The sequence below is a fragment of the Agromyces sp. NPDC029043 genome, from assembly GCF_055564615.1.
This window is the reverse complement of record NZ_JBVHVX010000024.1, coordinates 1-55497: the sequence shown is the minus strand read 5'-3', so window position 1 is coordinate 55497 and position 55497 is coordinate 1. Positions and strand designations below refer to the sequence as shown.

The 55497-nt window shown below is 72.9% G+C and carries 52 protein-coding genes (1 of these 52 only partly in view); 27 read left to right on the top strand and 25 right to left on the bottom strand.

The window, feature by feature from the left end:
- From ACZ4TW_RS21400 to ACZ4TW_RS21390, 3 genes are all read right to left on the bottom strand, one after another.
- Window positions 1-810, bottom strand: partial view of an elongation factor G gene (locus ACZ4TW_RS21400; protein WP_465546181.1) — the start only. It extends 1260 nt beyond the left edge of the window; the window shows 810 of its 2070 coding nt (coding positions 1-810); its start codon is at window positions 808-810; the stop codon falls past the left edge of the window.
- Window positions 811-894: 84 nt separating this feature from the next.
- The gene (locus ACZ4TW_RS21395; RefSeq protein ID WP_465546179.1) at window positions 895-1770 is read right to left on the bottom strand and encodes an LLM class flavin-dependent oxidoreductase; all 876 of its coding nucleotides are present in this window, start codon (window positions 1768-1770) and stop codon (window positions 895-897) included.
- Window positions 1771-1801: 31 nt separating this feature from the next.
- The gene (locus ACZ4TW_RS21390) at window positions 1802-3157 is read right to left on the bottom strand and encodes a phosphoribosyltransferase family protein (protein ID WP_465546177.1); all 1356 of its coding nucleotides are present in this window, start codon (window positions 3155-3157) and stop codon (window positions 1802-1804) included.
- 187 nt (window positions 3158-3344) lie between these two features.
- Between ACZ4TW_RS21390 and ACZ4TW_RS21385 the strand changes: the two genes are divergently transcribed.
- The 8 genes from ACZ4TW_RS21385 to ACZ4TW_RS21350 all read left to right on the top strand — a co-directional run bounded on the left by ACZ4TW_RS21385 (window position 3345) and on the right by ACZ4TW_RS21350 (window position 11121).
- On the top strand, window positions 3345-4343 hold the full coding sequence (locus ACZ4TW_RS21385) for a zinc-dependent alcohol dehydrogenase family protein (RefSeq protein ID WP_465546175.1): 999 nt from the start codon (window positions 3345-3347) through the stop codon (window positions 4341-4343).
- Between the two features lie 510 nt (window positions 4344-4853).
- A complete protein-coding gene (cofD, locus tag ACZ4TW_RS21380; RefSeq protein ID WP_465546173.1) occupies window positions 4854-6002 on the top strand; it encodes a 2-phospho-L-lactate transferase in 1149 nt (382 codons plus the stop codon).
- 297 nt (window positions 6003-6299) lie between these two features.
- Window positions 6300-7331 (top strand): putative F420-0 ABC transporter substrate-binding protein, encoded by a 1032-nt coding sequence (locus tag ACZ4TW_RS21375; protein WP_465546171.1) that lies wholly within the window; start codon window positions 6300-6302, stop codon window positions 7329-7331.
- Window positions 7332-7336: 5 nt separating this feature from the next.
- A complete protein-coding gene (locus ACZ4TW_RS21370; protein ID WP_465546199.1) occupies window positions 7337-8449 on the top strand; it encodes a putative F420-0 ABC transporter permease subunit in 1113 nt (370 codons plus the stop codon).
- Window positions 8446-9294, top strand: coding sequence for an ABC transporter ATP-binding protein (locus tag ACZ4TW_RS21365; protein WP_465546169.1), 849 nt, complete (start codon window positions 8446-8448; stop codon window positions 9292-9294). Before ACZ4TW_RS21370 ends, ACZ4TW_RS21365 begins: the two co-directional genes overlap by 4 nt.
- Window positions 9295-9385: 91 nt before the next feature.
- The gene (locus tag ACZ4TW_RS21360) at window positions 9386-9907 is read left to right on the top strand and encodes a nucleoside/nucleotide kinase family protein (protein ID WP_465546167.1); all 522 of its coding nucleotides are present in this window, start codon (window positions 9386-9388) and stop codon (window positions 9905-9907) included.
- On the top strand, window positions 9904-10530 hold the full coding sequence (locus ACZ4TW_RS21355) for a pyridoxamine 5'-phosphate oxidase family protein (RefSeq protein WP_465546165.1): 627 nt from the start codon (window positions 9904-9906) through the stop codon (window positions 10528-10530). The genes ACZ4TW_RS21360 and ACZ4TW_RS21355 overlap by 4 nt, the downstream gene beginning before the upstream one ends.
- 6 nt (window positions 10531-10536) lie before the next feature.
- A complete protein-coding gene (locus ACZ4TW_RS21350; protein WP_465546163.1) occupies window positions 10537-11121 on the top strand; it encodes an SAM-dependent methyltransferase in 585 nt (194 codons plus the stop codon).
- A 26-nt stretch (window positions 11122-11147) separates the two neighbouring features.
- Here ACZ4TW_RS21350 and ACZ4TW_RS21345 read toward each other — a convergent pair whose 3' ends face one another.
- From ACZ4TW_RS21345 to ACZ4TW_RS21330, 4 genes are read right to left on the bottom strand one after another with little or no spacing between them, the layout of a single operon-like run.
- Entirely contained in the window at window positions 11148-11519 is a 372-nt protein-coding gene (locus ACZ4TW_RS21345) for a DUF5655 domain-containing protein (protein ID WP_465546161.1), read from the bottom strand.
- A 17-nt stretch (window positions 11520-11536) separates the two neighbouring features.
- Window positions 11537-12469 carry an ABC transporter permease gene (locus ACZ4TW_RS21340; RefSeq protein WP_465546159.1) on the bottom strand — a complete coding sequence of 311 codons (933 nt, stop codon included), beginning with the start codon at window positions 12467-12469 and terminating at the stop codon, window positions 11537-11539.
- Entirely contained in the window at window positions 12456-13433 is a 978-nt protein-coding gene (locus ACZ4TW_RS21335) for an ABC transporter ATP-binding protein (protein WP_465546157.1), read from the bottom strand. The genes ACZ4TW_RS21340 and ACZ4TW_RS21335 overlap by 14 nt, the downstream gene beginning before the upstream one ends.
- A gap of 10 nt (window positions 13434-13443) precedes the next feature.
- Window positions 13444-14772: a LolA family protein gene (locus ACZ4TW_RS21330; protein ID WP_465546155.1), complete on the bottom strand. Its 1329-nt coding sequence runs from the start codon at window positions 14770-14772 to the stop codon at window positions 13444-13446.
- Window positions 14773-14909: 137 nt separating this feature from the next.
- Here ACZ4TW_RS21330 and ggt point away from each other — a divergent pair, with 137 nt between their 5' ends.
- Window positions 14910-16736 carry a gamma-glutamyltransferase gene (gene ggt / locus ACZ4TW_RS21325; protein WP_465546153.1) on the top strand — a complete coding sequence of 609 codons (1827 nt, stop codon included), beginning with the start codon at window positions 14910-14912 and terminating at the stop codon, window positions 16734-16736.
- A gap of 109 nt (window positions 16737-16845) precedes the next feature.
- Here ggt and fgd read toward each other — a convergent pair whose 3' ends face one another.
- The 4 genes from fgd to cofE form a co-directional block, all read right to left on the bottom strand.
- Window positions 16846-17883 carry a glucose-6-phosphate dehydrogenase (coenzyme-F420) gene (gene fgd / locus ACZ4TW_RS21320; protein ID WP_465546151.1) on the bottom strand — a complete coding sequence of 346 codons (1038 nt, stop codon included), beginning with the start codon at window positions 17881-17883 and terminating at the stop codon, window positions 16846-16848.
- Window positions 17880-18758: a hypothetical protein gene (locus ACZ4TW_RS21315; protein WP_465546149.1), complete on the bottom strand. Its 879-nt coding sequence runs from the start codon at window positions 18756-18758 to the stop codon at window positions 17880-17882. The genes fgd and ACZ4TW_RS21315 overlap by 4 nt, the downstream gene beginning before the upstream one ends.
- Entirely contained in the window at window positions 18755-19756 is a 1002-nt protein-coding gene (locus tag ACZ4TW_RS21310; protein ID WP_465546147.1) for a TIGR03557 family F420-dependent LLM class oxidoreductase, read from the bottom strand. Before ACZ4TW_RS21310 ends, ACZ4TW_RS21315 begins: the two co-directional genes overlap by 4 nt.
- 72 nt (window positions 19757-19828) lie before the next feature.
- Window positions 19829-20647, bottom strand: a complete 819-nt coding sequence (cofE, locus tag ACZ4TW_RS21305; protein WP_465546145.1) for a coenzyme F420-0:L-glutamate ligase — start codon at window positions 20645-20647, stop codon at window positions 19829-19831.
- 69 nt (window positions 20648-20716) lie between these two features.
- Here cofE and ACZ4TW_RS21300 point away from each other — a divergent pair, with 69 nt between their 5' ends.
- The 5 genes from ACZ4TW_RS21300 (at window position 20717) to ACZ4TW_RS21280 (ending at window position 24506) form a co-directional block, all read left to right on the top strand.
- Entirely contained in the window at window positions 20717-21082 is a 366-nt protein-coding gene (locus tag ACZ4TW_RS21300; RefSeq protein ID WP_465546143.1) for a hypothetical protein, read from the top strand.
- Between the two features lie 76 nt (window positions 21083-21158).
- On the top strand, window positions 21159-21671 hold the full coding sequence (locus ACZ4TW_RS21295) for a DUF6328 family protein (protein WP_465546141.1): 513 nt from the start codon (window positions 21159-21161) through the stop codon (window positions 21669-21671).
- 72 nt (window positions 21672-21743) lie between these two features.
- Complete coding sequence (locus ACZ4TW_RS21290) at window positions 21744-22583, top strand: exodeoxyribonuclease III (protein WP_465546139.1); 840 nt, start codon at window positions 21744-21746, stop codon at window positions 22581-22583.
- A 79-nt stretch (window positions 22584-22662) separates the two neighbouring features.
- Window positions 22663-24015, top strand: coding sequence for a serine/threonine-protein kinase (locus ACZ4TW_RS21285; protein WP_465546137.1), 1353 nt, complete (start codon window positions 22663-22665; stop codon window positions 24013-24015).
- A complete protein-coding gene (locus ACZ4TW_RS21280) occupies window positions 24012-24506 on the top strand; it encodes a hypothetical protein (RefSeq protein ID WP_465546135.1) in 495 nt (164 codons plus the stop codon). Before ACZ4TW_RS21285 ends, ACZ4TW_RS21280 begins: the two co-directional genes overlap by 4 nt.
- Before the next feature lie 25 nt (window positions 24507-24531).
- On the opposite strand, the gene ACZ4TW_RS21275 is transcribed toward ACZ4TW_RS21280, so the two are convergent.
- Window positions 24532-25368 (bottom strand): SDR family NAD(P)-dependent oxidoreductase, encoded by an 837-nt coding sequence (locus ACZ4TW_RS21275; protein ID WP_465546133.1) that lies wholly within the window; start codon window positions 25366-25368, stop codon window positions 24532-24534.
- Between the two features lie 71 nt (window positions 25369-25439).
- Between ACZ4TW_RS21275 and ACZ4TW_RS21270 the strand changes: the two genes are divergently transcribed.
- Window positions 25440-26621, top strand: a complete 1182-nt coding sequence (locus ACZ4TW_RS21270; protein ID WP_465546131.1) for an acyltransferase family protein — start codon at window positions 25440-25442, stop codon at window positions 26619-26621.
- Window positions 26622-26653: 32 nt separating this feature from the next.
- Complete coding sequence (locus ACZ4TW_RS21265; RefSeq protein WP_465546129.1) at window positions 26654-27124, top strand: GNAT family N-acetyltransferase; 471 nt, start codon at window positions 26654-26656, stop codon at window positions 27122-27124.
- Window positions 27125-27164: 40 nt separating this feature from the next.
- On the opposite strand, the gene ACZ4TW_RS21260 is transcribed toward ACZ4TW_RS21265, so the two are convergent.
- From ACZ4TW_RS21260 to ACZ4TW_RS21245, 4 genes are all read right to left on the bottom strand, one after another.
- Window positions 27165-28835, bottom strand: coding sequence for a DUF5671 domain-containing protein (locus ACZ4TW_RS21260; RefSeq protein ID WP_465546127.1), 1671 nt, complete (start codon window positions 28833-28835; stop codon window positions 27165-27167).
- Window positions 28832-29296: an LpqB family beta-propeller domain-containing protein gene (locus ACZ4TW_RS21255; protein WP_465546125.1), complete on the bottom strand. Its 465-nt coding sequence runs from the start codon at window positions 29294-29296 to the stop codon at window positions 28832-28834. Before ACZ4TW_RS21255 ends, ACZ4TW_RS21260 begins: the two co-directional genes overlap by 4 nt.
- A gap of 56 nt (window positions 29297-29352) precedes the next feature.
- Entirely contained in the window at window positions 29353-30909 is a 1557-nt protein-coding gene (locus ACZ4TW_RS21250) for a polysaccharide deacetylase family protein (protein ID WP_465546124.1), read from the bottom strand.
- Window positions 30910-31015: 106 nt separating this feature from the next.
- The gene (locus ACZ4TW_RS21245; protein WP_465546122.1) at window positions 31016-31525 is read right to left on the bottom strand and encodes a hypothetical protein; all 510 of its coding nucleotides are present in this window, start codon (window positions 31523-31525) and stop codon (window positions 31016-31018) included.
- Window positions 31526-31871: 346 nt separating this feature from the next.
- On the opposite strand from ACZ4TW_RS21245, the gene ACZ4TW_RS21240 reads away from it, so the two are divergent.
- The 4 genes from ACZ4TW_RS21240 to ACZ4TW_RS21225 all read left to right on the top strand — a co-directional run bounded on the left by ACZ4TW_RS21240 (window position 31872) and on the right by ACZ4TW_RS21225 (window position 37465).
- Window positions 31872-33335, top strand: coding sequence for a DUF6421 family protein (locus ACZ4TW_RS21240; RefSeq protein WP_465546120.1), 1464 nt, complete (start codon window positions 31872-31874; stop codon window positions 33333-33335).
- 106 nt (window positions 33336-33441) lie between these two features.
- A complete protein-coding gene (locus tag ACZ4TW_RS21235; protein ID WP_465546119.1) occupies window positions 33442-34104 on the top strand; it encodes an SDR family NAD(P)-dependent oxidoreductase in 663 nt (220 codons plus the stop codon).
- 170 nt (window positions 34105-34274) lie between these two features.
- The gene (locus ACZ4TW_RS21230) at window positions 34275-36413 is read left to right on the top strand and encodes an amylo-alpha-1,6-glucosidase (RefSeq protein WP_465546117.1); all 2139 of its coding nucleotides are present in this window, start codon (window positions 34275-34277) and stop codon (window positions 36411-36413) included.
- Window positions 36410-37465, top strand: coding sequence for a glycosyltransferase (locus ACZ4TW_RS21225; protein WP_465546115.1), 1056 nt, complete (start codon window positions 36410-36412; stop codon window positions 37463-37465). Before ACZ4TW_RS21230 ends, ACZ4TW_RS21225 begins: the two co-directional genes overlap by 4 nt.
- Before the next feature lie 30 nt (window positions 37466-37495).
- Here the strand turns inward: ACZ4TW_RS21225 and ACZ4TW_RS21220 are convergent, their stop codons facing one another.
- Window positions 37496-38827 (bottom strand): MFS transporter, encoded by a 1332-nt coding sequence (locus tag ACZ4TW_RS21220; RefSeq protein ID WP_465546113.1) that lies wholly within the window; start codon window positions 38825-38827, stop codon window positions 37496-37498.
- Window positions 38828-39116: 289 nt separating this feature from the next.
- On the opposite strand from ACZ4TW_RS21220, the gene ACZ4TW_RS21215 reads away from it, so the two are divergent.
- Both ACZ4TW_RS21215 and ACZ4TW_RS21210 read left to right on the top strand, forming a co-directional pair.
- Window positions 39117-40268 carry a sugar phosphate isomerase/epimerase family protein gene (locus ACZ4TW_RS21215; protein WP_465546111.1) on the top strand — a complete coding sequence of 384 codons (1152 nt, stop codon included), beginning with the start codon at window positions 39117-39119 and terminating at the stop codon, window positions 40266-40268.
- Window positions 40269-40361: 93 nt separating this feature from the next.
- A complete protein-coding gene (locus ACZ4TW_RS21210) occupies window positions 40362-43115 on the top strand; it encodes a PQQ-dependent sugar dehydrogenase (RefSeq protein WP_465546110.1) in 2754 nt (917 codons plus the stop codon).
- A gap of 210 nt (window positions 43116-43325) precedes the next feature.
- Here ACZ4TW_RS21210 and ACZ4TW_RS21205 read toward each other — a convergent pair whose 3' ends face one another.
- Genes ACZ4TW_RS21205 through ACZ4TW_RS21195 form a run of 3 tightly spaced genes read right to left on the bottom strand, consistent with a single transcriptional unit; the run spans window position 43326 to window position 47095 of the window.
- Entirely contained in the window at window positions 43326-44456 is a 1131-nt protein-coding gene (locus tag ACZ4TW_RS21205) for an ABC transporter ATP-binding protein (RefSeq protein ID WP_465546108.1), read from the bottom strand.
- Complete coding sequence (locus tag ACZ4TW_RS21200) at window positions 44453-46066, bottom strand: ABC transporter permease (protein WP_465546106.1); 1614 nt, start codon at window positions 46064-46066, stop codon at window positions 44453-44455. The genes ACZ4TW_RS21205 and ACZ4TW_RS21200 overlap by 4 nt, the downstream gene beginning before the upstream one ends.
- A 9-nt stretch (window positions 46067-46075) precedes the next feature.
- A complete protein-coding gene (locus tag ACZ4TW_RS21195; protein ID WP_465546104.1) occupies window positions 46076-47095 on the bottom strand; it encodes an extracellular solute-binding protein in 1020 nt (339 codons plus the stop codon).
- A gap of 168 nt (window positions 47096-47263) precedes the next feature.
- Between ACZ4TW_RS21195 and ACZ4TW_RS21190 the strand changes: the two genes are divergently transcribed.
- The 3 genes from ACZ4TW_RS21190 to ACZ4TW_RS21180 are packed head-to-tail and all read left to right on the top strand — an operon-like array spanning window position 47264 to window position 48659.
- Window positions 47264-47602 carry an ArsR/SmtB family transcription factor gene (locus ACZ4TW_RS21190; protein ID WP_465546103.1) on the top strand — a complete coding sequence of 113 codons (339 nt, stop codon included), beginning with the start codon at window positions 47264-47266 and terminating at the stop codon, window positions 47600-47602.
- A complete protein-coding gene (locus tag ACZ4TW_RS21185) occupies window positions 47599-48075 on the top strand; it encodes an SRPBCC family protein (protein ID WP_465546101.1) in 477 nt (158 codons plus the stop codon). Before ACZ4TW_RS21190 ends, ACZ4TW_RS21185 begins: the two co-directional genes overlap by 4 nt.
- Window positions 48075-48659, top strand: a complete 585-nt coding sequence (locus tag ACZ4TW_RS21180; protein ID WP_465546100.1) for a dihydrofolate reductase family protein — start codon at window positions 48075-48077, stop codon at window positions 48657-48659. The genes ACZ4TW_RS21185 and ACZ4TW_RS21180 overlap by 1 nt, the downstream gene beginning before the upstream one ends.
- Before the next feature lie 31 nt (window positions 48660-48690).
- On the opposite strand, the gene ACZ4TW_RS21175 is transcribed toward ACZ4TW_RS21180, so the two are convergent.
- The 5 genes from ACZ4TW_RS21175 to ACZ4TW_RS21155 form a co-directional block, all read right to left on the bottom strand.
- On the bottom strand, window positions 48691-49329 hold the full coding sequence (locus ACZ4TW_RS21175) for a TetR/AcrR family transcriptional regulator (RefSeq protein ID WP_465546098.1): 639 nt from the start codon (window positions 49327-49329) through the stop codon (window positions 48691-48693).
- 19 nt (window positions 49330-49348) lie between these two features.
- A complete protein-coding gene (locus ACZ4TW_RS21170) occupies window positions 49349-50677 on the bottom strand; it encodes an ABC transporter permease (protein WP_465546097.1) in 1329 nt (442 codons plus the stop codon).
- Window positions 50674-51450, bottom strand: coding sequence for an ABC transporter ATP-binding protein (locus ACZ4TW_RS21165; RefSeq protein ID WP_465546095.1), 777 nt, complete (start codon window positions 51448-51450; stop codon window positions 50674-50676). The genes ACZ4TW_RS21170 and ACZ4TW_RS21165 overlap by 4 nt, the downstream gene beginning before the upstream one ends.
- Before the next feature lie 95 nt (window positions 51451-51545).
- On the bottom strand, window positions 51546-52901 hold the full coding sequence (locus ACZ4TW_RS21160) for an MFS transporter (protein ID WP_465546198.1): 1356 nt from the start codon (window positions 52899-52901) through the stop codon (window positions 51546-51548).
- A 195-nt stretch (window positions 52902-53096) separates the two neighbouring features.
- On the bottom strand, window positions 53097-53255 hold the full coding sequence (locus ACZ4TW_RS21155) for a hypothetical protein (RefSeq protein ID WP_465546093.1): 159 nt from the start codon (window positions 53253-53255) through the stop codon (window positions 53097-53099).
- A gap of 104 nt (window positions 53256-53359) precedes the next feature.
- Between ACZ4TW_RS21155 and ACZ4TW_RS21150 the strand changes: the two genes are divergently transcribed.
- A complete protein-coding gene (locus ACZ4TW_RS21150) occupies window positions 53360-54457 on the top strand; it encodes a threonine aldolase family protein (RefSeq protein ID WP_465546091.1) in 1098 nt (365 codons plus the stop codon).
- Window positions 54458-54646: 189 nt separating this feature from the next.
- Complete coding sequence (locus ACZ4TW_RS21145; RefSeq protein ID WP_465546089.1) at window positions 54647-55237, top strand: nitroreductase family protein; 591 nt, start codon at window positions 54647-54649, stop codon at window positions 55235-55237.
- Window positions 55238-55497: the final 260 nt, after the last annotated feature.

The following is a 55497-nucleotide window of genomic DNA, read 5'->3' as shown; positions in this document are numbered from 1 at the left end:
ATCGACACCCGTGCCCGTCACCCCGGAGCACACCAGCACCGGCACGGCTTCACCGCTCGCGATCTCTGCCGCGAGCGTGCGTTCGAGCTCGCGCACCGGCGGCTCGTTGCCCTCGAGGTACGCCTCGAGCTGCGCGTCGTCGTGCGAGACGATGTCCTCCGTCACGTCGACGTGCATCCGGTGCTCCTCGGCCTGCGCCTCGTCGGGCAGCGGTTCGTCGTGGTGGCGTCCGGCGTCGTCGTAGACCAGCGCCTGCTCGCTCAGCACGTCGGCGATGGCACGGAACGCCTGCTCCTCGCCCAGCGGCAGCTCGAGCGGCCAGAGGTGCTCGCCGAACGCCGAGCGAAGCTCCGCGACCACGCGACGGAAGTCGGCCCGCGCCTTGTCCTCCTGCGTCACCACGACCACGCGCGGCACGCCCGCGGCCTCCGCGGCCGCCCAGACGAACCGGGTCCCCGCGGTGACGCCGTCGACCGCGCTCACGACGACCAGCGCGACATCGGCCACCGACAGCGCCGCATCGACGCCGCCCACGAAGTCGGGATGCCCCGGCGCGTCGGCGAGCGTCACGCCGTACGCGACGCCGTCGGGACCCGTCCAGTCGAGGTAGGCGAGCGAGAGCCCGAGGGTCGTGCCTCGCGCGATCTCCTCGGGCTCGTGGTCGCAGACCGTGGTGCCCTGCTCCACGGTGCCGACCCTCGGGATGGCACCGGCCCGATGCAGCAGCGCCTCGGCGAGTGTGGTCTTGCCGGAACCTGCCGCGCCCACCAGGGCGATGGTCCGGTGGGTGGCGTTCGCTGCCGAGTTCATCAGGCCTCCCGCGACGTTGCGGCTCAGTCCATCCATCCTGACGCCGTCGCGCCGGGAACGCCAGAGGTCGGAGGTCCTCCGTGCCTACTCGACCGCCGAGGCGGCGCGACGCTCCTCGACCAGCGCCCGGGTCTCGGGCGCGATCCGCGCCCCGAGGTCGGCGATGAGCGCCTCGTCGTCGCCCGAGACGATGAACGTGTCGATGCCGTGCCGGGTCGCGAGGTCGGCGAGCACGTCGTGTCGCGCCTCACGCGGCCCGACGTTCAGTAGGCGGCGGATGTCGCGTGGCTCCCGCCCCGCGGCCAGCGCCGCCGCGTCGATCACCGCGTGGCCCGCATCCAGCGCCGCGGCGCCGTCATCGAGCCGGCCGAGCGAGGGCACCCAGCCGTCGGCCGCGCGTCCGACGAGCCTGAGCCCCTTGGGTTTCAGCACGCCGAGCCAGATCGGGATCGGCCGCTGCACCGGTGCGGGGCCGCGCTTGGCGCCGCGGATCGGGAAATACCGGTGATCGAGGAACACGCCGCCCGCGGCATCCGTGTCGAGCAGTTCGCGGATGACGGCGATCGCCTCGGCGAGCGCGTCGCCCGACTCGGCGGTCGTGCGGTCGGGCGCGCCCATCGCGACGGCCGCGGGGGCGAAGCCGCCCGCGCCGAGCCCGAGCGCGACGCGTCCGCCGGTGAGCAGGTCGAGGGATGCCGCGGCGCGGGCGAGCACGGCGGGCGGACGCAGCAGCAGGTTGTGCACGTTCGCCGAGATGCGGATGCGGGTCGTGCGCGCGCCGACCCAGCTCATCAGCGTCCACGTGTCGAGGAACCGCGGCTGGTAGGGGTGGTCCTGGAAGGTCACGAGTTCGAGGCCCGCGGCCTCGCTCGCGAGTGCCAGCGAGATCGTCCGCTCGGGATCGAGCGCCGAGGGCGTGACGAAGGTGCCGAACTCGAGAGGGCGGCCGTAGTCGGGCATGCGGCCACGGTACGCGAACCGGGATGCGGCGTCAGGGCGAGCCGCGGCCGGTCGCCGGCGCGCCGGAACCGCCGGCCGCAGCCGTGACCGACGGCGCGAAGTGCCGCAGGAACCAGTCGCGCGCGAGGATCGCCACTTCCGCCAGCGCACCGGCCTCCTCGAAGAGGTGCGTCGCACCGGGGATGAGCGCGAGCTCGCACGGAGCGACGATACGCTCCTTCGCCCACCGGTTCAGCTCGATCACGTGGTGGTCGGCGCCGCCGACGATGAGCAGGGTCGGTGCGCGGACCGCGCCGAGCCGGTCGGCCGCGAGGTCGGGCCGCCCGCCGCGCGAGACGACCGCGGCGATCCCGGCATCCACCTCGGCCGCAGCCCACAGCGCGGCACCGCCACCCGTGCTCGCGCCGAAGTACCCGATCGGGAGCCCGGCCGCGCCAGGATGCTCGCGCAGCCAGGCCACCGCCGACCCCAGTCGCGACGCCAGGAGCGGGATGTCGAACACCTTGGCGCGGTCGCGCTCCTCGCGCGGGAGCAGCAGGTCGAGCAGCAGCGTGCCGAGCCCTGCGCGTTGCAGGGCTTCGGCGACGAGCCGGTTCCGGGGGCTGTGCCGGCCGCTGCCGCTGCCGTGCGCGAACACCACGAAGCCCGTGGGCGCCTCGGGCACGCGCAGGTCCGCGGCGAGACGGAGCCCGTCCCGGGCGATCTCGACCTGCGCCGACCTGATCGCCCGCGCCGGTCGCCACGGTTCGCCGGCGAGGCGCCGCTCGGCGGCGTCCAGCAGGAGGATGACCTCCTCGTCGCTGGTCGGCGAGAAGTCGTCGTACGCCTGTCCGACCGCGTGGAACCACTCGGGCGAGGTCGCGCACACGACCTCGTTCGCCGACGGCACCCGCGACGCGGCATCCGCCGGCCCCACCGGAATCGCGAGCACCACGCGATGCGCACCCAGGGAACGCGCGACGCGGCACGCGACCTCGGCGGTCGAACCGGTCGCGAGCCCGTCGTCGACGACGATCGCGGTGCGACCCTCGAGCGACCGCGGGGGCGACCCGCGGCGCAGCAGCGCGACGCGACGGTCGAGGGTTGCACGCTCGTCGCGCTCCACGCGCGAGAGCTCCGCGATCGAGACGCCCGCGCGACCGACGAGATCGGTGTTCACGACGCGGGTCCCGCCCTCGCCGATCGCGCCCATGGCGACCTCGGGCTGCGACGGCAGCCCCAGCTTGCGCACCACGATCACGTCGAGCGCCGCCCCGAGCCCCTCGGCCACGATCGCTGCGACCGGGACGCCGCCACGCGGCAGCCCCAGCACAACGGCGTCCTCGCCGCGGAGGTGGTCGAGGCGGCTCAGGAGCTGGGCCGCCGCATCGGCGCGATCCCGGAACACGACTCAAGCGTTCGCCCGATCGGATGTTCGCGCGAGAGTCATAGGTCCCCTCACCGGGCCGGACCGCGCGCCGGCCTCGCGGGCCGAGCACCGGGTGACCTTGGACCCGGATGTCGCGGCGCCATCCGCTGCACGCTGCTGGCAGGACGATCAGCCGATCGACGCCGGTGATCGGAGGATGGGACGCATGCGAGAGGTCGACGCGTGGATCACGCGGGGTGACGGCGCGCTCGATGCGGCCCGCATCCCGGTGCCCGAGCCGGTCGGCGACGAGCTCGTGGTCGACGTGCTCGCGTGCGGAGTCTGCCGCACCGACCTGCACGTGATCGACGGCGAGCTCGACCGGCACCGCTCCCCCGTGGTGCCGGGGCACCAGGTCGTCGGCCGCGTCGCGGCGGTCGGGCCCGCGGTGCGGCGCACCCGCGTCGGCGACCTCGTCGGCATCGCGTGGCTGCGCTCGACATGCGGCACCTGCCCGTGGTGCCGGTCTGGCCGCGAGAACCTCTGCCCCGACGCGACGTTCACCGGGTGGGACGCCGACGGCGGGTACGCCTCGGTCGCGACGGTGCCCGAGGCGTTCGCCTACGCGCTGCCCTCCGACTCCGACCCCCTGTCGGTCGCGCCGCTGCTCTGCGCCGGCATCATCGGCTACCGGGCGCTGCGCCGCGCGAACCTGCCGCCCGGCGGACACCTCGGCATCTACGGCTTCGGCTCGAGCGCGCACCTCACCGCACGACTCGCGATGGCGTCGGGCGCGACGGTGTCGGCGATGACCCGCGGCGAGGGAAATCGCGAGCTCGCGCGCGAGCTCGGCGCCGCGTTCGTCGGCGACGAGCGTGCGGCGCCGCCCGAGCCGCTCGACGCGGCGATCGTGTTCGCGCCGGCGGGCGAGCTGGTGCCGGTGGCGCTCGAGGCGACCGCGCGCGGCGGCACGGTCGTGCTCGCCGGCATCCACATGACCGACGTGCCCGCGATGACCTACGGCGAGCATCTCTTCCTCGAGCGCGACCTCCGCACGGTGACGGCGAACACGCGCGCCGACGGCGACGAGTTCCTGCGGCTCGCGCACCGGCTGGGCCTGCGCCCCTCGACGACGACGTACCCGTTCGAGCGCGCGCCCGAGGCGGTCGACGCGCTGCTGCGTGGCGGCGCATCGGGGTCGCTCGTGCTCGTGCGCGACGCCTGACCGCGACCGCGGTCGGTGTCTCGCGCTTGCGCCGCCCCCACCCATCCCCGCCGGCCCCCATCGCGAATCACGTGTTTCTGCGGGTCCACCCGCACGAACACGTGACTCGCGCTTCCGCCGCCGACCCATTCCCAACCCCGCCCCCACCGCGAAACCCGCGTTTCCGCGGGTCCACCCGCACGAACACGTGACTCGCGCTTCCAGCCGCCCCATCCCCCTCTCGCCCCCACGGCGAAACCCGCGTTTCCGCGGGTCCACCCGCACCAACACGTGACTCGCGCTTCCAGCGCCCCCGCCCACGACTCGGCCCCACCGCAAAACCCGCGTTTCTGCGGGTCCACCCGCACTAAGACGTGACTCGCGCTCCTGGCGCAGCGCCCCACGACTCGCCCCCAGGCGAGGCACGCGTTTCTGCGGGTGGACCCGCACGAACGCGTGAATCGCGTGGCGCGCGCGCTGGCGACACTGACGACCGGGTCGGTCGTCAGCGGCCCGGGGTAGCGTGGAGCGGTGAAGATCGTGGTGCTCGCCGGCGGAGTCGGAGGCGCGCGGTTCGTGCGCGGACTGCGGGCGGCGTGCGCCCGGCGTTGGCCGGCGGGCGGGGCGGATGGCGCGTCCGGTGCGGCTTCGGCAGCCGGGCGGGAGGTCACGAACCGCGCCGGGATGCCCGGCGCGGGAGATGCGACCGGCACCGAGGCGACGGACCCGCGCACCGCGACATCCGCCGACGTGACGGTCGTGGTGAACACCGGCGACGACCTGTGGCTCGCCGGCGTGCGTCTCATGCCCGACTTCGATTCGCTGCTCTACGCGCTCGCGGGCGTGAACGACGCCGAGCGCGGCTGGGGCCGCGCGGGCGAGACCGAGCGGGTGGCGGCGGAGCTGCGCGAGTGGGGCGCGGGCTGGCCGTGGTTCACCCTGGGCGACCTCGACCTGGGCACGCACCTCGCGCGCACGTCCTGGCTGCGCGACGGGCTCACGCCGTCGCAGGTCGGCGAGCGCCTGCAGCGCCGATGGCCGATCGGCGTCCGGCTGATCCCGGCGACCGATACGGAGGTCGACACGTACGTGCGCGTCGACCCGGCGCGGCCCGAGGCCGAGGGACGCGACGAGCTGCACTTCCAGGAGTGGTGGACGAGGTACCGCGCGTCGTTTCCCGCGCTCGGGTTCGCGCAGCGCAACCTGGGGCGCGCGCGGCCGGCGCCCGGCGTCGAGGAGGCGATCGCGGAGGCCGACGCCGTGCTCCTCGCGCCGTCCAACCCGGTGGTGTCGATCGGCACGATCCTGGCGATCCCGGGCGTCCGCGAGGCGCTCGCTTCGACGCCGGCGGCCGTCGTCGGCGTCTCGCCCATCATCGGCGGTCGCGTGGTGCGCGGTATGGCCGACGCCTGCCTGTCGGCGATCGGTGTGGCGACGGATGCCGCGGCCGTCGCGCTGCACTATGGCGCCCGCCGCGGCGTCGACAGCGACCCGGCCGCGACGGGCGGCCTGCTCGACGGCTGGCTCGTCGACGAGGCCGACGCTGCCGCCATCCCGGTCATGTCGTCAGCCGGGATCGCCGCGACCTCGGTACCGCTGTGGATGCACGACCTCGACCGCGCCGCCACCCTCGCCGACGAGGCGCTGGACCTCGCGCTCGCCCTCCGCGCGGGCCGCTGAGCCCGCCTCAGCAGACACGATCCACCCCGCCGACCCGGTACCGAAGTACCGAAGTACCGAAGTACCGAAGTACCGAAGTACCGAAGTACCGACGTAGCGAAGTACCGAAGTACTGAAGTACCGAAGTACCGGAGTACCGGTGATCGCGAGCGGCGAACGTCGCGCAGAGCGACGACGGGACGGAATAGACTGACCACGACCGCCGGTTGGGATTGACCGGTCGGGCCGGCCCGGGACTGGGCCGCGAGTCGCCGACATCCGTCGGATCCCGTTCGCGCACGCCATCCCGGAGGTTCCATGCCCAGCCGTTCCAGCGTCCCTCGTCGTCCTCCCCGCGGCAGGTCCGCCGCGGCATCCGCCGTCGCCGCCGCCTCTGCCGCGGTGCTCCTGCTTGCCGGGTGCGCCGGCGGGGCCGACGCGGAAGGCGGAAACGACGCGAGGTCGGAGGCCGCGGCATCCGGGTACCCGCTCACGATCGACAACTGCGGCACCGAGGTGACCTTCGAACAGGCGCCCGAGCGCGTCGTCACGATCAAGTCGTCGACCCTCGAGCTGCTGCTCGCGCTGGGCCTCGAAGACCGGATCGTCGGTGCCGCCTTCACCGACGGGCCCGTGCCCGACGAGTACGCGGAGGCGGCGGCCGGCATCGAGGTCCTCTCCGATCGGGTGCCCTCGCAGGAGGCGACGCTCGCCGCCGAGCCCGACCTCGTGTTCGCGGGCTGGGAGTCGAACCTCACCGCCGAGGGAGCCGGCGACCGCGCGACGCTCGAGCAGCTCGGCGTGCACACCTACGTCGCCCCCGCGGCGTGCCAGGGCGAGGGCTACCGGCCCGACCCGCTCACCTTCGACGGCGTGTTCGCGGGCTTCGAGGAGGCCGGCGCGATCTTCGACGTCGAGGATGCCTCGGCCGACCTCGTCGCCGACCAGCGCGCAGAGCTCGACGCGATCGAGCCGAGCGACGCGGGGCTGACCGCGCTGTGGTACTCCTCCGGCGACGACCAGCCGTTCGTCGGCGCGGGAACGGGCGCACCGCAGATGATCATGGAGGCCGCAGGACTCGACAACGTCGTCGGCGACGTGCGCGACTCGTGGACGTCGCTCTCGTGGGAGGCGGTCGTCGACGCCGACCCCGACGTGATCGTGCTGGTGGATGCCGCGTGGAACACCGCCGAGTCGAAGATCGCCAAGCTCGAGGGGAACCCGGCGACCGCGGCGCTGCCGGCCGTGCAGCAGCAGCGGTACGTGATCGTCGACTTCCCGGCGACGGAGGCCGGCGTGCGCAACGTCGACGCGGTCGCCTCGATCGTGGAGCAGCTCGGGGCGCTCTGATGACGATGCGCACCTCGGGAGGTCGAGTCGCCGGCGGAGTCGGCGTCCCGAGCCCTGGCGAGCCGGCTCGCGAAGGCCTCGAGACGCGGCCTTCGGCTGCTCCTCGACCACCGGCGTGGAGGGCGATCGGCGTCGGCATCGCGCTCGCGGCACTGCTCGCGGCATCCGTCGTGCTCGCCGTGACGATCGGCCCGGCCGGCCTCGCCCCCGCCGATGTGGTCGCGTCGATCGCGGCGCACCTCGGCATCGGCGAGCCGACCCTTTCGCCGCTTCGCGACGGCATCGTCTGGGAGCTGCGCATGCCGCGGGTGCTCACCGCCGCCGCGGTCGGCGCCGGCCTGGCGATCTGCGGCGTCGTCATGCAGGCGCTCACCCGCAACCCGCTCGCCGATCCGTACCTGCTGGGACTGTCGTCGGGCGCGTCGGTCGGTGCGGTCATCGTGCTCGTGCTCGGCGTGGCCGTCGCACTCCCGGTCGCCGCGTTCGCGGGCGCGCTGGCGGCGCTCGCCGCGACGCTCGGCCTGGCCCGCGCGTCGGGCGGCCTGAGCCCCACGACCACCGTGCTCGCCGGGCTCGCCGTCTCGGCGGTGTTCGGCGCGATCACGAGCCTCGTCATCTTCTGGAGCGCCACGAACGACAGCTACCGCGAGATCCTCAACTGGCTGCTCGGGTCGCTGTCCGGCGCCGACTGGCCGGCGGTCGCGCTCGCGGGCGGAGCGCTGCTCGTGGTCGGCGTGCCGTTGCTCGCGACCGGGTGCACGCTCGACGCCTTCGCCTTCGGCGACACCGCGGCATCCGCTCTCGGAGTACACGTGCCGCGCACCCGGGCGCTGCTGCTCGTCGCGACCGCGCTGCTCACCGGCGCGCTGGTCGCGGTGAGCGGCGCCATCGGGTTCGTCGGGCTCATCCTGCCCCACGCGGTGCGGCTCGTCGTCGGGTCGCGGCATCGCGCGCTGCTGCCGCTGTCGGCGCTCGCAGGCGCGATCTTCCTCGTGTGGGTCGACACGGGGGCGCGCACGCTCTTCGACCCGCGCGAGCTGCCCGTCGGCATCCTGACGGCGCTCGTCGGCGGGCCGGTCTTCGCGGCCCTCATGCTCCGGGCACGGAGGACCTCGTGAGCGCCGCGGGATCGCCCGGCCGGGCCGGCCGCCGACCCGGCGCGGGCCTCGAGGCGTCGCGCGTCCGCTTCGCGCGCGGCTCGCGCGTGATCGTCGACGGCGTCGACATCACGGTGCCGCGCGGCGCCGTGGGCGCGCTCCTAGGCCCGAACGGTGCCGGCAAGAGCACGCTCCTGCATCTCGTCGCGGGGGTCGAGCAACCGGATGTCGCGGCGCTCACGCTCGACGGCGACGACCTCGTGTCGCTGCGCCGCCGGGAGCGGGCCCGGCGCATCGCGCTCGTCGAGCAGGACGCCCAAGCCCCGGACGGCCTCCGCGTCGACCACGTGGTCGGCCTCGGCCGGGTGCCGCACCAGTCGGCGTGGGGCGGCGACTCGGCGCGCGATCGCGAGATCGTCGCGCAGGCGCTCGACGCGGCCGGGGCGTCGGCGTTCGCGGATCGCCGGTACGACGAACTCTCGGGCGGCGAGCGCCAGCGGGTGAACCTCGCGCGGGCGCTGGCGCAGGAGCCCGAGCTGCTGCTGCTCGACGAGCCGACGAACCACCTCGACATCCGGGCCCAGCTCTCGACCCTCGCCCTGCTGCGCCGGCTCGCCGACGACGGGATCAGCGTGCTCGCGGCCCTGCACGACCTGTCGCTTGCGGCGTCGTACGCCGACCATGTCGTGGTGCTCGCCGACGGCACGGTGGTCGCGGCGGGGCCGCCGGCCGACGTGCTCACGGCCGAGCTCATCCGCGCCGTCTGGGGCGTGGAGGCGCAGGTGCTCTCGCACCCCGCGACGGGCCGTCCGCTCATCGCGTTCGCGCCCGCCGAGGCGGCGCGCCCCGTGCCGGCCGGCGAGTAGGCCGAACGCTCGCCCGCTGTTCGAGGCGGGCCGAAGGCCGCATCGAGACCCACGCCCTTGCCCCGGCACCCGGAGGCGTAGCCTTGACGCCATGGGCGAGCTGAGCGACACCCGACGGGCACTGCTCGAGTCGATCGCAGGCGAGTTCCTGCACAACTCCCGACGAGGCCGCCGGCTCGTCGCGGTCGAGGGTGCGTCCGACGATCACGCAGCCCGATTCGCCGACGACCTCGCGGGCATCCTCGTCGAGCGCGGCGAGCGCGCGGTGCGCCGCTCGGTCGGCGACGTCGACGAGCCGACGCTGCGTCGCGACACCGTCGAGCCGTACCGCGCGGGCACCCTGGTCGGCGCCGAGGACGACGACACCGTGCTGGTCGTCGACGGCCGCCGCCTCCTCAACGACGGCGTGCGCGGCATCTGGCACTTCACGATCTGGACGCTCGCGGGCGACGAGCTCCCCCACGCGGGCGTGAACGTCGACGTCGACGTGACCGACGAGGCCGCGCCGTCCCGCTACTTCTACGACCTGTGCAAGCTCCCGCCGAGCTTCGGCGAGCGCCGTGCAGCGACTCCGGTGGCGGCGCCGACCAGCGGGTTCGGGATGGGGGCATGAGCGCACGCGGCATCCCCGTGACCACCGCCGAGGAGCTCGAGGCGATCCTCGGCACCCCCGAGCCGCGCGTCGCGGCGAAGACCCGCGACCGCCTGCACGACGTCGATCGCGAGTGGCTCGACGCGGCATCCCTCGCCTTCGTCGCGACGGCCGACGAGCACGGCCGCCTCGACGTGTCGCCGAAGGGCGACCCCGGGGGCTTCGCACTCGTACTCGACGACACGACCATCGCGATCCCCGAGCGGCCGGGCAACCGGCGCGCCGACGGCTTCCGCAACATCCTGCGCAACCCGCACGTCGGCCTGATCTTCGTCGTCCCGGGCCGGGGCGACACGCTGCGGATCAACGGCCGCGCGATCATCGTCCGAGACGCGCCGTTCCTCGACGCCATGGCCGTGAAGGGGCATCGCCCGGCGCTCGCGCTCGTCGTCGACGTCGAGGAGGTGTTCTTCCACTGCTCGAAGGCGTTCCTGCGCTCGCAGGCATGGAAGCCCGACACCTGGCGACCCGACGCGGTCCGGCGGCGCGCGCTCATCGCGAAGGCCGTCGAGCGCCAGGACGACGCGGTCGAGCTGCTCGACGAGTACTACGGGCCCGCGTACGCCCAGCGGATCTACGGGTAGCCGCGCATGACGACCGGCGCGGCGCCCGTTCCCGACCGGGTGCGCTGGGCCGTCGGCGTGCTCGCTCCGCGACCGGGCGAGCGCGTGCTCGACGTCGGCTCGGGCACCGGGGCGTCGGTCGAGGCGCTGCTGGAGGCGATGGCGACGACGGATGCCTCGGGCCGGGTGCAGGCGACGGATGCCGCGGCCCACGCGTCGATCGTGGCCGTCGACCGGTCCACGGCCGCGGTGACCCGCATCCGCGAGCGCATCGGCGACGCCGTGGAATCGGGGATCGTCGACGTGGTCCGGAGCCCGCTGTCCGCGCTCGACCCCGGCCTGGGCCCGTTCGACGCCGCCTACAGCGTCAACGTCAACGTGTTCTGGACCTCCGCGGCGGTGCCCGAGCTGCGCGCCCTCGCCGGCGCGGTCCGGCCGGGCGGCCGCCTGCTCGTCGCGTACGGGATCGGACCGGTGCCGCTCGCCGATGCCGGACACCTCGACGGCGTCGAGGCGGCGATCCGGGCGACACCCTGGTTCACGGTGCGGCAGCGGCTGGAGGCCGAGCACGGCTCGGGAATCCTCGCCGACCGCACCGACATCACCGCGTGAGCACCACCCCCTGGGGCGAGACCCGGCTATCCGGCCGCGGCGTACGCGTCGGCCAGCCAGCCGAGCACCTCGGCGTCGACCTGATCGGCATCGGTCAGCTCGAGGTGGTGCATCCACACCTTCGGGGAGGGGTTCACGACCTCCTTGAACCGCGCGGAGTCGAGCCGCACCGGCAGGGCGATCGACAGCACGGCCGGGACCTCGGAGTGGACGTACCGGCCGGGACGCCAGACGAACGCGAAGCCCCGGCGCCTGCGGAACGCGATCTGGCTCTTCGTCACGCTGACCTCGGCGTGCCCGATCGAGGCGACGGCATCGGCCACCGCAGCGTAGAGCTCGAGACCCTGACCTGAACCGTCGAAGAACGCGTCGACGGTTCCCTCACCGCGTCCGACCATGATGCTCCCCTGCGCCGCTACGACAGGATGTCGCGGGTCGCGAAGCGCCACGCGGCGAGCCCGCCGAACACCGCGACGTAGGCCGCCTGCACGAGCGCGTTGTCGATGAACGAATCCCATGACGGCGGCGAGCGCAGGAGGTCGGCGAGGTCGAACCAGCGATCGGTGAACAGCCACGGATGCAGCCACTCGAGCTGCGGGATCGCGCCCGCGATCTGCGCGGCGACGGCGAGGATCGCGGTGGCGGCCATCGCACCGACGGGCACCGTCGTGAGGGTCGACGCGAAGAGGCCGATGGCCGAGAGCCCCAGGAGCGACACCGTCACGTACGCGGCGATGGCGAGGAACCGCAGCAGCCCTTCGCCGACCGAGACCTGCGCGCCCGAGAGCAGGGTCACCGGTCCGATCGGGAACAGCGCCCAGCCGATGAGGGTGCCCACCACCACGACCGTGAGCGCCGCCGCGACGCAGAACGCTGCCGCGACGAGGTACTTCACGACGAGCAGTCGCATGCGGCCGGCCGGGGCGATCAGCAGGTACCGGAGCGTGCCGAGGCTCGCGTCGCCCGCGATCGCGTCGCCCGCGACGACCGCGATCGTGAGCGGGAGGAACAGGGGCGTCGCGACGACGAGCGCGGTGACGCCCACGAAGAGCCCGTTGCCGGCGATCTGGTCGAGGAACGCCGGCCCGCGACCGGGCGAGGAGCCGCCCGCGATGCGGATCGCGATCGCGATCAGGATCGGGATGAGCGCGAGCGCCGAGAGCATCGCCCACGTGCGCCAGCGGCGGAACAGCGTGAGCGTCTCCGAGCCGAGGAGCGAGAACCACGCCGCAGGGCGTGCTGGGGTGGAGGCGGGTGTGTCCAGCGGTGCGCCATCGACGGGGTGGGGTCTCGGTACGGTCGCTTCGCGGGCCGCTCGACCACCCGAGGTCGCTTCAGGCGACGACATCGAAGCCCTCCCCCGTGAGCTCGACGAACCGCTGCTCGAGGCTCGCTCGGCGCACCGCGAACCCGCGCACGCGCACGCCGTCGGCGACGAGCGCGGCCACGATCGCCTCGGGCCCGGGCGCGTCGTCGCCGAGTCGGGCCGCGACGAGGGCGTCGGAACTCGACTCGGCCGCGGGCGCCGCGGCATCCGTCACCAGCCCCAGCCGTGCGAGCACGGCCCGGGCGCGGCCGGGATCGGGGGTGACCACCTCGGCCCGTGACTCCCCCGTGCGACGGAACTCCTCGAGCGTGCCCTGGGCGACGAGCCGCCCGGCGCTCATCACGCCCAGGTGCGTGCAGAGCTGCTCGACCTCGGCCAGCAGGTGGCTCGACACGAACACGGTCGTGCCGTCGGCGGCGAACGAGCGGATCAGCGAGCGCACCTCGCGCGTTCCCTGCGGGTCGAGGCCGTTCGTGGGCTCGTCGAGGACGAGCAGGTCGCGCGGCATGAGGAGGGCGTTGGCGAGGCCCAGCCGCTGCTTCATGCCGAGCGAGTACGCGCCGGCCTTCTTGCCGGCGGCGTGCGACAAGCCCACCCGGTCGAGGGCGGCCGCCACGCGTGCGGCCCTCGTGGAGGGCGGGGCATGCCGGTCGGCCGCGTCGAACCGGCGCAGGTTGGCCGTTCCCGAGAGGAACGGCGCGAACGCCGGCCCCTCGACGAGCGCGCCGACGCGCGGCAGCACGGTGTCGAGGTGTCGCGGCATCTCGGAACCCAGCACGCGCGCCGCGCCATCCGTCGCCCGCACCAGCCCGAGGAGCATGCGGATGGTGGTCGTCTTGCCCGAGCCGTTCGGCCCGAGGAACCCGTACACCGCCCCGCGCGGCACGGCGAGGTCGATGCCGTCGACCGCGGCCTGCGCGCCGAACCGCTTGGTCAGCGCGTGCGTCTGGATCGCGAGGTCGCTCGGCTCCCGCGGGTCGCTCACCGGCGGCCCGTCAGCGACCCGACTCGGCGGCGTACTCGACGAGCGCGTCGACGGGCACCGAGCCGGCGAGCACGCGCCCGTCATCCGTGAAGAGCACCGACAGCAGCGAGGTCTGCACGGCGCGTCCGCCGTCGACCGGTGTCGTCAGGGCCTCGAGGGCGGCGGATGCCTCGGCGAGCCGCTCCTCGGACGGCGCCGCGCCCGGGTCATCCGTGGTCGCGTCGTTCGCCGCGCTCCGATGCTCGGCCAGCGCGGCCAGCGCGGCCGTCGCATCGACCTCGACGACCGTCGCCCAGCCCTCGCCGTGCACGATCGGATGCAGCAGGTCGCCGGACGCGTCGGGGGCGACCCCGTCGTCGCCCTCGGCGCGGGCCTCGGCGTCGGCCTTCCACTGCGCCCACTCCTCGGCGGTCGGGATGGGTACGACCTCCTCGGTCACCGTCAGGTCGTCGGCCGGCTCGAACGCGAACACCGACGGGTCGGGAGCGCTCAAGTCGACGTCGCTGAATCCGACCGAGAACGCCGGATCGGTCGCACCACGCGCGGTGACCGACGCAGCGAGGGCGGCGCCGTTCTCGCCGTCGATCGCGAACCGCACCTCGCCCACCAGCGTCTCGCCGGTGCGAGGCGCGAGCACGAGCTCGTACGCCTCACGTCCGGCGACGCGCCCGTCGGCTCCGACGGTGACCTCGGTGGTCTCGTCGAGCCGATCGAGCGCGCGGTCGAGCAGCTGCTGGGGGGTCGGCAGCTGCTCGCCGTCGGGAAGCTCCGCCTCGGCGCGCGCCCTCGCCTCGGCGGCGAGCCGGTCGGCCTCGGCCTGCGCGTCGGCCTGCAGCTGCTCGAGGTCGGTGCCCTCGGGCAGCGTGAGCCGCGTCGCCGTCTTCGTCTCGGAGTCGACGAACCACGCCTCGTCGGGCCCGAGGTACACGTTGCGCTCGGCGAGCCGATCGAGCACCTGCAGCCGGGCGTGGTCGGCGTCGAGGTAGACGTTCGCGTCGAAGCTGCCGGTCGCCAGGGCGATCAGGTCGTCGAGGCCGGCGGAGGTCGCGCCATCCGCTTCGCCCTCGCCGGCGCCGCCGTCGCCGCCCGTGCCGCCCGTGATGGCGCCGAGGTCGGGCAGCCCGAGCTCGGAGCGCTGCTCGATCGTGCCCGAGAGCGCATCGACGTCGCTCGACCGGGCGAACTCGATGAGCTCCTCGATCGTCTTGTCGGGCAGGTCGACCGCGGCGTTCGCCTGCAGGGGCACGAGCACGGCCACGGCGATCGCGACCGGCACGCCCACGGCGGGGATCACGGTGGTCGCGGGCAGACGGCGTCGCCCGGTGGTGCGTGGGCCCATGCACTCAGGCTACGCCCGCGCGGGCAGGCCCGGGCCGTTCCGAGGCGAACCCACAGGATGCCGCGACTGTTGCCGCGCACCGCGGACGGGTCTAGGGTGCGATCACAGTGACGTCACCAGTTCGGGGGGTAGTGCTCATGACCGAATCCGTCCGCCGCCGATCCGCGCTCCGGGGGCCGGCGCTCGCCCTGACCGCCGTGGTGACGCTCGGGGTCGTCGCCCTCGCGTCGCCCGCCACGGCCGCGCCATCCGCCACGAGCGTCGCGGCCGGCCGACCCGCACCGCCCGCACCGTCGACGTCGACGGGCTACGGCGGCGCCGTGTCCTCCGTCGACGCCGAGGCCAGCGCGATCGGCCTCGAGGTGCTCCGCAAGGGCGGCAACGCGGCCGACGCGGCCGTCGCCACCGCCGCAGCGCTCGGCGTGACCGAGCCGTACAGTGCCGGCATCGGCGGCGGCGGGTACTTCGTTTACTTCGACGCCGCGACCGGCGAGGTCACCACGATCGACGGGCGCGAGACGGCGCCGGCGGGCATGGAGAGCGACGCGTTCATCAACGAAGCGACCGGCGCGCCGTATCCATTCGCGACCGCCCAGTCATCCGGCCTGTCGGTCGGCGTGCCGGGCACGGTCGCGACCTGGGAGGCCGCGCTCGACGAGTTCGGCACGCAGTCGCTCAAGGAGATGCTGAAGCCCTCCATCCTCCTCGCCACGCGCGGGTTCAGGGTCGACGAGACGTTCGTCGCGCAGACCACCGCCAACCAGGCGCGATTCGCGCTGTTCCCGTCCACCGCCGAGCTGTTCCTCCCGAACGGCGCACCCCCGGCCGTGGGCTCCACGTTCACGAACCCCGATCTCGCCAAGACGCTCCGCGAGATCGCCCTGCGCGGCACCGACGCGTTCTACGAGGGCGCGATCGCCGACGAGATCGCCGCGGTCGTGCAACAGCCCGAGAACAGCACGGTGCTCACCGGTTCCATGACCGCGGAGGACATCGCCGACTACGAGGTGATCTTCCGGGACCCGACGCACGTCGAGTACCGCGGCCTCGACGTCTACGGCATGGCACCGTCGTCGTCGGGCGGCACGACGGTCGGCGAGTCGCTGAACATCCTCGAGAACTTCGAGCTGGGGGCCGAGACGCCCGAGCAGACCGTGCAGAGCCTGCACCTCTACCTCGAGGCCACTGCGCACGCCTTCGCCGACCGCGCCGCATACGTGGGCGACCCGGCGTTCGTCGACGTGCCGACGGAGACCCTGCTCAGCCAGGCGTTCGCCGACGCTCGGGCCTGCGTCATCGATCCGGACACCGCATCGACCAAGCCGGTCGCGGCGGCCAAGCTCGACGCGGCCGGCTGCGACGTCGCGGCGGCCGCAGCCGCGCCCGACCGGGGCGTCTCGACGACCCACCTCTCGGTCGTCGACCGGTGGGGCAACGCGGTCGCGTACACGCTCACGATCGAGGCGACCGGCGGATCGGGCATGACCGTGCCCGACCGCGGGTTCCTGCTCAACAACGAGCTGACCGACTTCAACTTCACCCCGATGGTCAAGAACGACCCCAATCTCCCGGCGCCCGGCAAGCGGCCTCGTTCGTCCATGTCGCCGACGATCGTGCTCGACGGTGGCGACGTCCGGTACGTCGTGGGTTCGCCCGGCGGGTCGATGATCATCACCACGGTGACCCAGGTCCTGCTGAACCGCATCGACCTCGGCATGACGCTGCCCGAAGCGGTTGCTGCGCCGCGGGCGTCGCAACGGAACACGGTGGCCGTGTTCGCCGAGCCGGCGTTCCGGGCAGCCTACGAGGCGCAGCTCGCTGCATACGGGCATACGTTCTCGACTTCGGCGGAGATCGGCGCGGTCGCGGCGATCGAGGTCGACGCCGACGGGCTCATGACCGCGGCGGCCGAGCCAGTACGGCGCGGCGGCGGAACCGGACTGGTGCTCGAGCCGGCGGACTGACGACACATCCGGTGGCCGAGGAGGCCGCCCGGCCGTACCGGGACCTGTGCGTCGAAGGGCCTCGGTCCGGCTTGCGCGATCCACTCGACCGGCGAGGTCCGCGCGCGGCCTACTCGACCGCCGATGGCAGGGGAAGGGCCCGCAGGCGCGGCGCGAGGTCGCGCTCGAAGAGCTCCAGGAACCGACGCTGGTCGTGACCGGGTGCGTGGAAGACCAGGTGGGTGAACCCCCACTCCACGTACTGCGCGATCTCGGCGACGACGGCGTCGGGGTCGGTGCCCACGATCCAGCGCCCGGCGATCTCCTCGATCGGGAGGGCGTCGGCGGCCTGCTCCATCTCGACGGGGTCGGTGATGTCGTGCTTCTGCTCCTTCGAGAGCGACAGGGGCGACCAGAAGCGGCAGTTGTCGAGCGCGTCGTCCTCGCGTTCCTCGTACGAGAGCTTGATCTCGATCATCCGGTCGAGCGCCTCGTACGAGCGCCCGCCGGCCTGGGCGCCCTCCTTCACCGCCGGGATGAGCTGGTCGACGTACAGCTCCGGCCCCTTGCCCGAGGTGCAGATGAATCCGTCGCCCGCTCGACCCGCGTACTTCGCCACGGTCGGCCCGCCTGCAGCGATGTACACGGGCACGCCGCCCGCGGGCTTGTCGTAGATCGAGGCGTCGTGGGTCGAGTAGTACTCGCCCTCGAAGCTCACGCGTTCGCCGTTCCACAGCGCGCGCATGAGCCGCACCGACTCGCGCAGGCGCGCGAACCGTTCGCGGAACTCGGGCCAGTCCTGCTCGCCCGCCCCGCGGAAGCCGGTCGCGATCTCGTTGAGCGCCTCACCCGTGCCGAAGCCCGCGACGACGCGGTCGGGGTAGAGCACGCCGAGCGACGCGAACGCCTGCGCGAGCACCGCCGGGTTGTACCGGAACGTCGGCGTCATCACGCTCGTGCCGATCTTCACGATCGACGTGCGCTCGCCGACCGCGGCCATCCACGTGAGCGAGAACGGCGCGTGTCCGCCGGTGTGCCGCCACGGCTGGAAGTGGTCGCTGGTCCACACGGACTCCATGCCGTGCGCCTCGGCGGCGACGGCGATCTCGACGAGCTCGCGCGGGTCGAACTGCTCGGCGCTGGCCTTGTATCCGAGGGTGAGGGTCATGAGGCGGCCTTCCTGTCTGCGCCGGTCGGCGCGATGGGTGTCGAGGTCGAGGTCGAGGTCGGTGGGTCGAGCGGATGCCGCGCGGCCGGCTCCTCGGCGAGGTCGGGCAGGCTCAGCAGCACCGCGGACGTGCGGGCGCCCACGCCGAGTGCGAGGGCCTCGCGGAGTTCGGCGGCCGTGTCGACGTCGCGCCGCAGCCCCGGTGCGATCGCGTCGGGATGCTCGGCCACGAGGTCGGCGAACCCGGCCGCGGCGTGGCGCGCCGCCGAGTCAGCGCCGAAGTGCGCGACGAACGGCACGGCGGTCAGCGCGGTCGCGAGCGTCGTCCCGGTGCCCTCGGCGTCGGGCACGAAGGCGAGCGGATGTCGCGCCGCGACCTCGAGCGCCCGGTCGAGGTCGTCGGCGCGGAGCGCCGGGACATCCCCGAGCAGCACCGCGACCGCTGTCCCGCGGTCGTCGCCGCCCCCCAAGCCATCTCGTGCAGAAACGGTGCCTTCCGGAGCGCCGGTTCCGACCGTTTCTGCGCGAGATGGGAGCGGCGGGAGGGCGCGGGCGCCTGCGACGGCGACGCCGTGCGCGATCGCGGCGGCGAGCCCGCGCGGGCCGACCTCGGGCACCACCTCGACGCCGGGCGCGCCGCGCAGCTCGCGCTCGATCACCGGCTCGTCGGAGACGACGACCACGCGCGCGACCCAGCGGGCGCCGCGCGCCGCATCGACGGTGTCGAGCGCGAAGGCGCGCGCCAGCGCGGCGCGCTCGGCGGGCGAGTGCTCGGGTGCGAGCCGGGTCTTCGCAGCGGTGAGCGACTTGACGGGCACGACGACCGTCCAGCCCGCGCCATCCGCTCGCCCGGCCGAGCCCGGAGACCCGGTCATGTGCGCAGCCCCGGCAGGACGTCGCGCCCGAAGACCTCGAGGAACCGAGCCTGGTCGCGTCCGGCGTTGTGCAGGTAGATGCGCGTGAACCCGAGATCGAGGTGACGTTGCAGGTTCGCGCGGTGCACGTCGGGGTCGGCCGAGACGACCATGCGGCCCGCGAAGTCGTCGGGCCGCACGGTGCGGGCGAGCTGTTCGACCTCGAAGGGCGAGCGGATGTCGCCGCGCGGGAACCGCAGCGCGCCGATCGGCCATTCGGCGAGCGCGTCGGCCATCGCCTCCTCGTCGGTGGGCGCCCAGGCGAGGTTGAGTTGCAGCACCTTCGGCATGCGGGACGCGTCGCGTCCGCCCTCGCGCGCGCCCTCCGCGAAGCGCGCGAGCAGCGCCGCGAGCCGGTCGGCGGGCGCGTTGGTCGTGATGAGCCCGTCGACCGTGCGCCCCGCGCGCCTGGCCGTGACCGGGCCCTGCGTCGCGACGAGGATCTCGGGCGCGCGCTCGGGCATCGTCCAGAGGCGCGACGATTCGAGCTTGAAGTACTCTCCCGAGTGCCGCGCGTCGCGACCCGCGGCCGACGCCGCGAACAGCTTGCGGATGACCTCGACCGCCTCGAACATGCGAGCGATCCGCTCAGCGGGCTCGGGCCAGTACGTCCCGGTGACGTGCTCGTTGATCGCCTCGCCCGAGCCGATGCCGAGCCAGTGCCGGCCGGGATGCATGGCCGCGAGGGTGGCCGAGGCCTGCGCCACGACCGCGGGATGCATCCGGAACGACGGCGTCGTGACGCCCGGCCCGAAGTCGCCCGCGGTCGCGGCGCCGATCGCCCCGAGCACGCTCCACACGAACCCCGACTGCCCGTGCGAGGGCAGCCACGGCTGGAAGTGGTCGCTCGCCATGGTGCCGCGGAAACCGTGCCGCTCCGCGAATGCGGCGAGCGAGACCGCCTCGGCGGGCGGGAACCGCTCGAGCATCACGGCGTAGCCGATGTGGGGGCTGCTCACCCCTCCATCCTGCCCCGATCGGCGGCGCGCAGGGCACGAACGGCGGATGCCGCGCACCCGCGGCCCCGGCGCTCAGGCGTCGCGCAGCACGCCCTCGGACTGCGCCTCGTCGAACCCGGCGCGGTACCCGTCGTCGTACGCCTCGTCGGCGCCCTGGCGGAACATGTCGCGGTCGGCGGGACGCACGATCGAGCGCGCGCCCGGCAGGTCGAGGTCGCCCACGAGATGCCCGAGTCCGCGCACGATCGCGACGGGCACGCCCGCGGCCTTTCCCTTGACGAGTTCGGCGGCGCCCGCGAGCTCGTCGGCCACGCACGGCATGGTCACGGCGAGCGGCTTGCCCGAGGCGTCGGCCTGCCCCCTGAGGTCGTCGAACACGCGCACGCCGGCCGCGCCGATCGCGATGTCGGTCTGCCCCTCGCGCCACGGCCGGCCCAGCGTGTCGGATACGAGCACGCCGACCTGCGCGCCGGTGAGCGAGCGGATGCCGGTCGCGATCGCCCGCGCGGAGGCATCCGGGTCGAGCGGAAGCAGCAGCACCGTTCCCTCGGGCGCGTTGGAGGCGTCGACGCCGGCGGCCGCACCGATGATGCCCAGCCGGTTCTCGACGATGCGCGTGGGCACGCCGCCGGGGTTGTCGCGCGTCGCGACGACGCGGACGGTCTCGTCGCTGATCGCCTGCTCGCGGTCGTCGGCGCGCACGAGCCGTCCCTCGGCCTTGGAGACGATCTTCGACGTGACGACGAGGATGTCGCCGTCGTGGAGCGGCTCGGGGAGCGCGGCCTCGATGATCGCCGCGAGGTCGGCGCCCGCGGCGATCTCGGGCAGGCCCTCGACGCCCTCGACGCTATACCTCACGCTGCACCCTCCGATCGCACCCCTCGGGAACATCTTGGCAGCACGGCACGCGCGCTGACAGACTGCGGGAAGGCGCGCGTGCGCCGTCCCGGGGGAGGGTCGATGAGCGAGTCCGTCATGCCGGCGAGACGCCCGGTGATCGTGTGGGACCTGGTCGTCACGATCGTGCTGCTCCTGCTGATGGCCGCCCTCGGCTTCGTGCTGTTCTTCTTCTCGTTCTTCCTCGCCTTCGCGAGTGACTCGTGCGGCGCGTCGTCGACCTGCGACACCGACCGCATCGCGACGGGCATGCTCGTGGCGATGATCCTGCCGATCGGCGTCGGCGTGCTCGCGCTGATCGGCGCCGTCGTCGTGCTCGTGCTCAAGCGCATCGCGTTCTGGATCCCGATCGCGGGGATGCTGCTGATGGTCGGCGCCTTCGCCCTCGGCGCGGCGATCACGACGAGCGGCGTGCAGCCGAACGCCTGAGCCGGCCGCGCTGCACCAACGCCGGGTCGGGCACAAGGGCCTGCAGTGCCGGATGGCGCGGCGGTAGCATCCCGGCATGGCGTACGACCCAGCACGAGAGACGCTGTCCGACGACGGCAACCCCGACGAGTACCGTGACGAGACCCCGGGCGAACGTCTCGACCGCAAGTGGAACGACATCCTGCAGGAGCTCCGCGTCGTGATGACGGGCACGCAGCTCATCACGGGCTTCCTGCTGGCCGTGGCGTTCCAGCCGAAGTTCGCGGAGCTGGAGCAGCGCGAGGTCACGCTCTACCTGGTCCTCGTGGTCCTCGCGACGCTCTCGACGATGCTGGGCCTGGCCCCCGTGATCCTGCACCGCCAGCTCAGCGGGCAGAAGCAGAAGGAGCGTGTCGTCCGGATCGCGAACGGGCTGCTGCTCGCCCTGCTCGTGGTCGTCTCGCTCGTCGCCGCGGGCGTCGCGATGCTCATCTTCGACGTGACGGTGAGCCCCGAGGCCGGCTACACCGCCGGGGCCTTCTCGCTCGTGCTCCTGCTGCTGCTCTGGCTGGTCGTGCCGCGCATCGGCAAGCGGGAGCCGCGCGACTGAATCCGAGTGCGGGGCCGGAGGTCGAGCCCGCCGGGCGCGGTCGGGTCGGCGGCCGACCCTAGGCTTGACTCCATGCGCATCGCCACCTGGAACGTCAACTCGATCCGCACGCGCTTCGGCCGCGTCGTCGACTTCCTGGTGCGCGAAGACGTCGACGTGGTCGCGATGCAGGAGATCAAGTGCACCGCCGAGCAGTTCCCGCACGAGGCCTTCGAGTCGGCCGGATACGAGGTCGCGATCCACGGGTGGAACCAGTGGAACGGCGTCGCGATCGCGAGCCGCTCGCCGATCGCCGACGTCGTGACCGAGTTCCCCGGAATGCCCGGGTTCCTCAAGGGTCGGGAGGGTCCCGACCTTCCGAAGGAGGCGCGCGCGATGGGGGCGACGGTCGACGGCGTGCGGATCTGGAGCCTCTACGTGCCGAACGGGCGCTCGCTCCGCGACCCCCACTACACGTACAAGCTCGACTGGCTCGCGGCGCTCGCCGAGCACACGCGCGCCGAGACGACCGCGCATCCCGAGGTGCCGTTCGCGCTCATGGGCGACTTCAACATCGCGCCGCTCGACGAGGACAACGGCGACCCCGCCGTGGTCGAGGGACTCACCACGCACGTGTCGCCGCCCGAGCGGCAGGCGTTCTTCACGCTGGAGGATGCGGGCGTGACCGACGTCGTGCGCCCCCTCGTGCCCACGGGGTACACCTACTGGGACTACAAGCAGCTGAAGTTCGTGCGCAACCAGGGGCTCCGCATCGACTTCATCCTGGGTTCGGCCCCGTTCGCCGAGGCCGTCACGGCCGCCACGATCCATCGCAACGAGCGCAAGGGGGATGCCCCGAGCGATCACGTGCCCGTCCTCGTCGACCTCGAGCTGAGCCGCGACGACGACGACCTGCCGATGATCTTCGGCTGAGCCGAGCGCCGCCGGGCGCCCTCCGCTCGGAATGCAACCCCCGGGCGCACGTTCAGACGAAGCGGCTACCCTTCGTCTGATGGAGTCACCCACCGAGCAGGTCCCGGCGGCCGCGGTCGACCCGCTGGTCGGCGCGACACTCGACGGCCGGTACCGCATCGACGGCCTCATCGGCCGCGGCGGCATGGCCGCGGTGTACCGCGCCGACGACCTGGCGCTGGGCCGGCGCGTCGCCGTGAAGGTCTTCACGTCGTCGACCGAGGGCATCGACGACGCCGACCGCAGGCGGTCGGAGACGGCCCTGCTCGCGAGCCTCACGCACCCCGCACTGGTGACGCTGTTCGACGCGGCGAAGGATCCCGAGACCAACCGCGAGTTCCTCGTCATGGAGCTCGTCGACGGTCGTGACCTGCGCGAGATCCTCACGGCAGGACCGATCGCGCCGGCCGACGCGACGCGCATGCTCGCCGACCTCTCGGAGGGCCTGCACGTCATCCATTCGCGCGGCATCGTCCACCGCGACGTCAAGCCGGCGAACGTGCTGCTCGCGCCCGCGCACCTGCCCACGCGACGTTGGAACGCCAAGCTCGCCGACTTCGGCATCGCGCGGCTCCTCGACGAGTCGCGCCTGACCGCGACGGGCCGGATCATCGGCACCCCGGGCTATCTCAGCCCCGAACAGGTGCGCGGCGAACCGGTGGGCAGCTCCGCCGACGTCTACTCGCTCGGGCTGCTCATGCTCGAGGCGCTGACGGGCGAGCAGCCCTTCCCCGGCCCGGCGCTCGAGTCGGCGAGCGCACGACTCGTCCGCGACCCGGTCGTGCCGACCGCGTTCGGGTCCGACTGGGCCGAGCTGCTCACGGCGATGACCACGCGCGACCCGGGCCGCCGGCCGACCGCACTCGACGTGGCGCTGGCCGCGCAGTCGCTCCACGCCTCGGCGACGACCACGGCGGCGGGCGCCGGCGGCTCCCCGCTCGGCCCGAGCGGCGCGGGGCAGCCCACGCAACTCACGCACCCGCCGGCCGCCGAGGGCGATACGCGCATCATCACCGCCGCGCCGGCCGGTTCCGCCGGCGCCCCGGCCGCCGACTCCACGGCGGCCCCCGTGGCGCAGCCCGGGCCCGTCGGTGACGACGACGATGCCACGGCCGCCACGCGCGTGCTCACCGACGTCGGGCTTCCGGAGGACCGCGGGCGCGCGGCCGACGAGCCGTCCGGTGGCGCGCCGGGCGGCCGCGTCCCGCGGTGGGCGGTGATCGCCGTCGCGGCGGTCCTCGCCGTGCTCGCCGGCGCCGTGCTCATCCCGAGCCTCGCGGGCGCGTTCGGCGGCGCCGAGGAACCCGCGTCCACGCCGACCCCGACGCTGCCGAGCGTGCCCGGCGACCTCGGCGTGCACCTGGAACAGCTGGAGGAGGCGGTGACGCCATGACGAGCCGATTCCGCCGCGCGATCGCCGCGGCATCCGTGACCCTCGCACTGGGCGTGGCCGGAGGCCTCACCGGGTGCGCGCCCGAGCCCGAGATCGCGGCGGAGCAGTCGCAGGCGTACCGCTCGCAGGTCGTCGCCATCGCCGAGTCGTCGGCGGCCGGCGACTACGGGGCCGCGCTCGCCGCGCTCGACGCCCTGCAGGCCGAGATCGATGCGGCCGCGGCCGACGGCACGCTCAGCGGCGACCGCGAGGACCGGATCCGCGAGGCGATGACGCTCGTGCGCGCCGACCTCGACGCCGCGATCGCCGCGGCGACCCCGCCCGAGCCCGCGCCGACCGAGACGGTCGACGACGGAGCCGACGACGGGGCCGTGGTCGACGACGGCGGTGACGACGCCGACGAGGAGGACTCCTCCGGGCCCGGCAACGGCGACGACAGCGGGAAGACCGGCAAGGGCGAGGACAAGGGCAAGGGCAAGGGCAAGGACTGACCCGGGCGGCGACCGCCCCGGCGGATCAGCCGCGTCCGCGGAACTGCTCCATCGAGCGGTACACGCCGAAGCCGTCGCCGACGACGCGATCGAACACGCGGGTCGGCAGCAGGGCGCGCAGCGCACGCGACAGCCGCACGGTCGCGGGCAGCTCCACGAGCGGCCGACCCGCGAGCATCGCCCGCCACACGCGGTCGACGACGACCTCGGGCTCGAGGATCGGTGCGAGCAGGGGTCCGCGCGCGCCGTGGAACATCCCGGTCGAGATGTACGAGGGCGTGACCGTGGTGACCTTCACGTGCGCGTGCCCGGCCTGCTGCAGCTCGAGCCGCAGCGAGTCGCTCCATCCGTTCAGGGCGGCCTTGGATGCCGCGTAGACGGCCATGCGCGGATTCGCGAGGGTTCCCGCCGCGCTGCCGATGTTCGCGATGCGCGACGGGCGACCCGACGCGATCATCGCGGGCAGGAACTCGCGCGCGACGTACATCGGCGCGAGCGCGTTGACGAGCATCGTGGGCCGCACGTCGTCGCCCGCGTGGTTCTCCCAGAAGTAGCGGTTGCCGCGCACGATGCCGGCGTTGTTGACCAGCACATCGGGGTCGCCGAGCTCGCGCCGCAGGCTGTGGGCGGCCTTCGCGATCGCGCCGAGCTCGGAGACGTCGACCCGGTACGAGCGCACGTGCGTGCGTCCGAGGGCGAGGCCGCCGAGCTCGTCGGCGGCGCGCGCGAGCGCCGCCGCGTCGCGATCCCACAGCACGACGGACGCCGCCCCCTCGATGATCGCGCGTTCCGCGAACAGGCGGCCCATGCCGCCGGCCGCGCCGGTGATCAGGATGTGCGCGCCTCGCGCGGTTCTCGCCATTGCGACATTCTCGCAACCCGCAGGCCGTTCGCCCCTTCCGGTCCCCTGGCCCTCGGCCTACCGTGCGTGGCATGGTGGCGCCGACTCCCGCGCGCACCGGGTGGGCCTCCGACCGCGCGACGTACCTCGACAACCTCAAGGTGATCCTCATCGGCGCGATCATCGCGATCCACGGCGTGCTCGGCTACGTCGGATCGGACCAGTGGTGGTCGTACGCCGACGTGCAGGAGACCGCCCTCCACCCCGTCACCGAGATCGTGCTCGCCGTGCTGGTCGTGCCGTTCGGGCTCTTCATGATCGCGCTGCTGTTCCTGGTGGCCGGACTGCTCACTCCGCCGTCGTTCCGGCGGAAGGGGGCGCGGCGCTTCGTCGTCGATCGGCTCCTGCGACTCGGCGTGCCCTTCGCGCTCTTCACCTTCGTGATCTGGCCCGCGCTCATGTACGCGCTGTACCGGCCGTTCGGCGCCGCGCCGGGGTCGTTCATGGAGGAGTACCTGAGCGACGAGGGCTACATCGACACGGCGCACCTGTGGTTCCTGGGCGTGCTCCTGGTCTTCTCGCTGGGCTATGCGGGCGTCGCCTGGCTGCGCGGGCGGCGGACCGAGGCGCGAGCCGGAAACGACGACCATCGGTCGCCCCGCGACATCCGGCTCTCGCACCTGGCGGCGCTGGCCGTGGCGACCGCCGGCGCGACCTTCCTGGTGCGGCTCGTGTTCCCGTTCGGCAGCGAGTGGTATGCCGACCTCAACTTCTGGGAGTGGGCGGGATGCCTCGCGCTGTTCGGCCTCGGTATCGCCGCGTCGGCGCGCGGGTGGCTGCGGGAGGTGCCCGCGCCCCTGGTGCGCGGCAGCCTCATGATCACCATCGTCGCCGGCCTGGCCGCGGCGGTGCTGCTGTTCCTCGCCCTCAGCGGCGGCTGGACCGACCTGATGTTCGGCGGATGGGGCTGGCCGGCGCTGCTCCTCGCGGTCGTGGAGAGCGCGCTCATGGTGTTCGGGTCGGTGTGGCTGCTGGGCGCTGCGCAGCGGCACCTCGCCCGGCCGATCCGCGGCGGCGCGGTGCTCGGCCGGAGCGCCTACGGCGCGTTCCTCCTGCAGGGCTTCGTGCTGATCGGGCTCGCGGTGGCGCTGCGGCCGATCCCGCTCCCGGCCGAGGCGAAGGCGATCCTCGTCGCGGCGGGCGGGGTGGCGGGGTCGTTCGCGCTCGCCTGGCTCCTCGTCAGCCGGGTGCGGTGGCTCGCGAGGATCATCTAGCCACGTCGCCCGCCGGATGCCACGATGGTGCGATGATCGCCGATCGCGTGGAACTCGTGCTCAAGAGCGACGCGCAGGTCGCCGAGTGGCTGCCCGTCGCCATGGCCCACTACGAGCAGGCGCGTATCGAGGCCGGCGACTCCCCCGAGCAGGCCGCCGCCGGCCGGCGGGCCTCGGAGGAGCGCTTCTTCCCCGACGGGCGGATCGTGGCGGGCCAGCTACTCCACACCATCCGCCTCGACGGCGAGGATGCCGGATGGCTCTGGCTCGGCCCGTGGGACGACGGCGGATCGCTGTGGTGGGTGTGGGACCTGATGGTGCATCACGGGTATCGCCGGCGCGGCGTCGCCCGCCGCGCGATGATCGCCGCCGAGGAGATCGCGCGCGAGCACGGCGCGACGTCGCTCATGCTCAACGTGTTCTCCTACAACGAGGGCGCCATCGCCCTCTACGAGGCGCTCGGCTACCGCACCGCGTCGGTCCACATGGCCAAGCGGCTCTGACGACGCTCGCGGCGCGCCGACCGCGACCGGCCGCGCCGCCTCAGTCGGCGAGGGGCACGACCTCGACCCGATCGCCCGGGCCGGCGAGCACGAGCACGCGTCGTGCGGTCACGCCGTCGAGGGCGGCCACGAGGGCCGCGACATCCGGCGCCTCGCCCGCCTCGGCCAGGGCACGGTGCCACACCGTCACCGAGGCCCCGGTGGACTGCGCGACCGCGCGTTCGAGCGCGTCGGCGTCACCCGCCGCGACGAGCACGACGCGACCGATGCGGCGCCCCGGCACGAGCCCGTGCTCGGCGATGACCGCCCGGTCGCGCCGCCACACCGCGAAGTGGTACGCGAACACGAGGGCCGTCGCAACCAGCAGTCCGAGCGGCGCGCGGATGCGATCGACGAGGCTCTCGCTCGTGGCCGGATCGAGCGCGAACTCGAAGAGGCGGTAGCCGACCACCAGCAGCGCGACGAGCGCGACGACCGCGCTGATGCCGAACACCACCACGAGGTAGACCCGGCGCCCGGTGTCGGCCGTCTCGGCCGGCTGGACCCGTCGCGTCGGCCGCCAGCTCAGCCACCACACGGGCCCGCCGACGAGGAGCGCGCTGAGGCCGCCGAGCAGCAGCGTGCGGGTGCCGGATGACGCGAGCGGGTCGGCCAGCGCGGCGAGCGCGGCGTTGAGCACGACGCCGATGCCCGACGCCGCCGCGACGAGGCCCAGCCCGGACATGACGAGGCGCGCGGCACGGCGCGTGCGTTCCGAGCGCTCGAGCGCGATCCGCCGGTGGTACACCCAGGCGAGCGCCCCGACGGCGGCGGCCGCGATCGCGGTGCCGAGCGGTTCGAGCACGGCGATCGCCGGCTCCGCCGGATCGAAGAGCAGTCGGAGCCCCGTGAACAGGGGCGTTCCGATGCCGCCCAGCATGACGGCGGCGGTCGCGAGCACGCCGACCACGACGAGTGCCACGTCGGCGAGCGCCGTGACGAGCTGCCGCGTGCCGTCGCGGAACCAGTGCCAGGCCCAGATCGCCCCTCCGAGGAGCACCGAGACCGTCGCCTCGAGGGGCAGCCGCCACCACGGGCCTCCGGCGATCGCGACCGCGACCGTGCCGCGGATGGCGGCATCGAGCAGGGACCCGAGCGCCGCGACGGCGCCGCTGATGCCGAGCACCAGCCCGTACACGGAGGCGACCACGGCCGGCACGGTCGCGAGCCGGACGGGGCCCTTGCGCGGATGGCGCAGCATCCACCGGTGCCAGGCCCACACCAGCGCCCAGGTCAGCGCCGTCGCGACCTCGGCGGCCGGCCAGCGCCTCCCGATGAGCGACCCGGTGGCGCCGAGGAGCGCCGAGGTCGCCACGATGAGCGAGACCGGGTACACGACCGCGAGGTACAGCCCCCACGCGAGCGAGGTCCGCTCGGTGTCGTCGGCGAGGCGACGCCACACCGACCACCACAGGACCGCCGCGAGCGGACCGCCGATGAAGGTGAACGCGAGCGCGAGGGCGAGGTCGGTCGTGCCGCCGAACGCGAGCGGCTCGGCGAGGTCGAGGAGGCGCTCCAGGAGTCCCGCGACGCCCACCGCCGCGATCGTCACCAGCACCGCGAGCAGCGTGTACACGATCAGGCGGCGCACCGTGCGCTGCGCGGAGCCGCCGGGCGCAGGCTGCGGGTCGGCGGGACCGGCCGCCGGCTGCCGTGCGGTCGAGCCGGTCATCGGGTCGCCCCCGTCGGATCGCAGATGGTGAGCGGCCACGGAGCCCGTTCGATGAGCCATCCGTCGCCGTCGCGCACGAGGTCGAACACGCCCTCCTCCTCGTACTCGTCGGTGCCGAGCATGCCGCCGCCGTAGGTCGTGACGATGCGCACGTCGACGTCCGCGGAATCCTCCCGCTCCTCCGTGTCGATGAGCGTCACGCGAATGCTGCCGGCCGGCCTCGCCTCGATGCGCACGCAGTCGTCGGCGACCTCGGGCACGAGGTACGCCCTCGCGGCTTCCTCGTCGCCGTCGATGACCGCGGCCGCGTAGCGCTGCACGACGCCCTCGGGCGTGGACTCGTCGAGCGGTTCGGGCTCGCCGCGCGTCAGCACGACGACGAGGGCGATGATCACGAGGGCCGCGATCACGCCGAGGATCACGAACAGCGTGCGGTCGGCCTTGGCCGGAGTGGGGTCCATGTCCGCCAATCATGGCCGGAGACGGCCCCGCGGCGCACGGACCAGGTCACGCCCCGTCAGCGGGGTCCGTGGCTCACGACGGCGCCGGCGCCCGGCAGTGCCCCGCCGAGCTGCTCCTCGACGGTCGCGAGCGCGAAGCCCCGCGCCCGCAGTCCGTCGACCACGGCGGGCACCGCCTGGATGGTCTGCTCGTGCGTGTCGTGCATGAGCACGATGCTGCCCCGCGAGCTGCGCACGACCGCGCGCTCGGCGACCACGCCGGGGCCGGGGTCCTGCCAGTCGAGCGTGTCCACGTCCCACACGACGACCGGCAGGCCGAGCAGGTCGCGAACGCGCTGGTCGGACGCGCCGTAGGGCGGCCGCAGGCTCGCCGCGACCTCGCCGGTCGCCGCCGCGATCGCCGTCTGGGTGCGCTCGACCTCGCTGCGGACCTCCTCGTCGGGCAGCTTCGTCAGGTTCGGGTGCCGCCACGTGTGGTTGCCGATCTCGTGGCCGGATGCGACGATCCGCGCCGCGACCTCCGGACGCGACTCCACCGCGCTGCCCTGGACGAAGAACGTTGCCGGGGTCCGCTCGCGATCGAGCACGTCGAGCAGTCCCGACGTCAGCGACGACGGGCCGTCGTCGAACGTGATCGAGACGCACGCGACCAGCGTGCAGTCGACCGGGTCGGCGCCGACCGGTTGCGGCGGCGGTGCGTACGGCGCACCCGAGGCGGCCGCAGCGATCGCCGACCTGCCGGCGTCCGACAGGAACGGGTCGAGGAGCCGCGCCGGAACGTGGACGGACGTCAGCCGCTCCCCCGACGCCGACGGCACGGGCAGGGTCACGACCACGCCGCCGGGCGTGACCGCCGAGTCGGCGAGCGCCGCGCGGGCCCCCGCGGCGTCGAGCGCGGCGTACGGTTCGTCGGCCGGTGCGATCCGCCCGGCGCCGCGGAGCGCCTCGGTCACGAGCGCCAGGACGCGATGCTCGCCGCCCGCGCGGTAGAGCGCGGCGCCGTCGAAGGGCGCGCCCGCGCCATCCGAGTACCAGACCTCGCGCGTGACGACCGAGGCCGCCGCGGGGCCGCTGCGCGTGACGACGAGCCGTTCGCCGACGAACGTGCCGGAGGCGACGACCACTGCGCAGTCGATGGCGAGGCGGTCCGGCACCGTCCCGGTCATCGAACCGCCCCAGCACGCCTCGCGTGCGCCCCCGGCGACGAGGTCCGCGCCCGGAGTCCAGGTGGCGCCGCGTTCGCCCGCGTAGGAGCGGAGCACCGTCTCGACGCGGGCCGTGAGCGCGTTGCCGAGCTCGGTGGCTCCGGGCGGTGTCGCCCATCGGGCGGCGGCCGCGAAGGCGTCGGTGCGCATCGCCGCGACCCGGGCGACGAGCCCGCCCGTCCGATCGGGCGCGAGCCGGGGCGGACCGGGCACGATCCGCGGTCCGGGCAGGGGCGCCGCGGCGGGCGGCGGGTCGGGCGTGGCGGTCGGCGGGGCGGATGGCACGTCCGGGCTGCTCCCGGTCGCCGCGCCGCCGGGCGAGGTGCACGCGCCCAGCGCGAACGCGGCCGCGAGCACGACGGGCGCGAGCCATCGCGTCCGTCGGCGCCCTCCCCGCGCCCATCGCATGCCGACACGTTAACCACTCCGGCTGACCGTCGGGTGCGTGCGCGCCGAGCGGGCGCGGCTCCTGTCGGATCGCCGCGCCCGCCGTCGGATCGGGGAGGTCGTGCGCTCACCTGTCTCCGCCGAGGGGCGAGAGGACGTCGTCGACGGTGCCCTGCTGCGGCGCACCGGCCTTCATCTCCCGGATGGCGTCGGCGCTGAAGCCCGCCTGGGCGGACGCGGCGGGCGTCCGCTGCGAGTGCAGCTCGCGTCGGGCCTCCGCGCTGAAGGCGCGATCGGAGCGGGTCGCGACCGGCTGCGAGTGCAGCTCGCGGAGCGCGTCGGCGCTGAAGCCCGGAACGGACTGCGGCGCGACGGCCTGGGAGTGCAGCTCACGGAGCGCGTCCGCGCTGAAGGACGAGGCCCGGGGGCCGGACTCGACCGCGGCCCGGATCGGGTCGGGGCCCTTGCTGGGCGACAGGTAGTCGCGGACGACGACCTCGCCGCGGGCGAGGCCCACGACGGTGGCGGCACGATCGTCTCGGACCGGTCCGCCCCACGCGGCCGTGCCTGCACCGCCGCTGATGAGAACCACGAGCGACACGGTGAAGATCACTGGTGCCGCAGGCTTGGTGTTCATGGTTCGGTTCCTTCCTTGCCTCTGGTGGCTTTCGGGTTGAGGCGAACGTACGGAGGACGGGCTGCCGCGCCATCCGGGTGCTCACCTGACATCGGGCCCGGAAATCCTGAGGCTTCCTCAGTGGCAATGGGCGGATGCCGCTCCGGATGGCGCGCGGGCTCCCTGAGGCCGGGTCAACCGATCGTGGTGTTCGCAGCTTGCGAGCGCGGATCATTGCGCCGACGCACGAATCCTGCGTCGGCCCGCAATCAATCGCGGAGGTCGCGCACGTAGCCTTGAATCGCGCGAAGATCCCGTCGCGCCATCCGTCGCCGCAACGGCGCCGAGCCAGAGAACGGAGGTTCCGATGTCACAGACCACCATGACGACGATCGTCGGCGAACCCGAGGTTCTCGAGGACGAGACCGGCATCGCGATCACGGCCGAGCTCATCGCGCTCGCCGACGGCGTCGAGACCGACCCGGCCTGGCTCCGCCTCAAGGAGTCCGCCACGGCGCTGCAGACGCTCCAGGTCAAGGACGGCTCGGTCCCCGAGGAGGCCGACCGGGCCGCTGCGTCGTCGCTCGTCGACGCGATCGTCGAGTCGGTCGCCGTCCTCGCGCCGCGCTTCCCGCACGAGGCCGCGTACCTCGAGGCGCTGCAGGCCGACTTCCGCCGCTGGCAGTCCGAGGGGCTCGGCGTGCCCGACTTCCTCGACTCGCTCGTCGAGTTCCAGCCGCAGCTGCACCGCGTCGACGGCATCCGCCACCTGGTGGTCTTCCCGATGTACACGCAGAACGGCTCGTCCGACCGGCATGTCGAGGCGCTCGTCGTCGAGACGATCTGGCCCGAGTTCATCGCGCACCTCGAGGCCGGCGACTACGGCAACACGCTCTTCGTGAGCCTGCGCCTCGTCGACTTCACTCCGGGCTACGACACCAACTCGGCCGTGCTGTTCCCCGAGACCGTCGCGATGCGCGAGATCCCGCCGTTCACGTGGGGCGCGATCTTCCAGGACCGCGAGGCCGCCCGGTACCGCCGGGTGGTGCGCGCGGCCTCCGAGATCACGAAGCTCGAACTGCCTGAAGATGCGGCGTCGCTGCTGGAGGATCAGGAGCTGGCCGAGCGCACGTTCGTGATGTGGGACATCATCCACGACCGCACCCACATGCGCGGCGACCTGCCCTTCGACCCGTTCATGATCAAGCAGCGGATGCCGTACTTCCTCTACTCGCTGGAGGAGTTGCGCTGCGACCTCACCGCGTTCCGCGAGTCGGTGAAGATCGAGCGCGGCCTTCGCAAGCGGGTCGACGAGGGCGAGGCGCTCGACTCCGTCGACACGCAGCTGCTCGAGCACGCGAAGCTCGTGCAGTACGCGGTGATCTTCGACCGGATCTTCCGTTTCGCCATCACCGGCACGCGCGTACGGAACTACGACGGCCTCGGCGGGCAGCTCCTGTTCGCCTGGCTGCACCAGAAGCACGTCCTCGAGTGGACCGACGTCTCGCTGAGCTTCGACTGGGCGGCGGTCCCCGACGCCGTGGTCGAGCTCGGCGACGCGATCGACGAGCTGTACTGGAAGTCGATCGACCGGCCGAAGACCGCGCATTGGCTCGCCGCATACGAGCTGGTCCGCGGGGTGCTCACGCCGAACCCGGCCTCGGTCTGGGCCGAGGGCCTGCCGCGCGACGTGCTCGCCGGCCCGCCCAAGGGCTACACCGACCTGGTGATGGACGACGAGTTCCCGCTGTCGATGTTCTACGAGGCGCTCGACAAGAAGATGAAGCCGGTCATCGAGTCGACGGTCGGCATCACCGCCGGCGACGCCTGACGCGCACCGCACCGCACCACCCGAAGCCGAGTCACCCCGGGACGGCGGATACCCGAGGCATCCGCCCCGCCGCCCGGGGTGACTCGCGTCATGAGAGGATTCCCGGATGAGCAGCGCACTCGACGGCCGCGTCGTCGTCGTCGCCGGCGCCACCAGCGCCTCGGGCCGCGTGGTCGCGCGCGCGCTGGTCGATGCGGGCGCGAGCGTGGTCGTCGTGGGCAGCCACCAGGGCCGCCTCGACGAGCTCGAGATCGAGATCCCCGGGGTGGTCGGCGAGCGCGCCGACCTCACCGACGGCGACGACGTGCTCGAGCTGGCCATGCGCGTGCACGCGAAGGTCGGCGACGTCGACGGTGTCGTGCACCTGGTGGGCGGATGGCGCGGCGGCGGCGGCATCCCCGGTCAGACCGAGGAGGACTACCGGCTGCTGGAGCGCTCGTTCACCGCGCTGCGGCACGTGAGCCGCGTGTTCTGGGACGATCTCGTGGCCTCCGACGCCGGGCGGATCGCGATCGTGTCGTCGACGACGGTCGAGAAGCCGACCGCCGGGGGCGCCAACTACACTGCCGTCAAGGCGGCCAGCGAGTCGTGGATGCGCTCGCTCGCCGACGGGTTCGCCAAGGCCGGCGCGCCGGGTGCGGCCGTGACGTTCCGCGTGAAGTCGCTCGCCGGGCTGGAATCGCGCCTGGCCGACGAGGTCGTGGATCTCTGGTCGACGGATGCCGCGGCATCCGCCCTCAACGGCCACGTCACGACGCTCGAGGGCTGATCGGGCCCGCTCGCGCGCATCCGGCGAGCGAGGCCGGGTTAACAGGTCGCCTCGGCATGGTCAAGGGCCTGCCCGGCGGCCATCGCCGCGCCTAGCGTGAAGGCGACGCCGGATGCGGTTGCGCCCCGTCGCACGGGCGGGTGGGCCCGCTCCGGCTCGGAGGCGGTGACATGACCGGTTGGAACACGGACACGCTCGCGCACACGGCAGGGCCGGGTGCCCTGACGATCGTCGAGGGCACGTCGTTCTGCGTGTCGGGGCAGAACGGCGACATGGAGCCCGACCTGCCCCACGGCGCGTTCCACAGGGACACCAGGGTGGTCTCGCGGCTGACGCTCCTCGTCGACGGCACGCCCGTCGAGCCGCTGTCGTCGATGATGCCGCACCCCGACCGCGTGGTGATGGTCGGCCGGGCCGGGCACATCCCGGGACGGGCCGACACGCCGCTGATCGTCGAGCGCGACCGACGCATCGGCGCGGGCCTGCGCGAGCAGATCACGCTGCGCAGCTTCTCGCGCGAGTCGATGGTCGTGCGCGTCGAGGTGGTGCTCGAAGCCGACTTCGCCGACATCTTCGAGGTCAAGGAGGGGCGCGCCGCCCGCCACCCGGCCGACATGCGGGTGGCGGGGCCCGACCGCTCGCGCATCGCGTCGACGGTCGGCGAGCACCCGGACCTCGTGGTGACGGCCGAGGGGGCCGAGTTCTCCGGGTCGCGGATCCGGTTCGATGTCGTCCTCGACGCCCGCGAGACGTGGACGCGACGCATCGTCGTCGCACCCGAGGGCGGCAGCGCGAGCGTCGACCTCGGACCGGACGCGGAGGCGGGCTCCGCCGGCGAACCCACCCGGCGATTCCTCGCGTGGCAATCGGCCTCGCCCACCTCGTCGCTGGCCGACGACGCGATGGAGCGAGTCATCCGCCAGAGCCAGCGCGACCTCGGTTCGCTGCGCATCTTCGACCCCGCCAATCCCGCCAGGCCGGTCATCGCCGCGGGCGTGCCCTGGTTCATGGCCCTCTTCGGCCGCGACTCGCTGCTGACCTCGTGGATGGCGCTCCCGCTCGACCCGACGCTCGCGCTCGGCACGCTGCAGACGCTCGCCGGACTGCAGGGCAAGCGCGAGGTCCCCTCGTCTGAGGAGCAGCCCGGCAGGATCCTGCACGAGGTGCGGCTGGGCGCGCAGACCAACCTCGCGCTCGGCGGCGGCTCGGTGTACTACGGCACGGCGGACGCCACGCCGCTGTACGTCGTCGTGCTCGGCGAGCTCGCCCGGTGGGGTGCGCTCCCCGACGAGGCGGACGACCTCCTGGCGGCCGCCGACCGCGCCATCGAGTGGGTCGACCGGTACGGCGACCGCGACGGCGACGGGTTCGTGGAGTACGAACGCCTCAACGAGCACGGGCTCGTCAACCAGGGATGGAAGGATTCCTGGGACGGCATCAACTTCGCCGACGGCAGTCTCGCGCAGGCGCCGATCGCCCTCTGCGAGGTGCAGGGCTACGTCTACGCGGCATTCATCGCGCGCGGCATGCTCGCCCGGCTCCGCGGCGACCACGACGGCGCCGACCGCTGGGCCGACCGGGCCGCCACGCTGAAGCGCGAGTTCAACGAGCGGTTCTGGCTGCCCGACCGCGGATACTACGCGGTGGCGCTCGACCGCGACAAGCGCCCGGTCGACGCCTGCGCGTCGAACATGGGCCACTGCCTCTGGAGCGGGATCGTCGACGACGACAAGGCCGCGTCGGTCGCCGAGCGCCTGCTCTCGCCCGAGATGTACACCGGCTGGGGCGTTCGGACCCTCGCCTCCGACATGGGCGCCTACAACCCGGCGAGCTACCACAACGGCTCGGTGTGGCCGCACGACAACGCGATCATCGCCGCGGGGCTCATGCGCTACGGCTTCGTCGAGGAGGCGAACCGGATCGTCTCGGGCCTGTTCGAGGCCGCGAAGCACTACGGCGGGCGACTCCCCGAGCTCTTCTGCGGCTTCGACCGCGACGGGTACGCCGAGCCCGTCTCCTACCCGGCGTCCTGCTCGCCCCAGGCCTGGGCCGCGGCAACGCCGTTGTCCCTGCTGCGCACCACGCTGCGCTTCGACCCGTCGCTGCCCACCGGCGAGGTGTGGGTCGCGCCCACCTCCGTCGCGGACTTCGGCGACATCCACCTCCGCAACGTGCCGTTCGCCGGCAAGCGCATCTCGATGGACACCTCGCGCAACGGCACGTCGGTGATGGGCCTTCCGCGCGGGATCACGCTGCACCACGAACCGAGCCCCCTCGCGACCGTTCCCACCCGAAGGGAGACCCCATGAGAATCGGCATCATCGCCCCGCCGTGGATTCCTATTCCGCCGAGCGCATACGGCGGCATCGAGTCGTTCATCGACACGCTCGCGTGCGCCCTGCAGGACCTCGGCCACGACGTCGTGCTCGCGGCATCCTCCGACAGCACCTGCCCGGTGCCGCGACTCCCGGGGTTCGAGCCGTCCGACCCGGCCAAGATGGGCGTCACGTCGCACGAGTTGCAGCACCTGCTCCGCGCGTTCGCGGCGCTGGACGACGTCGACGTGATCCTCGACAACACGCTCGCCGGCCCGATCCTCGCTCGCTTCGCGACGCGTGTGCCGGTCGTCACCGTCGCCCACGGCCCGCTGATCCCGCTCGAGCAGGAGCTGTACCTCGCCGGGTCGCCGGATGTCTCGTACGTCGCGATCTCCGAGAACCAGGCGTCCCTCGCCGGCCCGGTGCCGATCGCCCGGGTCATCCACCACGGCATCGGAGTCGACCCCATCCCGGTGGGGCCCGGCGGCGACGCCGCGTGCTTCGTCGGCCGGATGAGTCCGACGAAGGGCATCCCGGAGGCGATCGAGGCGGCGTCCGCCGCCGGGATACCGCTCCGGATCGCGGCGAAGATGCAGGAGCCGGCCGAGCAGGAGTACTTCGACGAGGCCGTGCGCCCGCTGCTCGGATCGAACGCCGAGTACCTCGGCGAGCTGTCGGCCGAGGAGAAGTACGAGTTGATGGGCAACTCGCTGGCACTGCTGAACCCGATCCAGTGGGACGAGCCGTTCGGGCTCGTCATGATCGAGGCGCTCGCGGCCGGGACGCCGGTCATCGCCACGCCGCGCGGCTCGGTCCGGGAGATCGTGGAGGAGGGCCGCACAGGGTTCGTGCGATCGAGCCGCGACGACCTCGCGTCCGCCCTGTCGCAGGCGGGAGCACTGGAGCGCGCCGCGTGCCGCGCCGCCGCAGAGGAGCGGTTCACCGACCGGCGGATGGCGGAGGACTACGTCGCGCTCTTCCGCGACGTCCTGCGTGAGCGGCGCGGGTCCGGGCCGACGGGAGCGGCACTGCCCGCGGCGTGAGCCGCGCTCGCGCGGTCGCGATGCCGCCGGTCATTCCGCGGGCGGCGGCACCGCGACATCCGCGGCCGGCTCGTCGCCCGGCTGCCCACTCGGGGTGACCTCGCGCGCGGTGTCGGCCGGGTCGCCCTCGGCACGGCTGAGGAGCACGAACGGGATCGCGAGCGCCTGGATCACGCCGCTCCAGAGCATCGACCAGCCGTATCCGCCGAGGTCGGCCGACCGGCCCAGCACCGGCTGGACCACCGCGCCGCCCGCACTGCCGAGGAGGGAGTCGAACGAGAGCACGGTGGCGCGCTGCTTCGAGGGGATCATGTCATTCAGATACGCGCGGTGCACCGGATCGTCGATGGACGAGGCGACACCCCACACGGCGATGAGGAGGACCGCGACCCAGAAGTTCGCCGTGAACGCGAGCGCCACGAGCACGAGCGAGCTCGACGCGGCTGCCAGCAGGATGACCGACGTGCGCTTGCGGAAGCGGCGACGGACGTACGGGGCGAGGATGCCGCCGACGATGCCGGCACCCGAGAGCAGTGCCGCCGCGAGGCCCCCGATCGAGTAGGCGCCTTCGTCGCCCCACAGCTCGAGCAGGTACGGCTGGAGCGCGTAGAACGCGTAGAAGCCGACCCCCGTGGTGAACGGCGTGGTGAGCATGAGCCAGCGGACGGGCCGGTTGCCGAGGCCGTAGCGCACCGATGCGCGCAGGACGTTCCTCGTGGCGGCCAGGGGGCCGGCGCCGCGCTCGGGCGTGAAGCCGAGGTCGCGCATCAGGAGTGCGGCGACCACGAACATGACGACGAGGATGCCGGCCCGCACGAGGAACGGGACGCCGAGGTTCGTGAGCTGCGCGATGATGCCGCCGAGGACGGAGCCGCTGAGCATGGCCACGTTGCCGACGATGACGGCTCGGCCGAACACCGCCTCGAGGCTGCCCGTGTAGTCCGTGGCGTGCAGCGCGTCGACCAGCCAGGCGTCGACCGCACCGGAGAAGAACGTGAAGCCGAGCCCGAGCAGGACCGACACGATCGCCCACGCCCAGAACGGGGACTGCCAGACCCAGAGCAGCCAGTACATCGCCGTCGTGACGGCGAGGGTGAGGGTTCCGAGCAGGTAGGACATGCGTCGACCGAGGGTGTCGGCGACCACGCCGGTGGGGATCTCGAACACGAACATCCCGAGGCTGAAGAAGGCGTTCGCGGCGAACGCCTCGAGGTTCGACAACCCCGCGTCGAGGAGGAACAGCGTGTTGATGCCCCAGATGAACGACGCCGCGAGCGTGTTGCCGAGCATGAGCGTGTAGTACGTGCCCTGCACCCGTCGCGCGGCGGTCCCGTCGGTCGGAGCCCGCCCGGGAGCGGTCATTCGCGGCCCCCCGGACGAGTCATGGGTTCCATCATGCCCCTCGAACGAGGTTGGCCCAAGGACGCATCCGATCGCACGTACGTTTCCCACTGCACTTCGAGGCTTTTGTCGTGGAATGTGAAAAGTCGCGCATATCACGAATGCTTTTGCTTGACCTCAGCCGAACAAATGCCGTAGCCTCCGAAAAAGTTCGTGGACGCCAACTCACGAGCAACGGCGCGAAGAGTGGCACTCAGGTCATTCCCCTCGCGCCGTCCCTACGGAAAACGGTTCAGTGCAAGGGAGCATCATGGATGAACTGACGGAACAGGCTGAGCACGACGCCCGGGTCCTCGGGCGCAGCCTCGGCCTGACTCGCCGGCAGCTGCTGGCGGCCACCACGGGCATGGCCGCCGCCGCGGCGGTCGGCCTCGCGGGCGGCCACACGCACGCGCACGCCGCACCCGCGGCGGCCGCGGCCGGAGGCGGCAACGGCGTGCTCGTCCCGCCCGGCAAGCGGGGCATCATCCTCTACACGGTTCGCGACGCCATCAGCCGCGACCCGAACACCACCGACCTGCCCTCGGGCTTCAAGGAGGTCCTCCAGGAACTGGCGCGCATCGGCTACAAGCAGATCGAGTTCGCCGGCTACAACCAGCACGCGAACGCCGAGGGCGGCAACGTGAACAACGTCGCCGGCGCGCAGCTGCTGCGCACGTGGCTCGACGACAACGGGCTCGAGGCCGAGGGCAACCACGGCACGATCCCCGGCACGATCACGGATGCCACGCTGCTCGCGTTCGACCAGGCGTGCGAGATCGCGAACATCCTCGGCTTCGGCCACATCGGCACCGGCAACGACCCGACGAGCAGCTCGTACCTCGCCGACTGGCAGGCGGCGGCCGACCGCTGGAACATCCTGGGCGAGCGCGCGGCGTCGCACGGGCTCAAGCTGTACACGCACAACCACGACGCGGCGTACAGCTTCCTGCTCGACAGCGGCCCGCTCGACGCGCTCGGCCGCCCGACCCGTTCGAGCGGTCTCCGCCGCCTCGAGTGGTTCCTGCAGAACACCGACCCGAACTACGTGTACCTCGAGATGGACGTCTACTGGGCGCACGTGGCCCAGCACCGGTTCCAGAGCTACACCGCGCCCGACGGCACGGTGGTAGAGGACTGGTTCGACCCGGCCGGCCTCGTGGCCGAGCAGACCACTCGGTTCCCGCTGTTCCACGCGAAGGACGGCGCCAAGAACACCAGCGCCGCCGGATACTCCATCGTCCCGTTCGGTCAGGGAGACATCGACTACACGACGTTCTTCCAGCGGATCGGCGCCAAGGGCTACCACAACGCGATGTACGAGCAGGACAACGCGGCCACCGTGCCGGCGCCCGCGACGCCTGCGCTGTCGCTGCAGAACGCGGCGTCGTCGTACGCCAACCTGGCCGCCCTGCGCGGCTGACGCGATACTCCGGGCCGCGCGGTGCCTTACCCCGCGCGGCCCGGCACCACATGGATCCCGCCGAACCTCCTCCTCATTGACTGGAGCACATCCATGCACATCGCACGTTCACGCCTCGCGGCGCTCGTGATCGGGGCCGCCGTCGCGGTCTCGGCCGCGGTCGCGGGGCCCGCCGCCGCCCATGACGGGCAGGACCACGGGGACCTGGTCTCGGCCACCACGTGGGCGAACTACGAGCGCGTCACCCTCACGAGGGATGTCGCCGAGCCGATCGACATGGCCGTCCTGCCCGACTCGCGCGTGCTGCACACCACGCGCGGCGGCCAGGTCCGCCTCACCGATCCCTCCCAGGGCACGACCTCCGTCGTCAACACGATCGACGTCTACGCCAACTCCGAGGACGGCCTGCAGACGATCACCCTCGACCCCGACTTCGAGCAGAACGGCTGGGTCTACCTGTACTACGCGCCCCGCGTGATGGACGCGCCGTACCCCTCCACCACGCCCACCGGATCGGCCCCGAACACGCTGCCCGCCGGCGCCGATGCCTCGTACTGGGAGCAGTGGAAGGGCTACAACCAGCTCAGCCGCTTCAAGTGGAACGCGGCGACGAGCTCGCTCGACCTCGCGACCGAGCAGAAGATCATCAAGGTCGAGGTCCAGCGCGGACAGTGCTGCCACGTCGCGGGCGACGTCGCCTTCGACAACGACGGCAACGTGCTGCTCGCCACGGGTGACAACACCCCGGCCAGCGCGCCCGGCGCGAGCGGCTATGCGCCGATGAACGACCGCGCGGGATTCAACCCCGGGTTCGACGCTCGTCGCGGCGCCGGCAACTCGAACGACCTGCGCGGCAAGATCCTCCGGATCGACGTGCAGGAGGACGGCTCGTACACGATCCCGGCGGGCAACCTCTTCGCGCCCGGCACGGCCGGCGCACGGCCGGAGATCTTCGCGATGGGCCTCCGCAACCCGTTCCGCATCGACTTCGACCCGGCGACCGGGGCGGTCACGTGGGGCGACTACGGTCCCGACGCGGGCACTGCGAACGTCGACCGCGGCCCGATGGGCTACGTCGAGTGGCAGAGCACGACCGTGCCGATCAACGGCGGCTGGCCGTTCTGCCACGGTCCCAACGCCAACTACAGCAACTGGGACTACGAGACGCTCACCGTGCGCGGATGGTACGACTGCAACGGCACGCTCGTGAACCCGTCGCCGTACAACACGGGCCTCCAGCAGCTGCCGTCGGCCACCGCTCCTCAGCTCTGGTACGGCGACCAGCCCACGCACCAGCCGTGGCCCGAGTTCGGCTCGGGCGGCCAGGCCCCGATGGGCGGCCCGACCTACCGCTACGACGAGGAGAACGCGTCGCCGACGAAGTTCCCGGCGTACTGGGACGGCAAGGCGTTCATGGGCGAGTTCTCGCGGGACCGCGCCTTCGCCTTCTCGCAGGACGACCCCGACGGCGCCGTCACGAAGATCGAGGACTTCCTGCCGAACGCCGCGCTCGGCGGGGCGACCCTCGGCGCGTGGGACAACGTGATGGACATGGAGTTCGGTCCCGACGGATCGCTGTACGTGCTCAACTACGGTGATGGCTTCTTCCGCCCGAACCCCGACGCGGGTCTCTACCGGATCGACTACGTCGTGGGCACCAAGGGTCCGCGGGCGGTCGTCGAAGCCTCCGTCACCTCGGGCGACGGTCCGCTCGCGGTCGAGTTCGACGCCTCCGGTTCGTCGCACCCCGACGACCTCGCGCTGAGCTTCGCGTGGGACTTCGAGAACACGGGCACCTTCACCGAGGGTGACGCGGTCGCCTCGCACACCTACGAGGAGGACGGCCAGTACCAGGCCCGGGTGCGGGTCACCGATGCCAGCGGTCGCGTGAGCCTGGCTTCGGTCACGATCACCGTCGGCAACACGGCGCCGGTCGTGGAGATCGTCTCGCCGGTCGACGGCTCGTTCATCGACTGGGGCGACGAGGTCGCGTTCGAGGTGAAGGTCACCGACCCCGACGAGACCATCGACTGCAGCCGCGTGCTGTGGAGCTACGGCCTCGGCCACGACAACACCCACACGCACCCGATCTTCACGGGCACCGGCTGCACGGCGACCATCCAGACGTCGCTCGAGGCCGGCCACGGTGAGACCGAGAACATCTACGCCCAGATCGGTGCCTCGTACACCGACGCGGGTACCGCCACCGCCCCGGCCCTCGCGGGCGACGATGTCGTGCTGCTCAACCCGCGCGCGCTGCAGGCCGAGCACTCCGACGCCAAGAGCGGCGAGACGACGGTCGTCGACGACCAGACGGCAGCGGGCTTCCGCTACCTGAGCGGCCTCGGCGAGGGCGAGTGGATCGCCTACGACCCGGTGGAGCTCGGCGGCATCACCGGCGTGGAGCTCCGCGCCAAGGGCGACGGCGAGATCACGCTGCACTGGGGCGACGCCGACGGCGACGTGCTCGGCTCGTTCGAGGTCGACTCCGCCGCGTGGCAGGAGATCTCGGTTCCGCTGACCGTGATCCCCGAGGGCACCGGACGCATCGTGGTGACCTCCACGGGCGGTGTGGACCTCGACCAGTTCGAGTTCACGACGTCGGTGAGCGACATCCGCGCGCTGCTCGGCGCACTCGAGGACGACGGCAGCATCACCCGCGGTGTCGAGGCGTCCTTCGGCGATGTGCTCGCAGAGGTCGACGCGGCCCTCGCCGCCGGTGACACCGCGACGGCCACCGCCCGTCTCGAGTTCATCGTCACGCAGGTGCCGAACCGCATCCGCACCGATGCCGACGCTGCGGCGCTGGTCATCCGCGCGGCCGAGGCGGTGATCGCGAACCTGTAGCAGAACACGCGGCTCCGGGGCCACGCGCTCCGCGCTCCGGTCCCGGAGCCGCGACCCAGGCCGGTGCGGCCGGAGAACGAACCTTGGCGGGATCCGCCGGCCGCACCAAGACCGAGTCGGGCCGTGCTCCCCATGGGGCACGGCCCGGCTCCATTTCGAGCGCCGCTCCCGGCGCGCGGCGCCGATCGCCTCGCGCTGGGATCGCCGCGGTCAGCTCTCGGGGCGGTACGCGAGCACCGCGCCCGCGACCGAGACGCGCACGTCGGTGCCGCGCGGCACGAGCCCCGACGCCGTCACGCGGGCGCGTAGGCGCTGCCCGTCGGCGAGCGAGACCGCGAGCATCGCGTCGTGCCCGGTGTACTCGACGTCGGTCACCACGCCGTCGAGGTCGGCGGATGCCCCGGGGCCGACCGCGGGGGCGGCCGATGGCGCAGCGGATGGCGCGGGGGCGGGCAGCACGCGCAGCTCCTCGGGGCGCACGAGCACGGTCACCTGCTCGCCGTCCTGCGGCACGAGGCCCGCGGCATCCGCCACCGGCACGGCCCGGAGTCGCCCGATCGACGTGGCGACCTCGTCGCCGTGCAGCACCCCGGGCAGGAACACCGCATCGCCCACGAAGCCCGCCACCCACGGCGTCGCGGGCACGCGGTAGACCTCCTCGGGCGTGCCGAGCTGGAGGACCTCGCCGCCGCGCATCACGGCGACCCGGTCGGCGACCGACAGCGCCTCCGCCTGGTCGTGGGTGACGAGGATGCCGGTCACGCCCTCGGCGCGCAGCAGCTCGCGCACCGACGCACGGAGGTCGGCCCGCAGCATCGGGTCGAGCGCGCCGAACGGCTCGTCGAGCAGCACGAGCTCGGGAGCCGACGCGAGCGCACGGGCGAGCGCGACGCGCTGCGCCTGCCCGCCCGAGAGCTGGCCGGGCGCGCGGTGCGCCAGCGGGGTCAGGTCGACCAGGTCGAGCAGGCGCCGCACCTCGTCGGACTTCGCGGCCCGACGGGCGGCCCGCGACGAGCCGCGGCCCGCGAGCATGCCGAACGCGACGTTCTCGGCGACCGTCAAGTGCGGGAACAACGCCGCGTCCTGCGGCACCCAGCCGATACGGCGCTTCTCGGGCGCGAGGTGGATGCCGTGCGTCGTCACCATGCGCGACCCGATTCGGATCTCGCCCGACTGCGCCCGGAGCAGGCCCGCGATCGTGCGCAGCAGCGTCGTCTTGCCGCAGCCGCTCGGGCCGACGATCGCGAGCAGCTCGCCGTGCGGCACCTCGACGTCGACCGCGTGGAGCACCGGGCCGACCTCGTAGCCGACGGTCAGGTCGCGGACCTCGAGCCGGCTCACGCGATCACCTCCCGGATCGGCTCCCGCGCCGCGGGGCCCGCGGCCACGTCGGGCGCGATCGCCTCCCGGGTCGCCTCCCGCCCTGCGCGGGCGTCGGAGAGCAGGAACGCGGGCACCGCAGCGACCAGCAGCAGCGCCACCGCGTAGGGCGCGGCGGCGCCGTAGGCCGAGACATCCGTGCGCTGCCAGAGTTCGACCGCGAGCGTGTCGGTGCCGGTCGGGCGCAGCATGAGGGTCGCGGGCAGCTCCTTCATGGCGCTCACGGCGGCGAGCAGCGCGGCCGCGAAGATGCCCGGGCGTGCGAGGCGGGCCGTCACCGTGAGCCACGTGCGGGTGCGGGAGTTGCCGAGCGTGCGCGAGACGTCCTCGAGCGAGGTCGGCACCTGGCCCGTCGCGGCGCGGATCGACCCGATCGCCTTCGGCATGAAGAGCACGCCGTAGCCGAACGCGAGCACGAGCGCAGTCTGGTACAGCGCCGGCACGACGCTGAGCGAGAAGAACACGAGCGACAGGCCGACCACGATGCCCGGCAGGCCGAGCGCGAGGTACCCCGTCGACTCGATCGCCCGCACGAGTCTCCCGCGATGGCGAGCCGCCAGGACCCCGATCGGCAGGGCGAGCGCCACGGCGACCACCGCGCCGCCGGCCGCGAGCAGGATGGTGTTGCCGATCGCCTGTGCGAGGTTCGCGGCGTCGAACGCGCGCAGCGTCTCGGCCGAGAGCACCCGCGCCAGGAGCACCGCCACTGGCACGAGCACCGCGACCGCCGGCACGATCGCGAGCAGCAGCACGCCCGGCGCGGTCCAGCGGCCGAGGCGCGTCATCCGCCGCCGTCCCGTCGCGGGCGCCGCGTGGATGCGCCGCGCCGCCCGGCCGCGCGCGAACTGCTCGCCCACCACGACGAGCAGGGCGAGGGTCACGAGCAGCACCGCGAGCACGGCCGCCTCGTCGCGGTTGAAGCTCGCCGAGTACGCCTGCTGGATGGCCGTCGTCAGCACCGGGAAGCGGAACAGCGCGACGCCGCCGAAGTCGGCGAGCGTGTAGAGGCACACGAGCAGGGCGCCCGCGAGCACCGCCGGACGGATCTGCGGCCAGGTGCCGAGCATGAACGAGCCGAGCGGGCCGCGCCCGAGCGTGCGGGCGACGTCGTCGAGGCCGGTGCTGCCGATGCGCAATGCCGCCGCGACGGGCAGCGTCACGTACGGCACCGAGACGAAGCTGAGCACGAGCCAGGCGGCCCAGAAGCCCTGCATCGACGGCTGCCACGCGAGCCATCCGTACGCCGCGAGGTACGACGGCATGGCGAGCGGCAGCGCGGCGAGCACCGCCCAGAAGCCCCGCCCGCGCAGCCGGGTGCGGGCGAGCAGGTAGGCGCTCGGCACGCCCAGCGCGACCGCGGTGAGGGTGACGGACGTCGCGAGGAGCACCGAGTTGCCGACGAGCAGCGGGATCCGCGGCCGCTCGAACACCGCCGCGAGCTCGGCCGGGTCGGCCGAGGCGACCCGCACCACGAGGTGCACGACGGGGATGGCGGCGACCGCGACCGCGACGACGGATGCCACGATCAGCCCCCAGGGACGGCGGGGGCTCGGGGTCGCGACCGCGGTCATCCCCTCAGGCTAGATCAGGCCGTTGTCGGCGAGGAGCTGCTGCGACTCCTCGACGGAGTCGAGGTCGCTGAGGTCGAGCCCCGGGTTCACGAGCGTGTCGATCGCCGGCAGGCCCTCGGGCGCGTCGATCCCGGGCAGCAGCGGGTACTCGAACGTCTCCTCCACGAAGTACCGCTGGGCCTGCTCCGACACCAGGAACTCGACGAACGCGAGCGCGTCGGGGTCGTCGGCCGCGCCCTTCAGGATGGCGGCGCCGGTGACGTTCACGATGCCGCCGGGGTCGCCCGGCAGGAACTTCAGCTGGGCGCGCATGTTCTCGGCACCGACCTCGGCCGCCTGGCGGAACCAGTAGTAGTGGTTGATGAGTCCGAGCTGCGTCTGCCCGGTGTTGACGAGGTCGAGCGAGGCGAGGTTGTTCTCGGTGAGCTCGGGGTCGTTCGCGGCCATGCCCGCGACCCATTCCGCCGCGGCATCCTCGCCCTCGAGCACGCGCATCGCGGTGATGAACGACTGGAAGCTGGCGTTGCCGGGGGCGAACGCGACCTGGCCGTTCCACTCCTCGCCGACGAGCGCGTCGACGGTGTCGGGCACGTCGGCGTCCGACAGCTGCTCGCCGTCGTACGCGATGACGCGTGCGCGGCCGGTGACGCCGATCCACGAATCGTCCTGCGAGGTGAACCCGTCGGGGATGAGGTCGGCGAGCTCGGCCGGGATCTCCGCCTCGAGGCCGGCGTCGGCGAGCGCGCCGAGCGCGCCGGCATCCTGCGAGAGGAAGACCTGCGCGGGAGTGCGCTCGCCCTCCTCGAGGAGGAGCGCGGTGAGCTCGGGCGTCGCGGCGTAGCGCGCCTCGACCTCGATGCCGGTCTCCTCGGTGAACTGCTCGATGAGCGGCGCGACGAGCTCCTCGTCGCGGCCGATGTAGACGGTGAGCGTCCCCTCCTCATCGGCCGGGCCGGCGGTGCAGCCGGTGAGGGCGAGGGCGGCCGTGAGACCGGCGGTGGCGAGGGCGATTCCGCGGCGTGCGCGCATGGGCGTGCTGACTCCATCGGTCGGTGGAAGGTGAGGGCCCGTCGACTGCGGGCAAGGTTAGCTTAGCCTTACTTGCCTACGAGCGCCCGCCTCAGGCGTCACACGGCGCTTGACGACCAAGGTGCACCGGCGTAGCGTAAGCACATCATTAATTAAGGAGTTGCTTACGTGAAGGCGGCGGATGACGAGCTGAGCCGGGTCTTCCATGCGCTGGCCGACCCCACTCGCCGCGCCATCCTGTCGCGCCTGCATGCCGGCCCGGCCACGGTCGGCGCGCTCGCCGAACCGTTCTCGATGAGCCGCCCCGCGATCTCGCAACACCTGAACGTGCTCGAGCGCGCCGGGCTCATCGAGCGCACGGCCACTGCGCAATGGCGCACGTGCTCGCTGCGCACCGAGCCGCTCGACGAGGCGTCCACCTGGGTCGAGCGGCACCGGGGCGAGTGGAACGAGCGATTCGACCTGCTCGACGAGCAACTCCGCCGCATGAAAGGGGAGACCCCATGAACGAGCGCACAACCGACGCGCAGTTCACCATCACCCGCGTCTTCGACGCCCCGCGCGAGCTCGTCTGGCGCGCGTGGACCGAATCGGCCGACGCCGCGGAATGGTGGCACCCGCGCGGCATCGAGATCGAGGAGGGCAGCGTCGCCGTCGACGCCCGGCCCGGCGGACGGTACGCCTACACCATGGTGAACCCCGCCGACGGCGCCACCTACCCGACGGTGGGCGTCTACCGCGAGGTCGACCCGCCGAAGCGGCTCGTCTTCACCTGGGCGTCGCCCGGCGACCCGGATGACACCGCGCCCGTCATCACGGTCGACCTGCGCGAACTCGACGGCGGCCGCACCGAGATGCTCTTCCACCTGCGCGGCGTCGCCGGCGCGCCGGGCGACGAGAACGTCTACGACGGCTGGGACTCGGCGTTCGACCTGCTCGGCGAGCAGCTCGCCGCGGGCCTCGATCGGAGCGCACGCTGATGGGTCGCCTCATCGTCGAGCAGATCGTCTCGGCCGACGGCTACGCTGCCGACCCCGACGGCGGCATCGGGTTCTTCGAGCTGTCGCCCGAGGTCGCTGGCGACGTCGAGGCCGGCACGGGGCCGATCGACCGCGAGCAGCTCGACTGGCTCCAGGGGGTCGACGCGATCCTGCTCGGCCGCGACACCTACCGCATGTTCGCGGACTACTGGCCGGGCGCCGACCCCGCGGTGGATCCGGTCGCGGAGCCGATCGCCCGACTGCCCAAGCACGTCGTCTCGAACACGCTCGAGCGCGCGCCGTGGGGCGACGGCGAGATCGAGGTGCTGCGAGGGGATGCCGCAGCATCCGTCGCCCGACTGAAGCAGCGGTTCGACGCCACGGTCGTGTGGGGCAGCCTGCAGCTCGCCGACGGGCTGTTCGAGGCAGGACTCGTCGACGAGCTGCGGCTGCGCATCGTACCCGTGCTCATCGGCGCCGGCCGATCGTTCACGCCGGCGGGGCTCGGACAGCGCGCGCTCGCGCTCGATCACGCGGTGACGCATCCGTCGGGGCACGTGACGCTGCACTATCGGCTGCGCTGAGGCGCACCGCGCAGCCGCGCGCCCGCGGAGGTCAGCCGAGCTTGGGCAGCACGCGCGCGAGGACCGCCTGGACGGACTCGGGACCGATCGGCGCCGCCGACCCCGCCTGTCCGGCGCGTCTCGCCCACGCGATGCCGACGTAGCGCATGACCCCGGCGAGGATGTGCGTGACGAGCTCGGCCTCCTCCGCGAGATCCGCTCCCTCGCCGAGATCCGTGCCCGCGTCGGCGGCACCGCGCCGGAGGCGCAGCTCGATGATCTCGCGCAGCTCCCCCTCGATCGCCGCGAGCCGTTCCATCTGCTTCGCGAGCAGCACGGGTTGTGCGGAGATCGCCCGGATCCGCTCGGCCACCAGGGCCGGATCGACGGGGATCAGGGCCGGGTCGATGCGAACGAGCCCGACGGCCTCGGCCAGCAGCGGGCCGTCCGAGACGATGAAGGCGCGGGCGGCCCGCTCGTCGATCGTCGGCAGGTCATGTCCGAGCAGCGCGGCATCCTTCGTCTTGAAGTGGTTGAAGAACGTGCGCTGGCTGACTCCGGCGGCCTCGCAGACCATGTCGACCGTCACCGCGTCGTAGCCGAGCTCCGCGACGAGGGCGACGGCGGCGCGCTCGATCGCGGCGGTCGTCTCGGCGACGCCCCGGCGGCGCCCGGCGGATGGATTCGACATGGTCTGCGGGCTCCTTCGTCTACTCGTACCGTAGCGACTCGATCGGGTCCTGGCGGGCTGCGCGCCGTGCGGGCAGCACGCCGGAGAGGAACGCGATCAGCATGATGACGGCGACGACGACCGTGACGGTGACCGGATCGAACAGGAGCAGCGTGAGGCCGGGCAGTTCGGCAAGCGGCCCCGCGGCGGCGACCTGGGAGATGGCTCCGCCCACGCCGATCGCGGCGAGTGCGCCGAGCCCTGCGCCGAGGAAGCCGATGACGAGGGCCTCGAGGCTGAACAGCCCGAACACGCGGCCGTTCGACATGCCCATCGCCTTCATCAGGCCGATCTCGCGGGTGCGTTCCTGCACGCTCATCAGGAGGGTGTTGACGATTCCGAAGGATGCCGCGATCAGGGCGACCACGGCGAATGCGCTGAGGACGCCGATGATCCCGTTGATGACGGTCTGTATGACGCCGAGCTGGTCCTCGACCGTCTGGCCGGCGAGGTCGGCGGCCGCGAGATCGGCCTTGATCGCGGTGACGTCGACGCCGTCGGCCGAGCCGGCGGCGCCACCCGCGGCCGCCGCATCGCCGGATGCGGCGGGCTCGAGGTAGGCCACCGCGATGGCGTAGGCATCGCGCCCACCCGGCACAGCCTGCGCATCGGCGATCTCCGACACCAGCACCTCGTTCGCGCCGGCACCCGCGGCGAGCAGGCTCGTCCGGGCGATGCCGACGACGATCGCGTCGGTGCTCGCCTCCTCGCCGACCGCATCGGTGTATCCGAGCTGCACGCGCTCGCCGACCGCGCTCTCCGCGTCGCGGAAGCCGAGGGCATCGACGTAGTCCTCGGGCAGCACGACCTGTGCTGCATCGGCATCCTGTTCGAGCTGGTCGCCTGCGACGAGGTCGCTGCGGGCGATGGAGGACGTCGGGTTCACCTCGAGCTCGAAGCGCGTGCCGGTGGCGGTGCCGGCGGCCGCGATCCAGTCGACCGTCACCTGCTGCACGGGTTCCACCCGGTCGATGCCGTCGATCGCCTCGATCGCCTCGAGGTCGTCGTCGTCGAGCAGCGTGCCACTGCCGAGCGGGCCGGCCTGGCTCGACTGCTGCCGGCCGTCGGGGTCGTATTCGTCGGGTCCGTCGGTGGTGTCGGTCGACGCGGCGGGGGTCACGAGGAGGACGTCGTCGGCGCCGAGCGCGGCCACCTGCTTGGTGACGTAGTCGCTGACGCCGGCGCCGAGCGCCGTCGTGAGGGTCAGCGTGAACGCGCCGACGAAGAGGCTCAGCACCGTGAGCGTCGTGCGCAGCTTGCTGCGGAAGGCATTGCGGGTCGCTGCGGCGACGAGGTCGGAGGACTTCATGCGCGGTCTCCCTCGAGGAGGGCCGAGGCCCGGTGGTCGGCCTGGTCGACGATCACGCCGTCGGCGATGGTGATCCTTCGATCGCACCTGGCAGCGAGATCGTCGTCGTGGGTCACGACCACGAGCGTCAGCCCGCGCTCGCGCTGTAGGCCGAAGAGGATCTCCTCGACCTGCCCGCCTGTGGCCGTGTCGAGATTCCCGGTCGGCTCGTCGGCGAAGATCACCTCGGGCTCGTTCACGAGCGCCCGGGCGATGACCACACGCTGCTTCTGCCCGCCGGAGAGATCGTTCGCTCGGTTCCTCGCCTTGTCGGCGAGGCCCAGCGCCTCCAGCGCGGCGATGGCGCGCCGGTTCCGCTCGCGCGGGGGAACGCCCGCGATGACGAGCGGGAGGCTCACGTTCTCGAGCACGGTCTGACCGGGCGCGAGGAAGAACTGCTGGAACACGAAGCCGAAACGCCGGTTGCGCAGCCGATTGACCTCGGCGGCGGAAGCGCGGGCGACGTCGCGGCCGTCGATCTCGACCGCCCCGGAGGACGGCCGATCCAGAAGTGCGAGGAGGTGCATGAGCGTCGACTTGCCGGAGCCGGACTTGCCGACGATCGCGAGCGACTCGCCGCGGATGACGTCGAGGCTCACGCCCTTGAGCGCGTCGAACCGGGTCTCGCCTCGGCCGTAGGTGCGCGTCAGGTCGGAAGCCCGGAGGATCGTCTCGGCGGCACTCGGGTGCATCGGAGCCCCGTCGGGCGGGACGGTGGCGGCGGGGGATTTCATGTGGAGCGGTCCCTTCAGTCATTGCACGAGGAAATGCAGTTACTGCATTCTATAGGTACAGTTCCTGAAAATACGCTGCCGAGGCCGCCGCCCCGTCAGCTGCGCGGCTCGGATGCGATGCGATCGACGTCGGTCGGCTCGGCCGCCGCGACCGACTCGTCGTTGCCCGCGTACTCCGCCGAGAGCAGGCGGTACGACCGCGTCGTGAAGGCCCACAACGCCAGCGCGACCATGATGAGCCCGGCGAAGAGGAACACGAGTGCGATGCCGCGCGCGTCGCCCTCGCCGACCGCCCAGCCCCAGGCGGCCTGCCCGCCCTCGGAATCCATGTACGGGATGATCCAGAACTCGGCGATCGGGGCGATGAGGAACGACGTGATCGGCGCGGCCGCCGACTCGACCGCGGCCGCGAAGCCGAATACGCGCCCTTGGCGCGTGAACGGCACGACCTTCTGGATCACCGTCTGCTCGGACGCCTCGACCGCCGGCACGAGCGCCATGTAGGCGAAGATGCCGGCGGCATACAGCCACCACCATTCGCGGATCGTGAACAGCGCGCCGAGCACGCCCATGGCGACCACCACGAGCAGCATGGTTCGGATCGGGTTGCGACCGAGGCCGAACTTCGCGATCGCCAGGCCACCGATGATGAAGCCGGTCGACGAGACGCCGAGCACGATGCCCCACACCTCGACGGGGAACAGCGTGAGGCCGTACGGGTCCATGAGCGCGAGGTAGACGCCGCCGATGAGGTTGTTGAACGTCGCGAACAGGATCAGGCCCAGCAGTCCGGGCGCGGCGCGGATCGCGGTGACGCTGCCGCGCACGTCGATCGCCGGGGCGTGCTCGCCGTCGGGCGTCGGCTGCGCCTCGGGAACGCGCAGGAACAGCAGGTGGACGAGGGCGATCAGGGTGAGTGCGATGGCGATCGCGAGCGTCCAGCCCATTCCGAGCAGCCCGATCGCGAGTCCGCTGAACACGCTCGTCACGATGAACGCCAGCCCCTGCACCGTACCGACCATGCCGTTCGCGTTCGCGTGCCGGTCGACCGGCACGAGCAGCGTCACGGTGGTCGACAGCGCGATGTTGCGCATGTGCTCGACGACCGACCCGAACAGGATGATGCCGGAGAACACCCAGAACCACGGCCCGCCCAGGTCGACGAGCGCCGACTCGGGCTGCAGCAGGTACACGATGCCCGCGACGACGAACGCCCCCAGCGTGACCACGCTCGAGAACACCATCACGCCGTGCTTGCGATGCCGGTCGACGATCGTGCCGAACAGCATCGCGAAGAACGCGATGAGCAGCATGTACGCCCCGCCGATGATGCCCGTCGCGAGCACCGACCGGGTCTCGAGGTACACCCAGAACGTGAGCGCGAACCAGAGGAAGCTCGTCGTGACGTTCGCGATCATCGTGTTCGCGAGCAGCTGCACGAATACGCGCATGCCGTTCGGCGGCGGCTCGGGATTCGACGCCGCAGCCGCGCCATCCGATACCGGCTCGGGCTCGCGCAGCCGCCCGGCGCCGGGCTCCGGCACTTCGTCGGACATGGGGGCGAGGCTACCGAGGACCTCCGACCGCCGGTATCCCCCGTGCCCGATCCGGCAGGATGTCGCGGGTCGCCGTCGGTCGCGCCGGGGTCAGCCCCCGTGCTGCTCGACGACCGCCGCCGTGCTCCCCTTGCCCTGGTCTGCGCCCGCGTCGGCGGGCGACGTGCACGCGACCAACGCGAACACCGCGCCCACGCAGAGGGCGAACCCTGCGATGTAGGGGACCAGGGACTTCGACGAATCGTGCACCCGACCACGCTCCCGGTCACGACGAGCGCGGTCAAGCCCTTGCGCGGCGAGTTCACGCGCCGTTCACATGCGGACCGCGCCGGCCGGTCTGGAAGAATCGTCCGGTGACCCACGAGTTCCAGCCCCTGCACGACGCTGCCATCCGCGGCTTCGCCTCCGACAATTACTCCGGCGTCCACCCCGAGGTGCTCGCCGCGATCGCCGCCGCGAACGGCGGCCATCAGGTCGCGTACGGCGACGACGTGTACACCGAGCGCCTGCACGACGTGTTCGCGCGCCACTTCGGCGACCCCGTCGAGGTGTACCCCGTGTTCAACGGCACCGGCGCGAACGTCACCGCCCTCCAGTCGATGCTTCCCCGATGGGGTGCGGTGATCTCCGCCTCGACCGCGCACATCAACGTCGACGAGGGCGGCGCGCCGGAACGGGTCGGCGGCATCAAGCTGCTGACGGTACCGACCGACGACGGCAAGCTGACGCCCGACCTCGTCGACCGCGAGGCGTGGGGCTGGGGCGACGAGCACCGCGCGCAGCCGCTGGTCGTCTCGATCACGCAGACCACCGAGCTCGGCACCGCCTACTCCGTCGACGAGATCCGCGCGCTCGCCGACCAGGCGCACGAGCGGGGCATGCGCCTGCACATGGACGGCGCTCGCATCTCCAACGCCGCGGCCTCGCTCGGCCTACCGCTGCGCGAGTTCACGCGCGACGCCGGCGTCGACGTGCTGAGCTTCGGCGGCACCAAGAACGGCGCACTGCTCGGCGAGGCGATCGTGGTGCTCGACCCCGAGGCATCCGCCGGCCTGAAGTACCTGCGCAAGCTCAACATGCAGCTGTCGTCGAAGATGCGGTTCGTCTCGGCACAGCTCATCGCCCTGCTCGACGGCGACCTCTACCTGCGCAACGCCGGGCACTCGAACGCCATGGCCCGTCGCCTGCGCGACGCGCTCGACGCGGGCATCGCCGCGGGCGAGCTGCCCGGCCTGTCGTTCACGCAGGCCACCCAGTCGAACGGCGTCTTCGCGGTGCTGCCGGCCGGCGTCGCCGATCGCCTGCGCGACCGCGGCTTCAAGTTCTACGACTGGGATGCCGCGCGCAACGAGGTCCGCTGGATGTGCTCGTTCGACACGAGCGAGGCCGACATCGACGCGTTCGTCGTCGGCATCCGCGAGGAGCTCGCGCGCTCGGCACCCACCGCCTGAATGCTCTTCTCAGGTCGACACGCCGACCCGCGCCGCGCAGGTCGGCGTGTCGACCTGAGAAACGTCGCATCCGCCGCGCCGGAGCCTGAGAAAGGGATCAACAGTCGGAATAGTCGAGCGATCGATGCGTTGCAATGGAGCGGGCCGACGGCGTCCCGGAACCAGCATCATCCTCGGAAAGGCACGCCCATGACCCTCCTCGACCTCGCCTCGCGCCACGCCGACACCGACGCGCCGCTCATCACCCCGCTCGTCGAGCGCTGGAGCCCCCGGGCCTACGACCCGGCCGCCGAGCTCTCCGACGACGCCGTCCGCACGCTGCTCGAGGCCGCCCGCTGGGCTCCGTCGGCGAACAACGTGCAGCCCTGGCGCTTCATCGTCGCCCGTCGCGGCACCGAGGCGTTCACGACCATCCACGACGCGCTCATGGGCTTCAACCAGGCCTGGGCCGACTCGGCCGCCGCGCTCGTCGTCAACATCGCCGAGGTCGCCGACGAGGAAGGCGCCCCGCGCCCCTGGGCGAAGTACGACCTCGGCCAGGCGGTCGCGCACATGTCGGTGCAGGCCCAGCACGACGGCCTCCACACCCACCAGATGGGCGGCTTCGACGCGGCCCGCCTCGCCACGGCGTTCGGGCTGCGCGACGGCCTCGAGGTCGTCTCGATCACCGCGGTCGGCAAGGTCGGCGACGCCTCGGCCCTGCCCGAGCCGCTCCGCGAGCGCGAGATCGCCCCGCGCAGCCGCAAGTCGCTCGACGAGCTGGTGATCGCGGCGGCCTGAGCCGGTCGCGCGCCACGCGTTCCCCATCCCCAGCAGAGCCCGCCCCCAGCAGAGCCCGCCCCCCACCCAGCGGCCCGCGGTATCCGAACGGATGCCGCGGGCCGCGGTCGTACCGGCGTGCTCCCACGGCACGCAGAGCGAAGGGGGGGGGGGGGGGGGGGGGGGGCGCTCCCCCCCCCCCGTGTGTCCACGGAGAAAAAAACCGCTACGGCCGGGACGCCCCCTCAGGACACGTTTGCCGACGACACCTCCAGCGCAGA

What these genes read in the sequence shown, in the direction of transcription:
- ACZ4TW_RS21265 (WP_465546129.1), top strand. Translation starts at nt 26,654, where the DNA reads ATGATCGCCGATCGCGTGGAACTCGTGCTCAAGAGCGACGCGCAGGTC.
- fgd (WP_465546151.1), bottom strand. Translation starts at nt 17,883, where the DNA reads ATGACCCTCACCCTCGGATACAAGGCCAGCGCCGAGCAGTTCGACCCG.
- ACZ4TW_RS21270 (WP_465546131.1), top strand. Translation starts at nt 25,440, where the DNA reads ATGGTGGCGCCGACTCCCGCGCGCACCGGGTGGGCCTCCGACCGCGCG.
- ACZ4TW_RS21245 (WP_465546122.1), bottom strand. Translation starts at nt 31,525, where the DNA reads ATGAACACCAAGCCTGCGGCACCAGTGATCTTCACCGTGTCGCTCGTG.
- ACZ4TW_RS21285 (WP_465546137.1), top strand. Translation starts at nt 22,663, where the DNA reads ATGGAGTCACCCACCGAGCAGGTCCCGGCGGCCGCGGTCGACCCGCTG.
- ACZ4TW_RS21215 (WP_465546111.1), top strand. Translation starts at nt 39,117, where the DNA reads ATGGATGAACTGACGGAACAGGCTGAGCACGACGCCCGGGTCCTCGGG.
- ACZ4TW_RS21180 (WP_465546100.1), top strand. Translation starts at nt 48,075, where the DNA reads ATGGGTCGCCTCATCGTCGAGCAGATCGTCTCGGCCGACGGCTACGCT.
- ACZ4TW_RS21395 (WP_465546179.1), bottom strand. Translation starts at nt 1,770, where the DNA reads ATGCCCGACTACGGCCGCCCTCTCGAGTTCGGCACCTTCGTCACGCCC.
- ACZ4TW_RS21290 (WP_465546139.1), top strand. Translation starts at nt 21,744, where the DNA reads ATGCGCATCGCCACCTGGAACGTCAACTCGATCCGCACGCGCTTCGGC.
- ACZ4TW_RS21200 (WP_465546106.1), bottom strand. Translation starts at nt 46,066, where the DNA reads ATGACCGCGGTCGCGACCCCGAGCCCCCGCCGTCCCTGGGGGCTGATC.
- ACZ4TW_RS21235 (WP_465546119.1), top strand. Translation starts at nt 33,442, where the DNA reads ATGAGCAGCGCACTCGACGGCCGCGTCGTCGTCGTCGCCGGCGCCACC.
- ACZ4TW_RS21340 (WP_465546159.1), bottom strand. Translation starts at nt 12,469, where the DNA reads ATGTCGTCGCCTGAAGCGACCTCGGGTGGTCGAGCGGCCCGCGAAGCG.
- ACZ4TW_RS21370 (WP_465546199.1), top strand. Translation starts at nt 7,337, where the DNA reads ATGCGCACCTCGGGAGGTCGAGTCGCCGGCGGAGTCGGCGTCCCGAGC.
- ggt (WP_465546153.1), top strand. Translation starts at nt 14,910, where the DNA reads ATGACCGAATCCGTCCGCCGCCGATCCGCGCTCCGGGGGCCGGCGCTC.
- ACZ4TW_RS21345 (WP_465546161.1), bottom strand. Translation starts at nt 11,519, where the DNA reads ATGGTCGGACGCGGTGAGGGAACCGTCGACGCGTTCTTCGACGGTTCA.
- ACZ4TW_RS21280 (WP_465546135.1), top strand. Translation starts at nt 24,012, where the DNA reads ATGACGAGCCGATTCCGCCGCGCGATCGCCGCGGCATCCGTGACCCTC.
- ACZ4TW_RS21165 (WP_465546095.1), bottom strand. Translation starts at nt 51,450, where the DNA reads ATGAAATCCCCCGCCGCCACCGTCCCGCCCGACGGGGCTCCGATGCAC.
- ACZ4TW_RS21240 (WP_465546120.1), top strand. Translation starts at nt 31,872, where the DNA reads ATGTCACAGACCACCATGACGACGATCGTCGGCGAACCCGAGGTTCTC.
- ACZ4TW_RS21225 (WP_465546115.1), top strand. Translation starts at nt 36,410, where the DNA reads ATGAGAATCGGCATCATCGCCCCGCCGTGGATTCCTATTCCGCCGAGC.
- ACZ4TW_RS21250 (WP_465546124.1), bottom strand. Translation starts at nt 30,909, where the DNA reads ATGCGATGGGCGCGGGGAGGGCGCCGACGGACGCGATGGCTCGCGCCC.
- ACZ4TW_RS21175 (WP_465546098.1), bottom strand. Translation starts at nt 49,329, where the DNA reads ATGTCGAATCCATCCGCCGGGCGCCGCCGGGGCGTCGCCGAGACGACC.
- ACZ4TW_RS21220 (WP_465546113.1), bottom strand. Translation starts at nt 38,827, where the DNA reads ATGACCGCTCCCGGGCGGGCTCCGACCGACGGGACCGCCGCGCGACGG.
- ACZ4TW_RS21355 (WP_465546165.1), top strand. Translation starts at nt 9,904, where the DNA reads ATGAGCGCACGCGGCATCCCCGTGACCACCGCCGAGGAGCTCGAGGCG.
- ACZ4TW_RS21255 (WP_465546125.1), bottom strand. Translation starts at nt 29,296, where the DNA reads ATGGACCCCACTCCGGCCAAGGCCGACCGCACGCTGTTCGTGATCCTC.
- ACZ4TW_RS21145 (WP_465546089.1), top strand. Translation starts at nt 54,647, where the DNA reads ATGACCCTCCTCGACCTCGCCTCGCGCCACGCCGACACCGACGCGCCG.
- ACZ4TW_RS21275 (WP_465546133.1), bottom strand. Translation starts at nt 25,368, where the DNA reads ATGGCGAGAACCGCGCGAGGCGCGCACATCCTGATCACCGGCGCGGCC.
- ACZ4TW_RS21315 (WP_465546149.1), bottom strand. Translation starts at nt 18,758, where the DNA reads ATGACCGGGTCTCCGGGCTCGGCCGGGCGAGCGGATGGCGCGGGCTGG.
- ACZ4TW_RS21375 (WP_465546171.1), top strand. Translation starts at nt 6,300, where the DNA reads ATGCCCAGCCGTTCCAGCGTCCCTCGTCGTCCTCCCCGCGGCAGGTCC.
- ACZ4TW_RS21230 (WP_465546117.1), top strand. Translation starts at nt 34,275, where the DNA reads ATGACCGGTTGGAACACGGACACGCTCGCGCACACGGCAGGGCCGGGT.
- ACZ4TW_RS21195 (WP_465546104.1), bottom strand. Translation starts at nt 47,095, where the DNA reads ATGCGCGCACGCCGCGGAATCGCCCTCGCCACCGCCGGTCTCACGGCC.
- cofE (WP_465546145.1), bottom strand. Translation starts at nt 20,647, where the DNA reads ATGTTCCCGAGGGGTGCGATCGGAGGGTGCAGCGTGAGGTATAGCGTC.
- ACZ4TW_RS21360 (WP_465546167.1), top strand. Translation starts at nt 9,386, where the DNA reads ATGGGCGAGCTGAGCGACACCCGACGGGCACTGCTCGAGTCGATCGCA.
- ACZ4TW_RS21170 (WP_465546097.1), bottom strand. Translation starts at nt 50,677, where the DNA reads ATGAAGTCCTCCGACCTCGTCGCCGCAGCGACCCGCAATGCCTTCCGC.
- ACZ4TW_RS21300 (WP_465546143.1), top strand. Translation starts at nt 20,717, where the DNA reads ATGAGCGAGTCCGTCATGCCGGCGAGACGCCCGGTGATCGTGTGGGAC.
- ACZ4TW_RS21350 (WP_465546163.1), top strand. Translation starts at nt 10,537, where the DNA reads ATGACGACCGGCGCGGCGCCCGTTCCCGACCGGGTGCGCTGGGCCGTC.
- ACZ4TW_RS21185 (WP_465546101.1), top strand. Translation starts at nt 47,599, where the DNA reads ATGAACGAGCGCACAACCGACGCGCAGTTCACCATCACCCGCGTCTTC.
- ACZ4TW_RS21160 (WP_465546198.1), bottom strand. Translation starts at nt 52,901, where the DNA reads ATGCGCGTATTCGTGCAGCTGCTCGCGAACACGATGATCGCGAACGTC.
- ACZ4TW_RS21330 (WP_465546155.1), bottom strand. Translation starts at nt 14,772, where the DNA reads ATGGGCCCACGCACCACCGGGCGACGCCGTCTGCCCGCGACCACCGTG.
- ACZ4TW_RS21260 (WP_465546127.1), bottom strand. Translation starts at nt 28,835, where the DNA reads ATGACCGGCTCGACCGCACGGCAGCCGGCGGCCGGTCCCGCCGACCCG.
- ACZ4TW_RS21295 (WP_465546141.1), top strand. Translation starts at nt 21,159, where the DNA reads ATGGCGTACGACCCAGCACGAGAGACGCTGTCCGACGACGGCAACCCC.
- ACZ4TW_RS21210 (WP_465546110.1), top strand. Translation starts at nt 40,362, where the DNA reads ATGCACATCGCACGTTCACGCCTCGCGGCGCTCGTGATCGGGGCCGCC.
- ACZ4TW_RS21385 (WP_465546175.1), top strand. Translation starts at nt 3,345, where the DNA reads ATGCGAGAGGTCGACGCGTGGATCACGCGGGGTGACGGCGCGCTCGAT.